This window comes from Corallococcus sp. AS-1-12 (genome assembly GCF_020036995.1).
In the GTDB taxonomy this organism is placed as follows: domain Bacteria; phylum Myxococcota; class Myxococcia; order Myxococcales; family Myxococcaceae; genus Corallococcus.
Map to the genome: position 1 here is coordinate 1 of NZ_JAIQDD010000031.1, position 56,255 is coordinate 56,255.

Here is a 56,255-nt window from a genome sequence, read left to right on the forward strand (position 1 = left end):
CTCCTGTCCCCCTTGTCGCTTGGCAGCCGGCCAACTGGCCTCGCTATTCCGCGCAGACCTCCAGTCGGACAGGTTTCAGCGCTTCGTCTTCCGAGGGGGCCTCCCGCCCGGGCATGGACCTCGGACAGGCCCGCTCGCGCCGTGCGTCCCCGCCGGACTCGTCAACGAACGCCTGCCGCCCGGCCTAGCGCGAGTCCGTGCTGCGCCGGCCCCAGCGGATGACGCCGTCCCAGTCCTCGGGCGGCGGCGTCTGGATGAGGCGCTGGCAGCGCTCGACGTAGACGCGGGCCACCGGGTCGCCGTGCTCCACGCCGCAGCGGCGGAACAGCTCCTGGGCCAGGATGAAGTCGCGGCCGTAGTAGGCGGTGAGGGCCTTCTCGTAGAGGGCGATGCCCGCCTGCTTCTCCGGGGAGAACTCGCCCCGGCGGCCCAGCAGCTCGTGCACGCGCACGGGCTGGGGCTTGTCCCGCAGAAGCACGCGGTCCACCTCGCGGAAGACGTACGCGTCGCGGGCGAGCTGCGCGGTGGCCTGCCCCACCAGCACCTGGGTGCCGTACTGCTTGTTGGCCGCCTCCAGCCTGCCGGCCATGCCCACCGCGTCGCCCATGACGGTGTAGTTCGACTTGAGCTCGCTGCCCATGTCGCCCACCAGCAGGTCGCCCGTGTCGATGCCGGCGCGCACCGACAGCCGGTGGCCGAACTGCTTCTCCCAGTGGGGCTGCTTCTGCGCGAGCGCCGCCTGGAGCTTCAGCGCCGCCTCGCAGGCCAGGTGCGCGTGGCGATCCGTGCGCACGGGCGCGCCCCAGAAGGCCATCACGGAGTCGCCCATGTACTTGTCCACCTGCCCCGCCGTGGCGCGCACCACGGCGGTCATCTCCGTGAGGAAGGTGTTGAGCAGCGGCACCAGTTGCTCCGGCGGCAGCGCTTCCGACAGGCGCGTGAAGCCCTCGATGTCGCAGAGGTACACGGTCATCTGCCGGCGCTCCGGCTTCATCAGGCTCACGTCGCGCGCCACCAGCCGCGCCACGTCCGGGCTCACGTAGCGGCCCAGCGCGCTGTGCACGAACTCGCGCACGTCCTGCTCCGTGCGGAAGGCGTAGAGGGTCGTCACCAGGAACGCGAGCCCGCCGGACCACAGCGGCCCCGCGACGGCGACCCACACCTGGTCATGCACGAAGACGTAGCCCGCCGCGCCCACGTAGCCCGCCCCGGCCGCCACCGCCACGCAGACGAAGAGGAAGGCGCCGCCCACGGAGCGCAGGAGCCAACTGAACGACAGCGCCAGGAACGCGCCGATGAACGCGAGCCCCATCGTGGCGAGCATGTCCACCCTCGGCGGCGCGCGGGTGATGCCGTCCGACGCGAGGATGTTCGCGAGCGCCTGGCCCAGCACGGCGCCGTTGGCGATGCCCGGCCCGATGGGCGTCACCCGGCGCTCGGGCGCGTAGCTGCTGGTGTTGGTGAGGATGACGGCGCGGCCCTCCAGGTCATGGTCGAAGCGGACGGGCCGGGCCTCCTGCGAGTCGAAGAGGTTGAGCAGCACGTTCCACGCGCGGATGGAGCGGGCGAGCGGGCCGCGCGCGCCGCGGGTGGCGGACGGGGCCTCCCAGCGCAGCAGGCTGTAGCCGGCCGCGTCCATGGGCACGGAGTACTTGTCCCCGATGTGGAGGCGCCCGTCCGCGTACCGCAGCGTCTGCGTGCCCGCGAGCCGCATGGCGGCGGCCAGGGGCAGCGAGGGCAGCACGTAGCGCTCGCCACCGCGCGGGCTGTACGCGACGAGGTGGGGCACGCCGCGCACCACGCCGTCAGGGTCCGCGGGCAGCGTGGTGGCGCCGTAGCCGCTGGCCTGGCCGAGCAGCGGCGTCACCGGGTGCTGGAGCTGGCGCACCTCCAGGAGCTTCTCCGGATCCAGCCCCTGCACCTGCACGGAGGCCAGGGCGAGGAACAGGTCCGACGGGGCCACGCGGAAGGCGTCGTCCGCGGCGCGGCGCTCCTGGATGGACGCGGCGGCGGTGCCCAGTTGCTCGCCCAGGCCGCGGCCCTCGCCCTCGTCCGCGACGCCGGCCCAGACCTCCAGGGCCTTGCCGGCGGGGATGAGGAACGCGGGGCGCTGGAGGGCGAGCACGGACTGCGCCCGGGCGCGGGCCTCGGTGACGTTGGGGTAGCTGCCCAGACGGACGCGGTAGGGCCACAGGCGGCCGGTGGGAGGCAGCGTGCGGGTGCCCTCGGCGCCCCAGCGGAAGGCGAGCACGGAGCGGCCGGGGTCCTGGTCCAGGAGGGCGCGGAGCGCGTCGTCGTCCTGGGACAGGGCGCCCCGCCCCGAGCGCGTGGGGGTGACGCAGGCGCGGGGGCTCAGCTCCGGGTAGGTGAAGTCCAGCATCACCACGGAGGCGCCCTCCTCCACCAGGCGGTGCACCATGCCGCCCATGACCTGGCGCGGCCACGGGTACGCGGCGATCTCCGCGCGCGGGCCCTGCTGGGCTTCGGCGAGCGTGTCGTCGTCGATGGAGACGAGCACCACCCGGTCGGAGCGCTCGGACACCTCTCCGAGCTGGCGGATGCGCCAGTCGTAGAAGACGCGCTCGCCGCCGTCGAGCCAGTGCGAGAGCCCGTCGATGAAGCCCGAGGGCGACAGCAGGGGCGCGGGCGTGTCCTCCGGCCGCACGGGGCCCGTGACGCGGTGGGAGACGAGCAGGCCGAGCAGGCAGCCGAACAGGGCCGCCATGGCGAGCGAGAAGCCGAGCCGGTGGAGGAAGCGGCGGCCAGAGGAGTGGATGCGGAGGCGTTGCACGAGCGGCGCACAGGATACTCCGCCGGAGCCTCGCGCCCATGGGCAACACGCGGGGTATGGTTGGCCGCCGTCAACCGTGCCCCGTTCAAGAGAGTGCCCATGAAACGCCTGTTGCTGTCCGCCCTGGCCACCGTGTCCCTGCTTTCGCCGCTCGCCTGTGACCTGGAGAAGACGACGAACCAGCTCACGGCGGACCACGTCATCGTGGGCACCCTGCTCGCGACGCCGCAGGTGGACGTGTCCGCGTCCGCGATGGCGGGCTACGACGCGGGGACCTTCGGGCCGGACGGCGGGGACGTGGTGAGCTTCCCCGGGCAGACGGCGGCGTTCGTGTTCTTCGGGACGAAGTCGGGGGAGAACGCGCAGCCGCAGGGCGTGAGCGGCGCCAAGGTGACGCTGAACGCCGGGAGCGCGGCGGGCGTCACGCTCAACGGCCAGGGCGGCGGCAGCTACGGCGTGACGAGCGACTCCACGGACGACCTGACGTACGCGTCCGGCGCCACCTACTCGTTCTTCGCGGAGCAGAACGGGACGAAGTACGAGGCGCGGGTGGAGGACGCGCCGACGAAGGAGGCCATCCCGGCGTTCCACCCGGCGGAGGGCTTCGTGCGCATCAACGCCAACACGGCGTTCGCGTTCGACCGGCCGGCGCCTCCGGCGAACCAGGACCGCACGCTGGGCTTCGTGACGGTGGTGCCGCTGGGTTCGAACGGGGAGAAGGGCCAGGCCACCTATTCGAACGTGCCCACGTCGCCGGTGGAGTTCCTCCAGTTGGCGGCGACCCCGGCGCTGTTCCGGGAGGCCCGCGTAACGATCCCCGCCACCGCGTTCCCGAACCCGAAGCAGACCTACCTGGTCATCTTCCAGGCCGTGCGCATGGGCGGCCCGGAGTCCGACAACCTCTTCCTGGGCAGCGTCGTCCTGGCGGGCACCGCGGAAGTGGGCATCGTGCGGACGAACTGAGCGCGGAGGCGCGCCTACCCCGCCTCGATGTCCAGCCCGATGCGCCCCTCCAGCTTGAGGCGCAGGAGGTGACCCGCGAAGCGCTCCGACTCTTCGCGGGTGAGGATGCTGCGGAAGTCCGGCCCGTCCGCGATCTCCACCTCCATCACCGCGCCGCGCTGGAGGAGGCGGAAGAAGTCCTCCCCTCCCCCGGCCCTGGGCACGCGCAGGGGGATGAAGCCCTTGAGCGGCACGACGTCCGTGCTCGCCTCGATGACGCGCAGCAGGCCCGGCGCGTCCGGGCGCACGGCGCCGGAGGCGACGGACTCCTCCGCGTAGAGCGGCGCGGGCGGAAGCGACAGGTCCTCGGTGGAGTCGTCGAAGAGGAAGCCGTAGCGGGACGGCACCCGCTGCGTGAGCAGGTAGCAGAGCAGGACGGCCTCGTCCGGCTGCACGCGCGCGACGTGGAGGATGGAGCGCTCCGCCCCCACGCGGCGCAACAGCAGCGTGAGGTGCGGCTGGCTGCGCTGGAGGTAGCGCTGGACGCGGTCCAGCAGCGTGGCGCGGACCTCCGTGAACGCGGCCTGGTAACGGGCCTCGCTCTCGGCCTCGCGCTGGGAGACGGCGTCGCGCGCCTTGGCGAGCTTCGCCTCCGCGTCGCGCAGGAAGTCGCTGGCGGCGCCCTGCGGCTGAAGTCCCGGAGTTGTCGAACCGGCGTCCATGCCCGCGGCGCGCACCGCGCCCAGCAGGAAGGAGCCCTGTTGCGTGAGCCGGGCCTGCTCCTCGCGGAACTGGATGACGGAGGCGGCGTGACCGCGCTTGAGCTCCTCCCAGGCGTCGTACGCGGACTCCAGCGTCTCCAGCGCGCGCAACGGCCCCAGCGCGCCCTCGGGGCCGGAGGCCCACGGCAGGTCTGTGCTTCGCGTGGGGAGCGCCGGGGACTCGTCCACGGCGGGCACATCCACGGGCGTGTCATGTCTCGGTGGCGGTTTGGCCCCGGGCGGCTTCGTACCCATCGGCTCGCATCCTAGCCGGAAACACGAAGGCCCCTCCCCGCCTTGAGCGGGAAGAGGCCCGGGTGTGACTCGACGGCGCGCCCTGGAATCAGGTCGTCCGCTGGCCCGGCGGCACCGTGGAGCCGGCGCCCTGCTGGCCTTCCGAGCCGCGCGCGTTGTTGATGGCCGTGGCGAGCTTGTCCTGGCCGCCCTGGATGCGCTGGCGCAGGTCGCCGCGGAGCTGCTGGCCCGGCTTGTCCGCGAGCAGCAGGCCGACGCCGACGCCCACCAGCACGCCCGCCGCGAAGATGCCCAGCGCCGGCAGCGCCGTCTCCGCCGTCGTGCGGCGCGTCTCCAGGCCGATGAGGTCCAGCACGTCGTCGCGGTCCAGCTTCTTCAAGTCCTTCAGGCTCAGCATGTCCGACTCCGGGGAAATGACTTCGGGGAAAGACCTGGGGTGCTTCGACTGAATCCTAGACGCTGCCCGAGGGCGGCGTGCCCCGGCCCGTCTGATAGCCCTGGAAGGCGGACTCCGCCATGCCCAGCAGCTCATCCTTCACGAAGGGCAGCGCGGCGAGCCGCACGCCCAGCTTGAGGATGCGACCGGTCAGCGGCGTGAAGAGGCCGCCGCCCAGCACGTAGCCCACGCCCACGGCGATGGCCAGCGTGCCATAGGGGTTGCGCTCCACGCGCCCCTTCAGGTCCAGCGTCTGCCCCAGGTCCGCCACCGCGCTGCGCGCGTTGTCGATGAACTGCTGCGCGTCCGAGCCGAGCTGATCCACGCGCTGGCCGAAGCCCGCGTCCTCGCCGTGCGCCGTGCCGTTACCCGTCGTGCCCGAGTAGTTCGTCATGTCCGTGCTCCCTTGGTCCGGCAAGCGGTTAGCGGGACGCGATGCGGCCCACGATGAAACCCACGGCGATGGCGCCCAGGAGGCACGTGCCGGGGTTGGCCTTGATGAACCCGACGACCTGGTTGTTCAGGTCCACCAGGTTCTGCCGCGCCTCGTCCATGTTCGGCAGTTGGTCCTGAATCTGCCGTGCCCGGTCTGCCATCTGCTGCGGATTGATTTCCATGGAAGCCCTCTGATGTGCGTTCGTTTTCCGATTGCGTCTTGAAGCTTCTGCATCCAGGCCCGCCGGTGCAGCCTCAGCGCCGCGAGCCCACCAGGTAACCGACGAGGAAGGCGGTCCCCACGCAGGCGTAGGGATGCTTGCGCACCCACTGCCGCCAGTCCGTGACCTCCGCCACCTCCACCCGGAGCGCGCTCACCGACGTGGCCAGGTCGGCCCGGGTGCGCTCGATTTCCTCGCGAAGCGCCGCGCTGGTGCGCGGCAGGTGTCCATTGCTAGCGGCCATCCCGCGGCTCCTTGAAAGCCATTCCCGTTGCGTCCTTCAGCGTGTTCACCCCGGGCGCCGGGGCCACCCGCGGCTGCGCCGTGGTGAGCGCCGCCATGCTGCGCGACAGCTCGCTCACGCTGTCATCCATCATCTGGCGTGACTTCATCCGCTTCACCGCGCGCAGGATGCCCAGGCCGCCGCCCACCAGGTTGGCCGCGCCCACGAGCGCCAGCGCCCCCGCCCACCCCGTCCACGGAGCGAGCACGGCCGCCAGCGCCCCGCAGACGAAGGCGTACCCCACGAGCAGGAAGGGCACGAACACGGCGATGCTCGCCACGTCCAGGCCCATGGCCTTCGCGTCCTCCGCCAGCTCCACGCGCGCCAACTGGAGGTGCTGCGTCACCAACCGACTGAAGCCGTCCGCCATGCGCCCGACGAGCGCGGCGACGCCGCGATCCGTCTGTTCACTGCCCACGTGCATGCGCTCTCCGGCCGACGCTCACGTCCCTGTGCGCGTGGGCGCCAACCTAGGCACCCCACCTCCCCGCGACAACCACGGCGCGAGGAATTTGTCCGGCGTTCGCCAGCGTCGGCCACTCAACGCGAGAAACCACCGGATCCGCGAACAAGTCTACCGCAAGCCCCCCTAGCCGATGAGCTGCACCGGCGGCGCGACGGGCGGCTGCACCGCGATGGGCGCCTCGAAGCGCATCACCAGCGGCAGGTGGTCCGACGCCACCCGGCTGAGCGGCGAGCGGTGCGGCGTCACCGACACCGGCCGCACCCCCGAGTCCACGTAGATGCGGTCCAGGCGGAACAGGGGCAGCCGCGTGGGGTACGTGCGCGCGGCGGCGCCCAGCTCGAACGCGGCGTCGTGGATGGCCTCGCGCACCAGCGACGACACCGGGCCGTTGCCCCAGGAGTTGAAGTCCCCGCACACCACCATGGGGTCCTTGCGGGCCGCGTCGCGGAGCAGGTCGGCGGACAGGAGGAGCGCCTCCTGGCGCCGCCGCTCGCTCACGGACAGGCCCAGGTGGAGGCAGAAGACGTGCAACTGCTGCCCTCCTCCCAGGTCCAGGTCGCATCTCAGCGCGCCCCGGGGCTCGCGGCGCGGCACGCTCAGGTCGTAGTTCTTCGACTTGAGCACCGGCAGCCGGCTGAGGATGGCGTTGCCGTAGCGGCGGCCGTTGCGGACCACGTTGGGTCCGAAGGCCATGTGCATCCCGAGCATCTCCGCCAGGTGTTCGGGCTGGTCCTCCCGGGGCGTCTTGCCCCGGAAGTCCCCCACCTCCTGCAGGGCGACGATGTCCGCGTTCACCTCGCGGAGCACCGAGCCGACGCGCTCCAGGTCGAACGCTCCGTCCACGCCGATGCCGGAGTGGATGTTGTAGGAGACCAGGGTCAGCTCCACGCGTCGTCCACCCTCCTTCAAGCCGGGATGATGCGGCGGGCCGCCAGGCGCACCGCCTCCAGGGGCAGCGCCGCCAGCCGCTGCATGGCCGTCGCCACGTCGCCCACGCCGGACTGGATGGCCTTGAGCTGGCGGCGCGCCTCGTCGATGAGGTCCGGCAGCCGCCCCTGCTGCATCGGCCGCTCCTGGGTGGGCGGCAGCGCGCCGATGGGCGCCGTCGTCCCGATGACGGGCGAAGCAGCCGCCTTGCGCTGCTTCTTCGCGGCGCCGCTCACGCGCGACACCGGCCCGTGGGAGAACTTGGCGTCCGCCTCCGGCCGGGCCAGCTCCTCCAACTGAAGCTCCATCTTGCGCGCGGTGAGGATCTCCTCCGTCTGCGCGTGGCTCTTGCCGTAGTGGACGCCCTCGTGCTCGCCCACCGACACGCGCGCGGACTGGGACAGGTGCTCCTTGTCGCGCTGACGCAGGCTGCGCTTCTGCGGCGGGAGCGTCTTGGGAACCTGGAAGTGGTCGAAGCTGTAGGAGCGAGGCATGCGCGTCCTCCCTTTCGAAATTGATGTGCTGCGTTGATGTGGGAAAGCTAGGGAGCCCCTCGCCGTCCGTAACGCCTTGACACGGGGAGAACTGGCACGGCTGCCTGCCGCACGTCCGGCCAGGAACACTGTTTCGCCTTTGGGGGCACCCAAGTACCGGCAATGGCACGCATCCGGTGCCTGCCTCCAGGGCGGGCGGCCGGACGTCATGCAGGAGGCATCCAGCCGGGCCCTTCCGAGCAGAGAAGCAGACAGCCAACACGCCCGTCGCCGCTCCGGGAAGGTTCCGCGCGCGCGTGGTGTAAAGAACGGCCCATGCCCGCCCGGAACCCTTCCGCCGCCCGAGTCCTCGTCCTCTCCCTGCTCGCCTCCGGGTCTCCGGTGCTCGCCGCCTCCACGGCCCCCGCCGTGGTGACAGGCAGCGTGCCGGGCGCCGCGGCGGCGCCCACCGCGTCGGGCCTCCGCGCTCCGGGCGCGCCCACGCCGGGCGCCGTGCTCCAGGGAGAGCTGGCGCCGCTGAAGGTGGCGCCCGTGGACGGGCCCCGCCTGTCGCTCCAGCCCGCCAACCCCAAGCCGGGTGATCCGGTGCTGGTGACGGTGAGCGGCGCGTCCTCGCTGCCCACGGGCACGCTCGCGGGCCGGCCCCTGCGCTTCTTCGCGTGGAACAACGGCTACGCGGCCCTCTCCAGCCTGCCGGTGGAGCAGGTGGAGGGCAGCGTGCCGGTGGACGTCACGGCCCCCGGGCGCGGCCTGCCGGTGCTGCTGTCCGGCGTGCTCAACGTGGGCGCGCCGGGCTTCCGCGAGCGCGAGCTGCGCGTGGCCAACAAGTACGTGAAGCCGCCCAAGGCGGTGAAGGCGCGCATGGAGGCGGACCGCAAGGCGTTCGCCGCGGCGTTCGCGCAGCCCTTCCAGAAGCCGCTGTTCGGCCGGAACTTCGCCTGGCCGCGCGAGGCCACGGTGACGGCGCCGTTCGGCGACCGCCGCTCGTTCAACGGCAAGCTGCAGACGCAGCACTTCGGCGTGGACCTGGACGGCGCCACGGGCTCGCCGGTGGTCGCCGCCAACGACGGCACGGTGGTGATGACGCGCGACAACTACGCGTCCGGCAACACCGTGCTCGTGCACCACGGCGCGGGGCTCTACACCGCGTACTTCCACCTGTCGCGCATCGACGTGAAGGACGGCGCGCAGGTGAAGCAGGGAGACCCGCTGGGCCTGGTGGGCAGCACCGGCCGCGTCACCGGCCCGCACCTCCACTGGGGCGTGAAGGCGGATGACCGCTGGGTGGATGGCCAGACGCTGCTCAAGCTGGACTTCACCGGCGCCCCGGAAGCGCCGGGCGTGGCCACCAACGCGCCCGGCCTGGGCAACCCGTAGCGCGGGCCCGCTTTCAGCCGCGCTTGGGCGCCCGGGCCCTGGGCGCGGCCTTCTCCCGCTTCAGCGGGGCCACGTCCGGGGGGTCCTCGCCCCTGGGGAGTTCGTGCTTCGCGGGCTCGGGCTTCACGGGCTCCGCCGAAGGGGACGCGCCGCCCAGCAGCACGCCGTGGAGGAACGAGTCGGCGATCTGCGCCTTGGCGCGCTCGAGCATCGCCGTGTCGCGCGCGTCCGCCAGCCCCACCACGAAGGCGGTGAGCCCCATTTCGATGGAGCCGAAGAGCAGCGCGGACGCGAGCAGCGGATCCACGTCCGGGCGCAGCTCCCCGGCCTCCTTCGCGCGGGTGAACATCTGCGCGCTCAGGCGGATGACGTCCACGAACGCCGTCTGCCGGTTGATGCGGGCGCCGGCCGGGGAACGGGCAATCTCCAGGATGAGCACCTTCACCGCGCGGGGGTCCACGCGGTAGGCCTCGAAGGCCACGTCCGCGATGCGGCGGACCTTCTCCACCAGCGGCCCCTCGCTCTCCGCGACGGCGCGCGCACGCGCGATGAAGCCGCTCCAGCCCGTCTCGAAGACGGTCTCCAGCAGCTCATCCTTGTTCTTGAAGTAGTGGTAGACGAGCCCGTACGCGACGCCCGCCTCCTTGGCGACGTCCGCGATGCGGCAGCCGTGGTAGCCCTTGCGGGCGAACACGTCGATGGCGGCCCGCAGGATGGTGCGGCGGCGCTCGCTCTCCCGCGTCCCGCTCTCCGGCGCCGTCTTCTGCTGGCCCACGCGTCCTCCCACGGCTGGTTGATTCAAGAATCAGCCAGCCACGCTACGGACGCGGGGCTCCGGGGTCAATCCTTACGTGGGGCCCTCCGCCGCGCCCGAGGGGGAGGCGGGCGGAAGGGGCACGCACGGGGAAGGGCCCTCCCCAGGAGGGGACTCAGGCCGCCGAGCCGTTGAACATCACGCGGGCCACGCCGAGCAGGCGGTCCACGTCGCGCGCGTTGAGGCCGCGGGCGCGGGCGAAGTCAGACAGGGGACGCAGCAGGTCCTCCGTCTGGGCGGGCGTCTGCTCGGTGCCCGTGAAGAGCTCACCGAGGCTGACGCTGAGGGCGTTGGACAGCGCCGCCAGGGTCTCCACGTGGGGCACGCGCTCGCCGCGTTCGATCATCGACAGGAAGGACACGCTGATCTGCGCTCGCTCCGCGAGCTCCTCCTGCGTCCATCGTTCCGGGCGCTGCGTGCGAAGCTCGCGAATGCGCTGGCCAATTCTTTTTCCGAGATCCGACACGAAGTACTTCTCCTCTAGGGGGGATGTTTCCGAGGTGAGTGCAACGCTCGCGTACGGCGGGTGATTCCTATCCACCCGACCCGAAGGATCCGAATCCGGCCACACTCAGGTTCACGCCGGCGAACTCCGGCGACTGGTTGCGCCGCAGGATCACCACCCCCTCGATACGCCAGCAGTCACAGGCGGGTCCATACGACACGCCAAAGGTCTGCTGCGCAAGGGGCTGACTTTCCTGGGTAATCAGATCCTTATAAAGCGGTTGCACCAACGCTTCGTATCGCAACCCGAGCCCGAATCCGAGCTTGATTCGCGTACCGACAGTGAGTGCCTGCGCCCGCTCGGTCGGAGAGGGGTCGACCTGGTCATTGTGGGACGGCAGGGGACGAGGTGCGTCTCCTACCAGCATGTCCACTCCCCGACGGACGAAATCGGGTCCCTGTGCCAGGGGATCCAACCCACGATCAATTGACAATTGTTTCACGGCCAGCAGGTCGTCGTAGCGGGCGTACAGCGCGTTGCCCTTGCCGTTGTCGATGGTGAAGTCGGCGGACAACTGGGTGATGTCGAGCGTCGTGGGATCCATGCGCACGAGCCCGCCCGCGGTGAGGACCCCGGCGCTGGCGGACAGGCGGGCGAAGGTGTCGCGCAGCACGCTGCCCTGCACGCTGTCCCGGCCCGCGACGGGCGAGATGCGAGACAGGTCGAAGCCCTGGCCGATGCGCAGGCGCAGCGGTTCGCGGGTGGAGGGCCCCTTGCGGACGCGCAGCGTCTGGTCCACGGCGACCACGGCGTGGAGGAAGCCGCGCACGCTGCCGTCGGACTGGAGCGGCACGGCGGAGTCCCATTCGTCATAGACGAGCGGCACGGTGCCGGTGCCGCCGCCGTTGAGGGCGGTGAGCCCGTGCCCCCAGCCGCCGGGCACGTAGCGCAGGGCCACGGACGGGGACACCGTGTGACGGTAGAGCGTGTCCCGGTCCACGAAGGTGCGCGCCAGTTGGGAGTCCAGCACCAGGTCCGCCAGCGCATAGCCGCGCGCGGCGGTGCGGCCGGAGACCTCGCCCACGGACACGTCCTGGCGCAGCGCCACGGAGGGCGTCAGCCGGCCCCAGTCGCCCAGCCCGTAGGACGTGGACAGGCGCGGGGCGAGCGACACGCGATCGCGTCCCTCGCGCTCGGTGGGGTCCAGGCGGCCGTTGCCCTCCAGCTCATCGGGTACGCCTCCGCTCTCCAGGGGCGTGCCCTCGGGGCGCCAGGCGCCGTTGAGGGAGAAGAGCCCGTCGGAGCCGTCGTCCGCGAAGCCGCCGCTGAGCAGGGGCGCCAGCCGGCTGTACTCCACCTGCATGCCGCCCATCACCCGCCCGCCGAAGAGGGGCCGCTGGGGCAGCGCCAGGGTGATGCCCGGCAGGCGCTGGAACGTCGTGGGGCCGTGGGGGTTGGTGGCGACGTTGTCCGCCGTGGCCACGGCGGGGATGGTGTTCGTCTGGAAGAAGCGGAACGGGTAGCGCAGGTCCTGGCGCAGCGACACGTCCAGCCCCAGGTAGCGGTCGTCACGGCGCTGGTACACCATGGCGGTGCTGCGCAGGTAGTTGGTGTTCTGCACCAGCAGGTCGGCGGTGAGGTCGCGCGTGTAGAAGCCGTCCGACACGAAGTACGCGTCCACGCGGTCGTGCCAGCCGTCACCCAGGTCCTGGGTGTGCTGCCAGGACGCCTCGCCGCGCAGGCCCCGCTTCTCGTCGACGATCTCCGACGTGTAGTCGCGCACGCCGGGAGCGACCTCCCGGTAGACGCGGAGGAAGTCGTAGGTCGTGGGGTTCAACCGGGGGCGGAGGTCGTAGAGGAAGCCCAGCGTGGCCCGGCCGCGCGTGCGGTCGCTGGGGACGTAGCGGAACTCGGTGAGCAGCCGGGGGCCCTTCACGCCGTTGGTGCGGGGCTCGCGGATCTCCCGCCCCTCGCGCTGGGTGTAGAACGCGTTCGTGACGTCGCCGCCGCCCGTGTAGATGCCCGGCGTGAACGTCAGGTCGTAGCTCTCCCCCAGCGTGACGAAGACGGGCTGCTCCAGCCCGAAGCCGTTGAGGCCGGAGTTGGACGGACGGGGGATGAGCAGGCCGGTGCGGCGCTCGGCCAGGGGCAGGTACAGCCACGGCAGCGCGAACACCGGCACCGAGCGCACGTACACCACGGGCCAGGTGAGGATGGCGCGCTCGCCCATCTTCACGTTGGCCTCCTTCGCCTCCACGCGCCAGCCCGGCTCGCCCGGGCCGCACTGGCACGGGGTGAAGGCCAGGCCGTCCACGGAGAAGGCCGTCTCGCCGGTGCGGCGGATGCGCGTGCCGCTCATGAGGACGGGCGTCTCCCCCAGCTTGCGCAGCTCGTCCGGCGTCTTGGCGGCCTGGAGCGCTTCGGGGGTGACGCCCTTCTTCTGCATGAAGAGGCCGCCCTTCACGTTGGCCTCGTTGGAGCGCAGGTCCACGCGCACGTCGTCCGCGATGGCGGCCATCAGGCCGCTGACGAACATCACGTTGCCGGTGGCGGTGGCCACCTGCGTGGCCTCGCTGTACGTGACCTCGTCCGCGCGCAGCACGTTGGGGCCGCTGCGCAGCTCGCAGTGGCCCCGGGCGGTGAGGATGTCGTTCTCGTAGACGACGTAATCGGCCGCGAGCTCCACGACCTCGCCGGTGGGCAGCTCCACCTGCGTGGCCAGCGGAATCTGGGCCGACACCCAGAGCGTCAGGACGACCGGGGCAAGGAAGGTCATGCGGGAGGCGTGGGCGGTGGGCGCCGTGCCGGCAACGGCGCCCGACCCGTCCTACCGGCCCGGACGCGGGAAGTCGAGGGTGATGAGGCCGCCTTCCTGGCGTGTCTCATAACGAACCCCCTGCTTGAGCTGGATGACGACGCGCACCGACTGGCCCGCGTTGGAGAACGCCTCCACCCGCGACACGGCCGACGGGAAGAAGTGCGTGTCCAGGGGCAGCGTGTTGTTGGACTCCACCACGCGCGTGTTCTCCAGCTCCAGCACCACCTGGTTGCCGGAGCCGTTCACCGTGTAGCGCACCGGCTCGTTGGTGCGCACGAAGACGCGCGAGCTGTCCGGCTGCTGCTGGAAGCCAATCTGCGTCATCGTCTTGCGCCGCGACGACACCGCGCCCCCGCCGCTCTCGCGAGACGTGGACGCGGCGCTGCCCTGGCTGGGGCGGGCGCGCGACTCACGGGCCGCCACGGCCTGCTCGCTGCGCTCACGGGCCTCCGCCGCGCGCTGGCGCTTCGCCTCGGCGGCGGCCTCGCGGGCCGACTGCTGCTCCTCGCGGCGGGCCTGGGCGGCGGCCTGGCGCTCCTCTTCCTTCTGGCGCTTCGCCTCGGCGGCGGCCTGCGCGGCGGCGCGCTTCTGCTCCGCGGCCGTCTTCGCGGAGGCCTGGCGCTCCTCGGCGGCGGCCTGGGCGGCGGCGCGCTTCTCCTCGGCGGCGGCCTGGGCGGCGGCGCGCTTCTCGTCGGCGGCGGCCTTCGCGTCCTCTTCGCGCTGGCGCTTCTGGTCGGCGGCGGCCTGCGCGCTGGCGCGGCGTTCGTCCTCGGCGCGCTTCGCGGCGGCCTGGGCCTCCTCCTCCTGACGCTTGCGCTCCGCGGCGGCGGCCTGCTCCGACGCGCGGCGCTCCTCATCCTGGCGCTTCGCGGCGGCCTGGGCCTCCTCCTGGCGCTTGCGCTCCGCGTCCGCGTCCGCCTTGGCGCGGGCGGCGGCCTCGGCGGCGGCCTTCTCCTGGGCCTCGCGCTCCGCCCGGGCGGCGTCCGCGGCGGCCTTCACGGCCTTCTCCTGCGCCTCCCGGTCCGACGCGGCGGCGCGGGCCGCGTCCTGCGCGTTGGAGCCGGCCTGGGTGTTGGCCGCGGCGGTCCCCTGCGCGGGGGCGCCCTGCCCTTCCGCGGGGGTGAGCTGCGCGACGGCCGCGTTGCCCCCGCCGCCCAGGACCTTCACCACCAGCTTGTTGCCGGAGGCCTGGATGTCCGTCTCCACCTCGCGCTCATAGCCGATGAGGATGCGCGCGATGGACGAGGACTCCGTGCCATAGGCCTGCGTGCGGATGCCCGTCACGGTGCCATTGCCCACCGGCAGCTCCTCGGGCACGTCCTTGAAGACGGCGCCGGACACGTCGATGACGAGCCGGGGCGGGTCCGTCATGGTGAAGCTGTTGAAGTCCGCCTTCTTGCTGCCGGTGATCTCCACCGTTCCGCCGCTCACGGTGACGGACGTGATGGTGTTGAAGTCCACCGGCTGCTGCGCCAGCGCCACCATGGGCACCAGCCACAACCCGAGCAGTGACACCGCCAAGCCCTTCATCGACCACTCCCGTGACATGCGTCAGAAGACAGACGCGCGCGAAATTATCACGCACCCGGGAGGCACCAACTTTTCAGTCCGGCCGGAACGTCCGCGCTTCAACGCAAGCGCGGCATGGACGGCGAGCGCGTGCGGTGCGTGCGGGTGTATTCGATGAGGTTCTTGATGTCGTAGCAGATCTGCCGGATGTCGTGCCCCATGGTGAGCTCGACGTGGCTGTTGCCCTTCACCGGGCGCCACAGCAGGTATTCGCTCTTCGCGGCGCGGTACACGCTGCGCGTGGACTCCACGGACGCCAGCGGATCCATGTCCCCGAAGATGATGGCCATGGGGATCTCAATCTTCCCGAAGCCGCGCTTGAAGTCGTAGTCCGTGCGGTAGCAGACCATCTCGCCGCGGCGGATCCACCGGGCGAACTGTTCAATCACCTTGCGGGGCTCGCGCTCGCCGCCCTCGCGCAGGAGCCACCGGATGTCGTCGCGGCTGACACGCTCCGTGTTGATGAGCCGGTTCAGCTTGCGCGTGAAGCGCTGATACAGCGCGGACTCGTCCGCGTGCGCCAACTGGCGCTCCACCCACTTGAGCACCACGTCCACCGGCACCGCGTTGAACACGAGCGGCTTGGGCGCATCCGGCTCCAGGCGCTTCTGGAGCGCGGGGCTGAAGGCGCCCGCCCCCTTCGCCAGCAGCGAGCGGCCCAGCGAGGACGCGCGGCGGTTCAGGTTCAGCCCGCCCAGCGTCATGTCCACCGCGCCCGCGAGCAGCGGCGAGCCGTGCGCCAGCATGCGCAGGAGCATGAAGCCGCGCCCCAGGTCCGCGGGCGACCCGATGGTGATGAGCCCCTCGAAGTCGTCGTGGATGCCGGCGTAGCCATAGCCCAGCATGCCGCCCATGGAGTGGCCGCAGTAGAAGACGCGCTCGCGCCGGGTGATGCGCTTGACGCCGGAGACGGCCGCCGGCAGGTCGTAGAGGAAGTAGCTGTCCAGGTCCCAGCCGTAGTCCAGGTCCTGCGGCAGCGGGCGCTTGAAGCGCTCCGCGCGCTCCTTCTGGAAGGCGATGGAGCTCTTGCCGTGCCCGCGCAGCTCCAGGATGTGGATGTCCACGCCGAAGAAGAGCAGGTTCTTGACGAACTGGCCGCTCGTCCACGTGTGCCGGTTCTGGGAGAAGCCGTGCACCAGGAGCAGCGGCTCACCGAACAGCGGCTGCGCGAACGCCTGTTTCACCGGCCGGTAGCGCGTGATGACGAGCGACCAGCCGTCCGCCGTCTCCACCACGTAGTTGGTCTTGGAGTACAACGCCCGGAAATCGACCTCATCGACGGTGGGCATCGGAGGTCCCGGAAGCGCTGATCTCCAGTCCGGCAGGCGCATGTCGCAAAGTTACTGCTGCTACCGCATCGCGCCAAGGCTTCGGTCAACCCATCGCTTCACGGCGCCTACCAGGAACAGTGAGCCTGTAGCGAGCACGACGCCATCTGGACGACCCACTGCATCGGCCCTCGCTCCGGCAAGTGCGTCCTCCAGGGAGGCGTGCGCGACGACCCGTGAACACAAAGCCCCGGCTTCCGCCATGTATCGCTCCGGGGCAAGCGAGCGCGGCGTGTCCAGCGGCGTGAGGTGCACGGAGGCCGCCAGCGGGAACAGCGCCCGCATCATCGGCCCCCGGTCCTTGTCCGCCACCACCCCGAACACCAGGTGCAAGGGCCGCCCGGCGTAGAGGGTGCGCAGGGCCTCCAGCAGCACCGCCACGCCCGCCGGGTTGTGGGCCCCGTCCACCACCACCGTCGGGCCCTGGGCCACCTCCTCCAGCCGCCCCGGCCAGCGCGCGGTGGCCAGGCCCTCTCGCGCGGCCTCCGGCGTCACCGCCACGCCCCGGGCCCGGAGGGCCTCCAGGCAGGCCAGGGCCACCGCCGCGTTCTGACGCTGATACGGCCCGCGCAGCGCGAGCGTGAGACCCTCCAGCGACCAGCCGGGTCCCCGATACGAGAGCGTCCCATCGGACCCGGGGACGATGCCGAAGTCGCGGCCCTCCACCTGGACGGGCACGGCCAGCGCCTCCGCGCGGCGCAGGAGCGCGTCCAGGGCCTCCGGCTCCTGCCGGGACAGCACCACCGGGACGCCCGGCTTGAAGATGCCGGCCTTCTCCCCGGCGATCTCGCGAAGCGTGTGGCCCAGGTACTCCATGTGGTCGAAGGACACGGGGGTGACGCAGGTGACGACGGGGTCCGCGGCGGTGGTGGCGTCCAGCCGGCCGCCCAGGCCCGTCTCCAGCACGGCCACGTCCACGCGCTCGCGGGAGAAGTGCCAGAGCGCGACCACGGTGCCGAACTCGAAGTACGTCATCGGGTCCGACAGCGCGGAGGGGTAGCGCTCCAGGACCTCCAGGATGCGCTGGCCGAAGACGGCGTCCGGGATGTCCGCGCCGGACACGCGGATCCGTTCGTTCACGCGCACCAGGTGCGGGGACGTGTAGAGCCCCACGCGGTGCCCGGCGGCCTCCAGCGCCCGCGCCACGAAGGCGCAGGTGCTGCCCTTGCCGTTGGTGCCGGCGACGTGCAGCGCCGGGTAGTCGCGCTCGGGATGGCCGAGCGCGGCGAGCGCGTCCCGCACCCGCTCCAGGCCCAGCTTGATGCCGGAGGGGTTGAGCGCCTGGAAGAAGCGCAGGGCCTCTTCCGGAGTCCGGGGGGCGGCGCGGGGCGCGTCCATGCGTGGAGGGTCCGCCGCCCTACCCCAGCATGCCGAGGATCTGCCCCAGCTTCGCGCGCAGGTCCTTGCGGTGGACGATGGCGTCGATCATCCCGTGGTCCAGCAGGAACTCCGAGCGCTGGAAGCCCTCCGGCAGCTTCTGGCGGATGGTCTGCTCGATCACGCGCGGGCCGGCGAAGCCGATGAGGGCCTTGGGCTCCGCGAGGATGATGTCGCCCAGCCAGGAGAAGGACGCGGCCACGCCGCCCGTGGTGGGGTTGAGCATCACGGAGACGTACGGCTTGCCGCTGGTGCGGAAGCGGGCGATGGCCGCGGACGTCTTCGCCATCTGCATCAGGGAGAAGATGCCCTCCTGCATGCGCGCGCCGCCGGAGGCGGAGAACACCACCGCGGGGCACTTGAGCTCGAAGGCGCGCTCGAACACGCGCGTGACCTTCTCACCCACCACGGAGCCCATGGAGCCGCCCATGAACTCGAAGACGAAGCAGCCCACGGAGACGGGGTGGCCCTCGATGCGGCCCACGCCGGAGATGAACGCGTCGTTCTCCTCCAGGTTCTTGCGCGTGGACTTGAGCCGGTCCTTGTACTTCTTGGAGTCGGTGAAGCCGAGCGGGTCCTGGGGCTCCAGCTCCTTGTCGAACTCCTCGAAGGAGTCCGGATCCAGCGTGGCCGCCAGCCGCGCGCGCGCCGTCCACGCGTGGTGGTGCTCACAGTGCATGCACACCATCCAGTTCTTCTCGAGCTCCTGGCGGTAGATGATCTCGTCGCACTGCTCGCACTTGGCCCAGAGGCCCTGCATGCGGGAGGGCTGGGGCTCGGCGGCTTTCTCTTCGTCGACGGCGATGCGGGGCTTCTTGGAGAACCAGGCCATGAGGCCCGGGGGTTAATCCGCCCGCCTTTGGCCGTCAATACCCGCGTACGCCGCGCCGCGGCACGTCCCCTAGAACTGGAACGTCTCGCCCAGCTCCAGGACGTTCACGGGCAGCGGGGCCAGCTCCTTCTTGAGCTGGGTCACGAAGGCGGGCTTCAGGTGGTAGAGCATCACCTGGGCGCCGTTGCGCTCGAACTTGCGCAGCTCCGAGCCCACGGTGGCGGGCGTCAGGTGGCCGGAGATGTCCGCCAGGGCCTGGAGGCTGTTGGGGAAGCTGGTCTCCAAAAGCAGCGCCTTCAGGTTCTTCGTGGCGTTGAGCGCCTTCCACAGCTTGTCCGTGGGGCCGGTGTCGCCGCTCATGGCCAGCGCGGACTTGCCGTCGCTGATGATGAAGGCGCACGACTCCACGGGGTGGCTCACCGGCACGCTCTTCACGGTGTAGGGGCCCACCTGGAAGGTGCTGCCGGCGCGGAAGGTCTTGATGGCCAGGACGGGCTTGTGGCGCGTGGGGATGCGCGTGAAGTCCGGCCACAGCGCGTTGTTGAACATGTTCTCGCGCAGCGCCTTGGCGCACTCGCGGGAGGCATGGATGGTGACGGGCTTGTCCCTGCGGCCGATGACCAGGTCGGCCAGCAGCGGCAGGTCCTTCACGTGGTCGAAGTGGCTGTGGCCGACGAGGATGTCGTCGACCTTGCAGAGCTGATCCAGCGAGAGCGTGCCGGTGAGTGCGCCCGCGTCGAGCGCGAGCACGTCGTCCACGAGGAAGCAGGTGCTCCTGCACGTGGGAAGCTCGCCGCCGTGGCACCCGAGGACTTGCAGCTTCACGCTAGAGGTCTCCGAACTTCCACTTCATCTCGAGGTAGTTGAGGAAGTCATGCAGCCGGGCCGTGTCATACACGGTCACCCTGTCACCGCTGCGCTCGATGAGGCCCGCGCGCTCCAGGCGCTCCAGCATGCTGCGCACGGCGGGCTCGCCCACGCCGATCTGCCGGGGCATCTCCCGGATGGCGAAGTCCACCTCCACGCCCTCCTCCAGCGGCCGGCCGCGCGTCTGGCAGGCCTGGAGGATTTGATGCACGACGCGGCTGGCGGGGTCGCCGTGGAGCAGGTTCTCGATCTGGGCGTCCGCCTCCGACAGGCGCTCGGCCAGCTTCTTGATCATCCGCACGGCGATCTCCGCGTTGCCGCGGATCATCGCCTCGAAGGTCTTGGGGTCGATGACGAGCAGCTTCGCGTCGTCATGCACGACGGCGGAGGCGTTCCGGGGCTTGTTGGAGATGATGGCCATCTCCCCGAAGAATTCGCCCGGGCCCAGGACGGCGAGCACCTTCTCCACGTCGCGCACGCGCTTGGAGATGGCGATCTTCCCGGACTGGATGACGAACATCTCCTTGCCGATCTCTCCCTCGCGGAAGAGCTCGGTGCCCTTGGGGAACTCCTTGCCAAAACGTTGAAAGAGGGTTTCCTCGGCGCCCATCTGGCCCGCGAGTCAATCAGCCCCCACCCCACCGGTCAAATATCCCAGACCGATATCGTGCGGGCGCCCGAGGGCAGCGCGCCGCCGCAAACCCGACACGTCCCTTCCGAGGCCCGAGACAGGGGCGCCGGGGAGGGGTACAAGGCCGGCCCGTGGGAACGACCTACAAGCAGTCCGGAGTAGACATCGAGGCCGGCGACGCGTTCGTCGAGAAGATCAAGCCCCATGCCGCGCGCACCACGCGCCCTGAAGTGTTGGGCGGGGTGGGTGGGTTCGGCGGCCTGTTCGCCCTGCCGCCCGGCAAGTACCAGGCGCCGGTGCTGGTGGCGGGCACCGACGGGGTGGGCACCAAGCTGAAGGTGGCCTTCCTGGCGGGGCGCCACGACACGGTGGGCATCGACCTGGTCGCCATGTCGGTGAACGACATCCTCACCTGTGGCGCGGAGCCGCTCTTCTTCCTGGACTACTTCGCCACGGGGAAGCTGGAGGTGGACGCCGCGGCGGAGGTGGTCAAGGGCATCGCCCTGGGCTGCGAGCAGGCGGGGTGCGCGCTCCTGGGCGGGGAGACGGCGGAGATGCCGGGCTTCTACGCGCGGGGCGAGTACGACGTCGCGGGCTTCTGCGTGGGCGTGGTGGAGCGGTCCGCCATCATCGACGGCAAGACGGTGAAGCCGGGGGACGCGCTCATCGGGCTGACGTCGTCGGGGCTGCACAGCAACGGCTACTCGCTGGCGCGCAAGGTGCTGCTGGACGACGCGAAGCTGCCGCTGGACATGACGCCGCCGGGGCTGGACCGGCCGCTGGGTGACGCGCTGCTGGAGCCCACGCGCATCTACGTGAAGGACGCGCTCGCGCTGTGCCAGGCCGTGAAGGTGAAGGGCATGGCGCACATCACCGGCAGCGGCATCCCGGGCAACCTGCCCCGGTGCCTGCCGGACGGGACGCGCGCGGTGCTGAGCGAGTCCACGTGGAAGAAGCCGGCCATCTTCGACCTCATCGCGAAGACGGGCGGCGTGGCGCGCGACGAGATGTTCAGCACGTTCAACATGGGCCTGGGCCTCATCGTCGTGGTGGCGAAGGAGGACGTGGCGAAGGCGCTGGAGGTGCTGCGCGCCCGGGGCGTGGAGGCGTCCGAGGTGGGCCGGGTGGAAGCGGGCCAGGGCGAGGCCACGGCGGTCATCGACCCATGAGCGCGCGGCGGGCGCGGCTGGGGGTGCTCGTCAGCGGCGGCGGGAGCAACCTGCAGGCGCTGCTCGACGCGGCCGGGCAGGCGGACTACCCGGCCGAGGTGGCGTGCGTGCTGTCCAACGTGCCCACGGCGTTCGCGCTGGAGCGCGCCCGGAAGGCGGGCGTGCGCGCGGAGGTGGTGGACCACAAGGGCTTCGGGTCGAAGGCGGACTTCGAGGCGGCGGTGCTCGGCGTGCTGGCGGACGCGGGCGTGGAGTGGGTGTGCCTGGCGGGCTTCATGCGGCTGGTGAGCGCGGACTTCCTGAAGCGCTTCCCGGGGCGCGTGCTCAACATCCACCCTTCCCTGCTGCCGGCGTTCCCGGGCCTGCATGCGCAGAAGCAGGCGCTGGAGCGCGGCGTGAAGGTGGCCGGGTGCACGGTGCACTACGTGGACGCGGGCACGGATACGGGCCCCATCATCGCGCAGGCGGCGGTGCCCGTGCTCCCGGAGGACGACGAAGCGAGCCTGAGCGCGCGCATCCTCGCGGAGGAGCACCGGCTGTATCCGCTGGCGGTGAGGCTGGCGGTGACGGGCGCGGTGACGCTGGACGGGACGCGAACCAAGGTGGACGCGCGGGTGACGGGAGACAGCACGGCGCTCCGCAGCCCGGGTGCCCCGAGGTGACCAAGGCCGAGCACGCGCCCTCGGAGGAAGGCGAAGCGTCCGCACGTGAGGCACGACGAGAGGCCCTGCGCGCGGCCCCCACGGTGATGGTCAGCGCGTGCCTGCTGGGCGAAGCCTGCCGCTACGACGGACGCTCGCAGCGCTCGGAGCGCGTGCTCGCGGCGCTGGAGGGCAAGGCCGTCATCCCCATCTGCCCGGAGGCCGCCGCGGGCCTGGGCATTCCACGGCCTCCCGTGGACCTCGCCGGTGGCACGGGCGTGGACGTCTGGGCCGGCCGTGCGCGGGCCCTCACGCGGGAGACGCGCGAGGACCGCACCGCCGCGTTCCAGGACGGCGCCCGGCAGGCCCTGGACGCCGTCCGGCGATTCGACGTCACGGTGGCGCTCCTGAAGGAGAAGAGCCCCTCGTGCGGCAGCCAGCGCGTCTACGAGACAGGCGTGCTGCGCCCCGGTGAAGGCATCACCACCGCGCTGCTGCGCGCGGACGGGCGCACCGTCGTGAGCGACGAAGATCTGTAGCCACCTCGCGCCGGAGGTGACTCCGTCGCGGCGAGCGCTGATCAGCCCAGCGCGGGCAACTCCAGCTCGTCACCTGGCCGAGCCGCGAAGCACGCCTCCACCTCCGCGTCGCCCACCTCCGCGAGCGTGGCCGGGCTCCAGCGCGGCTTCTGATCCTTGTCCACCAGCACCGCGCGGATCCCCTCCTGGAAGTCCGGCCGCGCGGTCAGCGCCTGGCTCAACCGGTACTCCATGCGCGCCGTCGCGTCGTAGTCCTGGCCGCGCCCGATGCGCAGTTGCCGCAGCGTCACCCGCAGGCTCGTGGGCGACATGCGCAGCAGCGCCGCGCGAGTCTCCTCCGCCCACGCCGTCCCCTCGCGCTCCAGCGCCGTGAGGATGTCCTCCACACGGTTCCCCTGGAAGCACCGGTCGATGGCGTCCGCCCGCGCGGCGAGCCCCGAAGCACCGGGCTCCTGATGGAAGCCCTGGAGCACGCGCGCCACCACCTCACGCCCCGGTCCGCTCCAGTCCGCGGCCTCCAGCGCACCCAACACGTCCTCCATCCGCGACGACTCCACCCGATGCGTCGCGTAGCCCAGCCACAGCGCATCCGCCGCGTCACACCGCGCGCCGGTGAGCCCCAGGTATGTCCCCGCCTCGCCGGGGAAGCGCGGCAGGAACCACCCTCCGCCCACGTCCGGGAAGATGCCGATGGCCGTCTCCGGCATCGCGAGCACCAGCTTCTCCGTCACGATCCGGAAGGCCCCGTGCACGGACAGCCCCAACCCGCCGCCCATGCAGATGCCGTCCACCCACGCGATGAACGGCTTGGGGAAGTGGTGGATCCGATGGTTGAGCGCGTACTCCGCACGGAAGAACTCGCGCGACAGCGACGCGTCCGACCGTGCGACCGAACCAGCCACCGCGCGCACGTCCCCTCCCGCGCAGAAGGCCCGGCCTCCGGCCCCGCGGATCACCACCGCCTTCACGGACGGATCCACGGCCCAGGCGTCCAACCGGGGATGCAGCGCGCGGCACATCTCCAGGGAGAGCGCGTTGAGCGCCTTCGGTCGGTTGAGGGTGACCAGGCCCACGGCCCCCCGAGTCTCCAGCAGCACGTCCTCGCTCATGGCGTGGGGGATATCAGCCCGGAAGGGGCTCGCACGGGAGATTCAGGGGTGACATGGCGGCGGAAATCGGTATTGGGGAGAACATGACTTCCGCAGCCGCCCCCCTGCTCGCCGCCGTCTTCGACATGGATGGCACGCTCGTCGACAACATGGACTTCCACAACCGCGCCTGGGTGTCGCTCGCCCGGAAACTCGGTCTGGAAGACCTGACGGCGGAACGTTTCCAGAACGAGTTCGCGGGAAAGAAGAACGAGGAGATCCTCCCGCAACTGCTGGGCCGCACCCTCTCCGTCGCGGAGCTGAACGCACTCGCGGAGGAGAAGGAATCCCACTACCGCGCCATCTACCGCCCCTACCTGGCGCTGCACCGGGGCGCGGAGGGCTTCCTCCACCGCCTGCGCGACGCGAGCCTGCCCCTGGCCGTGGCCACCGCCGCGCCGCACGGCAACCGCGAGCTGGTGCTGGACGGGCTCGCCGTGCGTCCGCTCTTCGACTGCGTCGTCGGCGCCGAACAGGTGACCCGCGGCAAGCCCGCGCCGGACATCTTCCTCGCGGCGGCGAAGGCGCTCCAGGTGCCCCCCGAGTCGTGTCTGGCCTTCGAGGACGCCATCAACGGCGTGCTGTCCGCGCGCGCCGCCGGCATGGTCACCGTGGGCATCACCACCACCACGACCGCGGAGGCGTTGAAGAACGCGGGGGCCCACTACACCGCCCCGGACTTCGACACGCTGCCCCCGGAGCTGCTCGCGCGCCTCTTCAAGTCCAGGGCCTGAGGGGCGGATACGCCCCACCCCGGGCGAGCCCTGGGGGCGCCAAAAGGGCGCCAGACGCGGTGACGTTGTGTAGTGTGCGGCGGCCATGTCGACGTCCGCCGCCAAACTCAAGCTCCCCTCGGGCCCGTCCCGGCACGTGTACGACGTCATCGTGCTGGGCAGTCAGGTCGGAGGCGCGCTCGCCGCCGCGCTCCTGGCGAAGCGCAACCACCGCGTGTTGCTGGTGGAGCACGACGGCATGGGGCCCGGCTACGAGCACGACGGCTTCGTGCTGCCCTACGCCCCCTTCGTCGCGCCGCCCCTCAAGGCGATGCCCGCCGTGGACGAGGCCCTCAACGAGCTGGGGCTGTCCACCGCCATCGGCCGCGCGCTGCGGCCCCACGCGCCGGAGCTCCAGCTCGTGCTGCCCCGGAACCGGGTGGACCTGACCGCGGACGCCGCCCGCCGCCGCGCGGAGCTGACGCGCGAGTTCGGCGAGGCCGGCGAGGGCATCCAGGGCGCGCTCACCGGCAGCGCCGCGCAGCACGAGGCCACCGACGCCTTCTTCAAGGCCGGGCCCCCACTGCCGCCCGACGGCTTCTTCGAGGGCTGGAAGCTCAAGGGGCAGATCAAAGAGCACCCGGCGCTGGAGGCCACGCCCCGGCTCGCGGGCGATGATCCGGCGCTGACGCTGGTGCGCGGCCTGCTGCCCTTCCTCGTCCACCTGGAGAAGCCCGCCGCGCCCCTGGCGCAGACGCGGGCCCTGTCCCAGGTGCTCACCGCGCCGTCCACCTACCCCGGCGGCATGGACGCCCTGCGCGACGTGCTCACCCGGCGGCTGACGGAGCTGGGCGGCGACGTGCTGGGCCGCGACAACCCGGCGGGCTTCATCGTCGAGGAGCTCGCGTTCGACGGCAGCAAGTTCTCCGGCGTGAAGCTGGTGCGCTCGGACACGCTCTACCGCGCGTCGTGCCTGGTGACGGCCACGGACTCCGGGGCGCTGCGCCGGCTGGTGACGGACAAGAAGCACCACCGCGGCCTGCTGGAGCACCTGGACCAGTCCAACATCAAGTCGCTGCTCTTCAGCGTGAACTGGGTGGTGCCGGAGGCGGCGCTCCCACGGGGCATGGGCGAGCTGGTGCTGGTGGACACGCAGGACCCGGAGCTGGGCCCGCTGCTCGTGCAGCAGCACCCGGCGCGCACGTCCGCGGCCTCGGGCCAGAAGGACGTGGAGGGCGTGCGCGTGGTGTGCGCCGGCGCCTTCGTCCCGGCCTCCGCGCGCGAGGAGGGCGAGGAGCACCTCCAGGCGCTGGCGAAGCGCATCGACGAGCACCTGGACCGGCTGATGCCCTTCACGAAGCAGCACCGCGCGCTGCGCTCGGTCCCCTACCTGGACGCCGGGGGGGTGCGCGGCAGCCGGCTCATGCCCCACCCGCTCTACAGCTTCGAGACGGAAGCCTTCCTGGGCGTCACGGGGTTGAAGCAGCGCACGCCCGCGAAGAACGTGATCCTGGCGGGCCGCGAGGTGCTGCCCGGCCTGGGCCTGGAGGGCGAGCTGCTCGCGGGGATGCGGGCCGCGCGCCTGGTACAGGACATGTTGAAGAAGAAGGATCCGCTCAAGGGATAGGACCCGGGTCGGATCCGGCTGGATTTCCGGCCTGTTTCTGGTAGGGTCCGCCGCTCTTTTATGGGCTGCTGTCGAACGCCCCAGTTTTCAAGGAGTTAGCAGTCATGGCGTGGAAGTGCGACCTCTGTGGGAAGCGTCCGCTGGTGGGTAACAACGTCAGCCACGCGAACAACAAGACCAAGAAGCGGACCCTGCCGAACCTGCAGAAGGTGCGCGCGAACGTGAGCGGCAGCATCGAGCGCGTCCTGGCCTGCACCCGCTGCATCAAGGCGGGCAAGGTGACCAAGGCCGCCTGAAGTCCGGGAGCCTTCCGGTGGGCATGACGCGCGCTCGAAAGTCCGCGCTTCCGCCCACCGAACGGCTCCATCCCCGCGCGGATGACCTGGACCTCCTCCCTGTCGAGGCGGTCATCCGACGGTTGCATCAAGAAGAACAGATCGCGCTCCGCGCGGTCCGTGAGGCGTTGCCGTCCATCGCGGCGGCGGCCCGGGCCGTGGCGGAAGCATTTCGTGCTGGCGGCCGGCTGCTCTACGTGGGCGCGGGAACCAGCGGTCGGCTCGGCGTGCTCGACGCGAGCGAGTGTCCCCCCACCTTCGGTGTCCCGGCGACGCGGGTCCAGGCGGCCATGGCGGGAGGCCGGCGGGCCCTGACGCGCGCCGTGGAGGGCGCCGAGGACGACGTCGCCGCGGGGGCCCGGGCGGTGCGCGCCTTCCGGGCGACTGCGCGGGACGTGGTGTGCGGCATCACCGCGTCGGCCTCCACGCCCTATGTCCGGGGCGCGCTGGACGCGGCCCGCGAGCGAGGAGCGCGCACGGTGCTGGTGTGCTGCAACCCGCCCGGGCCGGCCATGCGCGCGGACACGGTGGTGCTGGCGCGCACGGGGCCGGAGGTGGTGGCGGGCTCCACGCGGCTGAAGGCGGGCACGGCGACGAAGCTGGTGCTCAACGCCATCACCACCGCGGCCTTCGTGTCGCTGGGCCACGTGTACCGGGGACGCATGGTGGACGTGCGCCCCACGAACACGAAGCTGCGCGCCCGGGCGGCGCGGATGGTCGCGGAGCTGACGGACCTGCCCCCGGCGAGGGCGGAGGCGCTGCTCCAGGCCGCGGGTGACCACGTGAAGCTGGCGCTGGCCATGCACTTCACGGGGCTGACAGCGGCCCAGGCGCGGCGGCGGATGAAGGACGCGGGCCTGCGAGGGCTCGAACGCCCGGCGGCGGTACGAGCGGCTTCGGGCCGGCGCTCGTCTCGCTGAGCGGACTTCCTCCGGAATCCGACAGCGAGGGCGTCACTCCCAGACACACGGGGGTGCCCTCCGGGCCGGGGTCCGGCGGGCGTGGGAGCGGGCCTTTAGACTTGGCGCATGCGCCCCGCCACGCCCCCCTCCCCCTCCCTGCCGCCCCGGCTGTGCGTGGGCGTGCTGTCCGGCACCAGCGTGGACGCGGCGGACGCGGCGCTGTGCCGGGTGGACGGCACCGGCGCGGACGTGAGGCTCCAACTGCTCGCGCATGTCTCCCAGCCCTTCACGCCGGACCTGGTCGCGCGGGTGCTGGGCCCCCAGGACGCCCGGAGCCTCTGCGCGCTCAACTTCGAGCTGGGTGAGCGCTTCGCCGAGGCCGTGCTGGCCGTCATCGCGCGCGCGGGCGTGAAGCGCGAGGACGTCCACGTCGTCGGCTCGCACGGCCAGACGATGGCCCACCTGCCCTCGGACCTGTCCGCCATCGCCTCCACGCTCCAGATTGGCGAGGCGGCCGTCATCGCCGAGCGCACCGGCCTGCCCGTCGTCAGCGACTTCCGCACCCGCGACATGGCGGTGGGCGGCCAGGGCGCGCCGCTCGTGCCCTACCTGGACTGGGCCGTCTTCCGGAACCGCGAACGGCCGGACGTCACGCGCGCGTTCCTCAACCTGGGCGGCATCGCCAACATCAGCGTCGTGGGCCACCACGTGGACGACACGCTCGCGTTCGACACCGGGCCCGCGAACATGGTGCTGGATGGCCTGGCGCGCCGGGTGACGAAGGGCCAGCTCGCGTGCGACCGCGACGGGAGCCTGTCCTCCCAGGGCCAGGTCATCCCCGCGCTGTTGGAGGAGCTGCTCGCGCACCCGTTCCTCGCGCGTCCGCCACCGCGCAGCGCGGGCCGCGAGGGCTTCGGCGAACCGCTGGTGGAGCGGCTCTGGGCGGCGGCCCCGGAGCGGCCCCACGACTTGATGGCCACCGCGCGCGCCTTCACCGTGGAGGCCACCGCGCGCGCCTTCGACACCTGGGTGCGGCCCCGCTTTCCCCGGCTGGAGGCGGTGTATGTCTCCGGCGGCGGAACCCGGAATCCGGTGCTGATGGCGGACCTGCGGGCGCGGCTGGCCCCGGTGCCGCTGGAGCGGCTGGACGTGCTGGGGTTCCCCGAGGAGGCGAAGGAGGCGGCCCTCTTCGCCCTGCTCGCGGCGGAGCACCGGGCCGGGACGCCCGCGAATGTTCGCCCGGCAACTGGCGCCGGGCGCCGAGTCGTTCTAGGTAAGCTGACACCGTGAGCAGCGTGAACCTGATGGCCCGCGAAGTGGCCGCGAAGATCGTCTTCTACGGCCCCGGCCTGTCGGGGAAGACGACGACCCTGCGAAAGGTCTACGAGACCGTTCGCCCGGCCCACCGCGGCGAGATGATGTCCATCGCCACCGAAGGCGACCGGACGCTCTTCTTCGACTTCCTGCCGGTGAAGGTGGAGCGCGTGGGCGACTGCTCCGTGCGCCTGGCCCTCTACACCGTGCCCGGGCAGGTCTTCTACAACGCCACCCGCAAGCTGGTGCTCCAGGGCGCGGACGGCGTGGTGTTCGTGGCGGACTCGCAGGCGGAGGCCATGGACGCCAACCGCGAGTCCCTGGCGAACCTGGAGGAGAACCTCCTGGAGAACGGCATCCGCCTGGAGAACTTCCCGCTGGTGATGCAGTGGAACAAGCGGGACCTGGACAACATCCTCTCCGTGGAGGAGCTGCGCCGGGAGCTCAACCCGCGCGGCGTCCCCGACTTCGAGACGGCCGCCGCCAACGGCCGCGGCGTGATGGACGCGCTCAAGACCATCACCCGGCTGGTCATCAAGGACCTGCGCGCCAAGCGCATCGTCCCGCCGCCCCGCACCGCCCCGGCGGCCACGGCCCCCGCGGGCCTGGAGGCGCAGCTCTCCCAGCACCTGCACCAGCGCCAGCCCCCGGCCGCGCCGCCGTCCGCCGCGCCCAAGACGGGCGCCACCGCCGTCGCCACCACGCCCGTGCCCCGCACGCTGACGGCGCCCGCCCCGCCGCGCGTGGAGCCCGCCGCGGTGCCCGCCGTGGCCGTGGCGCCGGTCACGGGCAGCAAGCTGCTGGGCCCCACGAGCGCGCTGGCGCCGGGGGACCTCTTCGACCACGCCCGGGCCGCGGAGGCCGCCTTCACCGCCGGGGACTACACCACCTGCGTCACCGCCTGCACCGACGCCGTCCGCCGCGCCATGGCGTTCGCGGGGGAAGGCTCCCTGGCCCAGCAGGCCTTCCTGCTGCACGTGGACGGCTCGGACCTGCTGCGCCTGCAGGGGCTGTCCACGCTGCCGCAGTTGCGCGTGGACGACGCGGCGTTCGCGCTCTACGTCCTGATGCAGGTCTTCGTGCGGCTCAACGCCGTGGGGCTTCCCACCGCCGGGTGATTCGCCGGGGCCCGGCTCCAGGCCGGTGCCCACGGCGCTCCGGCTTCAGCGCGGGAGCGTGAGCTCCAAGAGCCCCATGCGGTGCAGCTTGGCCAGCGTCTTGAGCGTCTCCAGCTCCCGCGCGGGGCTGGCCAGCACCAGCGTGGACACGTCCCACGTCCCGCTGATGAGCCCGGCGATCTGCCGCTCCTCCGGCTTGAGCATCACCATCGCCTGCGGGGATTGGATCAGCCGCGGCACCACCAGCGGCGGCAGGTCCGCGTAGAGCGCGGCCACGTGCTCGCGCTGCACCAGGCGCGCGAACTCGCGCACGCGCCGGTCCGCGGGGTCGCTGGCCAGCAGCGACGCGCAGACGATGCCGGCCGCGTCGTACTGGCCCTCGCGCATCAGCACCGCGCCCTTCTCCAGCATCTCCGCCACGGGGTCGGCTTCCACCTGCGGCGCGCCGTCCACCTCCACCAGCTTCGCGCGGAGCAGCTCGTGCACCCGGCGCGTCACCGACGAGCGCGACACGCCCATGGACAGCCGCAGCCGCCCCAGGTTCTGCGGCGTCGTCGTCAGCGCCAGGATGATCCGGTGCATCAGCGGCTGGCTGGGGCTGGGCGGCGACAGCGCCCTCACGCTCAGCGCGTCGATGGGCAGCGCCTTGTCCACGTCCCCCTGCTCGTCCACCCAGCGCAGGGACTCAAAGAGCAGCTCGCGGATGCTCATGTCGGACGGCACCCAGTCCTCGCCGGTGCGGTCCGCGTCCTCCGTCCAGTGGAACGTGCCCTGCCCCGCGATGGTCAGGTCCGTCATCGCCGCGAACAGCTCCTCGCGGCCCAGGTCGCGCACCCACCGCGCCTGCACGCCGTGCGCGTCGAAGGCCGCGTCCACGTCCGGCGTGCGCGCCAGCTCGTCGAACGCCGCCAGCACGCGCGTGCCCGCGGCCAGCTTCGGCAGCGATAGCAGGCGGGCCACCCGGCCGCGCAGGCCTTCGCTCGCGGTGGCGCCCACCTGGCCGGACAGGAGGAACAACTTGCGCTCGCCTGCCTCCCACGACAACTGGAGCGTCCCCGTCTTGCGGGAGCTGTCCAGCCATTGAAGGAACTCGGGGAGCGGGTAGCTGAAGAGGTCGCCGTGGATGGCCATGCGTGTCGGATTCGAGGATACAGTCCCGGGCCGTGCGCGTCGCGGTCCTGTTCATCGACGGGGTGGGCATCGGGCGGAAGGACCCCGCCGTGAACCCGCTCGCGGACCGGGACCACCTGCTGTCCTGGTTCCAGGACGCCCCCGTCCCCGTCCTGCCGCATGGCGGCGTGGGCCTTCCGGTGGACCCCACCTTCGGCGTGCCCGGCCGGCCCCAGTCCGCCTCCAACCAGACGGCCATCCTCACCGGGGACCCCGCCCCCGTCCTCGTGGGCGGCCACGTGCTGGGCTACCCCAACACCGCCCTGAGGGACCTGCTCGCGGAGCGCTCCATCGTGCGGCGCCTCAAGGCCGCGGGGCGCACCGCCACCTTCGCCAACGCGTACCCCGCGCCCTACCTGGACGCGCTCGGCGTGCCCCGGCGCCCGTCCACGTCCCCGCCGGAGTTCACCCTGCCGGAGCGCGCCGCGCGCAAGGTGCGCCCCTCCGCCGCGAAGCTCGCCTTCGCCGCGGGAGCCGAGCCGCTGCGCACGCTGGACGACGCGCGGGCCGGCGACGGCCTCACCCACGACATCACCGGCGCCGCCGCGCGCGCGCACGGCCTGGACGTGCCCCACCGCACGCCCGCCGAGGCCGCGGCCCTCTTCTGGCGCATCGCGGGGCGGGCGGACTTCACCTTCTTCGAGCACTACCTCGCCGACGAGGCCGGCCACGCCCGGGACTTCACCGCCGCCCGCCTGGCGCTCGACACCTTCGACGCCTTCCTGCGCGCCGTGGCGGCCACCCGGCCAAACGACGCGCGCGTGCTGGTGTGCAGCGACCACGGCAACGTGGAGGACCTGTCGGTTCGAGGACACACCGTGCACGCCGTGCCCATGCTCTACTTCGGCCCCTCCGCTCCGGAGGTAGCGTCGTTCTCCACCGTCGCGGACGTGGGCCGCGCGGTGCTGCGCTGGCTCGGGGCCAACTAGAGGGACGTGCGGATGCGGGTGGGCGGTACCGGACGAAGGAGCCTGCTGCCCGCCCTGCTCGCCTTGCTCGGGACGACGCTGCTCTTGTCCGCGTGCGCCGCCGCGCCGAAGAAGGCCGCCGAGCCCAGCGCCCCACTGGCGCTGCCCGGCGGTGAGTTCCGCTTCGAGCACTCCGCCAGGGACGCCCAGGCCGCGGACATGGTCCGCCGCGCGGTGGAGAACGCCTTTCCCCGCCTGGCCCGCTGGGGCACCTTCCAGGAGCCCGTCACCCTGGTCATCCACCCGAACCACGCCGCCCTGGAGCGCGCCGCCCGCCGCTCCGGCTACGACTTCCTGCGCGCCTGGGCCCGCTACGAGCAGGTGGAGGTCCAGAGCCCCCGCACCTGGACGCGCGCCGGCGCCACCCAGAAGCAGGTGGACGAGCTGCTCCTGCACGAGCTCACCCACAGCCTCATGTGGCAGGCCTCCGCCACCGTGTCGGACTGGACGAAGAAGGGCATCCCCCTGTGGTTCAGCGAGGGCATGGCCTCGTACACCGCCGGCCAGGGCTACCGCGTCCCCAGCCTGGAGGACCTGTCCCGCTTCCTCCATGACCACCCCCAGGCGGATCCGCTCGCCCGCGCCGAGTCGCTCTACGAGACGGAGAACGCCACCGTCTACGGCGCCGCCCACCACGCCTTCACCTTCCTCATGGAGCGCTACGGCGAGAGGCGCGTCCGCGGCGTCCTCGGCGCCATGCGCGGGGGCCAGGACTTCACCGGCGGCTTCCTGGAGGCCATCGGCCTGCCCGTGGACGCCTTCCTCCGGGACTTCCGCCGCTACGTGTACCTGCGCGGCTTCAAGGGGGGCCGGCTGGCCCCACCACCACCCCCTCCGCGCCCGGAAGTACGCGGAGTTCCTGGGAATCCACAGCTCCCAGCGTCACCTGCCCCACATTCGCCCACTTCCGCGCCACCGGACACAACTCCGGAGGCCCCAAGTCCGACAAGTTGAGCATGCCCGCTATGCGTGGGCCGCCGGAGGATTGCCCCGTGACTGATTCAAAAATCAACCGCCCGAAACTCACCTCGACGCCCGCCACGGGTAGCACCTCCCCCAACGCCGCCACGCTGGCGGAGCGCCAGAAGGCCGCCGCCGCGAAGGCCGCCGCCGCGAAGCGCAACCAGTCCGGCTTCGAGTCCGCTCCGGCCACGGGCACGCGCGCTCCGGTGGCCGGCACCGGCAACCTGGCCCGCTCCGCCAACGCGAGCGCGCTGCTGGGCGCCGCGCCCACGTCCGCGGTGAAGAACGCCGCGACGGTGGCGAACCCCACCCCGCGCACCATCACCTTCACGTACGACGCGGGCCCGCACGCGGCGCTCACCAACCCGAAGCTCAAGGGAAGCTGGGACGCGGACGGCCGCTACAGCGCGCAGTGGTCCTCCGGCGGCATCCCCATGAAGCCCTTGGGCAACGGCAAGTACGAGGCCACGGTGAAGGTGGCGGACGACGGCCTGGCGCACAACTGGGAGTGGGGCGTCAGCGTGGACGGCCCGTCCGGCAAGGACCAGTGGGCGGTGATGGGCGAGGGCAACCTCAAGCTGGACCTGTCCAAGTCCACCGCGTCCTACTCGCCCACGACGTACCACACGATGGGCGCGCAGAAGTCCGGCCAGGACGTGAACTTCAAGTTCTGGGCGCCGGACGCGCGCGCCGTGCAGGTGAAGGTGACGGACCCGCAGGGCCGCGAGCAGCGCATCCCCATGACGCGCGACGAGGGCGGCAACTGGACCGCGCAGGCCAGGGGCGCGTGGGCGCAGATGGAGGGCAAGGCCTACGTCTACGAGGTGGTGGACTCCACGGGCGCCGTCAGCGACCGGCCGGACCCCTACGCACGCCGGATGATGGGCGAGCAGCGCGGCCTGGACCGGCTCTACCTGGACCCCACGCGCGGCAAGGAGGTGGACCGCTACTTCCCCGGCGCCACCGGCCTGATGCGCTTCGACATCGACAGCGCGGAGGACGCGGACAGCGCGTACCTCATCCTCAAGGACGGCGACGGCAACCCGCTGAACAAGCAGCAGCTCCAGGAGCGCCTGGGCAGGTTCGACGACACCCTCATCGACAAGCTGCACGGCGGGAAGTTCAACGACTTCTGGTCGCGCAACGTCACCGACGACGGCCGCATCAAGATGACGAACCAGGCCGGCGCGTGGACCGCGCTCGTCAATGATCCGGAGAAGCTGGCCGGCCTGCGCTACGAGTTCCAGGTGTTCGACAAGGACGCGCAGGGCAAGCTGCACCTGCGCGACGACGTGAACAACGACGGCAAGCTCTCCGACACGGAGCGCCTGGCCTCCACGGAGAACGACCCCTGGAGCGACCTCATCACCACGGGCAGCGGCGTGTCCTTCCGCGGCTCCATCCTCACCGACCCCACGACGTTCCAGTTCAAGAACGACGACGTCCCGCGTGAGAAGGATCCGTCCAAGTGGGTGGTGTACCAGCTCCACGCGGGCAGCTTCCTGGGCGAGGCGGGCAACGCCAACCGCTCCACCATGGAGGACCTGATCAAGAAGCTGGATTACTTCAAGGAGCTGGGCGTCACCACGCTGGAGCTCTTGCCCACCAACGAGGTGGAGGGCGCGCGCAACTGGGGCTACCTGGGCGTCAACAGCCTGGCCACGGAGAGCTCCTTCGGCTTCGAGGACGAGAACGGCCAGTGGGTGGAGGGCGACGAGGCCCTCAAGCGCTTCATCGACGCGGCCCACGGCAAGGGCCTGAACGTGGTGTCGGACGTCGTCTACAACCACGTCTTCGGCGACCACAACGGCCTGTGGAACGTGGGCGGCCCCAGCAACCCCTACTTCAACTGGTCCAAGGAGCCCGGCCAGTTCGAGCAGCGCGACACCCCGTGGGGTGCCGTGCCCGCGTACAACACGCCGCAGGTGAAGCAGCTCTTCGTGGACCACGCCGTGCAGCAGATCGCCGAGCTGAAGTTCGACGGCCTTCGCTTCGACTTCACGGAGCCCATCAAGGGCACGGGCGGCAAGGACGGCTGGGACATGCTCCGGGAGATCAACCGCCAGGTGCACTTCCTCAACCCCAACGCGTGGACCGTGGCGGAGCAGTTCGACTACGAGCCGGACATCTCGCGCCCGGCGAAGTCGGACGGCACGGGCGGCGGCTTCGACGCCCAGTGGTACACGGAGTTCCAGCACCGGCTGGTGCGTGACAACAGCAAGCCGGGCCTCATCCAGGCGGCCTCGCGCGGGATGAAGACGGACGTGGACGCGTTCGTGAACCTGATGACGAACCCGCGCGGCCTGGACGGCTGGAAGCACGCGCTGTCCATCATCAGCAACCACGACGAGGTGGGGAACGCCGAGCGCACCATGAACACCGCGGAGGGCGCGGAGGCCACCGACTTCCCGGACAACTGGTCGCGCGGCGCCGCCCGCTTCGCCGCCGGCATCGGCATGGCCGGCCCCGGCATCCCCATGTTCTTCCAGGGTGACGAGTTCGGCGCCCAGAACGACTTCCGCTGGGGCAACCCGTCCACCTGGGACAGCGACTGGAGCTGGCAGGACGTGGGCCAGGGCGTGGACTTCGGCAAGGTGACGTTCAACGACACCACCAGGGCCACCTACGAGCGCCTCTTCAGCCTCTCCCCGGACGCGCGCGCGAAGGACAGCGCGTACAAGGCCTTCTCCGCGGACGACAAGAAGCTGTTCGCGGAGGTGGCCGCGCTGCCCGCCTCCGAGCGCAAGGACGCGATGCTGGACATCACCCGCCGGCAGTCCTTCAGCTTCTACAAGGACGCCATCGGCCTCAGGAACAGCAGCAACGCCTTCAGCGCGGCGGCGGAGGTGAAGCGCGTCTACACCCACAACGACGACAGCGTGATGGCCTTCACGCGCAAGTCCGGCAACGAGGAGTTCCTCGTGGTGGGCAGCCTCAACAAGAAGAACCTGGAGGGCTACGCGCTGCCGCTGCCCCCGGGCCAGTGGAAGGAAGTGCTGAACAGCGACGCGGCGGTGTACGGCGGCGGCAACTTCGGCAACTACGGCGCCACGCTGAACGGCGGGAACACCCCGGTGAACATCCCCGCCGCCGGCTACGTGGTGCTGAAGAAGGTCGGCTAGCCCTACTTCGTCTCCGGTCCGGCCGTCCCCTTCTGGAGGGCGGCCGGGCTGGAAAGCAGTGGCGGCCGATCCTTGCCCTCCATGGTGCGCTGCAGCTCCAGCTCCTGGAGCAGCACCGCGGGCGCCACGGTGGACACGGGCACGTTGCCGCTCTCCGCGCCGCAGAAGCCGTTGAACACGCCCAACCGCTGCCCCGTGGCGAGGATGCGGTTCACGGACGACAGCGGCGTGCCCACGATCTCCACGCCGCGCACCAGCGTCTCTTCACCCGTCTTCACGTCCACGCGGTACACCATGCGCGGCACGCCCTTGAAGGCCTGGTAGCCGTAGCTGGACGTGTTGGTGTTGCCGCCGGTGATGTCGCGGATGATGAGCCCGTACGGCTTGCCCTGCCGCTTCGCCTCCGCGATGAGCAGCTTCTTCAGCTCCGCGTCGCTCACCTGCTTCGTGCTGTCCACCATCAGGTTCGCCATGCGCGCCACCGGCTGGAGCGTGCCCTGGCCGCGCCCGTGGCCGTTGGACTTCGGGAAGCCCTCCACCGGGTGACGGCTCATCAGGTAGCCCTTGAGCACGCCCTGCTCCACCAGGCTCACCGGCTGCCCCTTCACGCCCTCTTCGTCATAGAGGTAGTAGCCGTTGAGCGGCTCGCCGTTCACCTCGCGCCGGGACGGATCATCCCGCAGCGACAGGAACGCCGGGAGGATCTGCTTGCCCTCCTGTCCCTTGAACGTCTTGCCGTCGGTGTCGCCGTCCTGCCGGTCCGCCTCCAGCCGGTGGCCCAGCGTCTCGTGGAAGAGCACGCCCGCGGCCTCCGGCGCCAGGATGGCCGGGCCCGCGTACGGGGTGATGGCCGGCGCCTGCCGCAGCGCGAGCAGCTCGTCGATGACCTTCTGCGCGGCCTCGTGCACGCGCGCCTCACTCGGCATCCCCGCCTCCGTGGGCAGGTAGAAGCTGCGCGAGTCGTCCAGCAACTGCCCGTCCGGCGCGCGCGTCACCGCGGAGACGTGGAACGCGTACAGCGTGTCCTCCGTGATGAGGCGCGTGCCCTCCGAGGACACGAACAGCCGGGTGACCTTGTCCGCGGTGATGCGCACCTCGGAATCGAACAGCTCCGGGTGCGCGTTGAAGCGCGCGGACACGTCTCGCGCCAGCTTGCGCCACTTCGGACGGTCGAACGGGAACGGCACCGGCGGCTGCACGTAGGTGGCCGGCGTCTCCCGGGAGAAGGACGCGGGGCGCTTGGGGTCCTCCACCGTGTAGACGTCCTCGCCCTTCTTCTTCAGGTACTGGAAGAGGGCGGCCTTGTACTTCTCGTCCGTGACCAGCCACAGCGCCGTGCGCAGCGCCAGCGGCGAGTCGTCCTGCGGCCCGTCCTTGCGCGCGGTGAAGCTGGAGCCCTTGCTGGTGCTGAACCCGAAGTCCAGCGAGTCCGCCACGGAGCTGTCGTAGTCGTAGCTGCCCACGCGCACGTCCACGCCCAGCTTGCGCTCGCGGTAGTCATCGTCCTGGAACAGCGCCCCGTAGCGCGCGATGATCAACCGCGACTCGTAGTCCTTCACGCCGTAGCTCAGGAAGTACGGCGCCTCATGGCCGCTCACCTTGAGCTGCTGCTGGTTGCGCTGGAGCTCCGCGCTCATCGCGTCCAGGAGCGGGGCGCGAGGATCGGGAGCGGGTGCCGCGCCCGTCAGGAAGGACGCGGCCAGGAACAGCGGGAACAGGGGGCGAAAGGAGCCAGGCACGGCCCCGCACTGTAGCCACAAACGCGGCGAGGGCCCTCCCCTCACGCACCCTGGCGTGAAGCGAGGACCCTCCTGCCCGCATGCTCCGTCAGCGGCCTCAAGCCTTGACGATCTTCTCGCGGCCCTGGGTGACGTTCTTGGTCGCGTTGCGCGTGTCGACGACGATGTTCGAGCGCTGGACCAGCTCGTTGTAGTCGATGTGCGAGTGGTCCGTGAGGATCATCACCGCGTCGTACTGGTTGAGCGTCTCCGGGTCGAGCGGGACGGACTTCATCTCCATGTTGAAGCCGTGGCCCTTGTGCAGCTCCTTCACGAACGGGTCGTGGTAGGCGATCTCCGCGCCCTTCTCCTTGAGGAGCGTCATCACGCGCAGCGACGGGGACTCGCGGTGGTCGTCGATGTCCTTCTTGTACGCCGCGCCGATGCAGAGGACCTTCGCGCCGTTGAGCACCTTCTTGTTCTGGTTGAGCGCCTCCATCGTGCGCTGCACCACGTAGTAGGGCATCTGCCAGTTCACCTCACCGGCCAGCTCGATGAACTTGGTGTGGAACTCGAACTCGCGCGCCTTCCACGTCAGGTAGAACGGGTCGATGGGGATGCAGTGCCCGCCCAGGCCGGGGCCCGGGTAGAACGGCTGGAAGCCGAAGGGCTTGGTGCTGGCGGCCTGGATGACCTCCCACACGTCCACGTTCATGCGGTCGCAGAGCATCTTCATCTCGTTGACCATGGCGATGTTCACGCAGCGGTAGATGTTCTCCAGCAGCTTGGCCAGCTCCGCCACGCGCGTGGACGACACCGGCACCACTTCCTTCAGCGCGCTGCCGTAGAGGGCGACCGCCACCTCCAGGCACGCGGGCGAGTAGCCGCCCACGACCTTCGGGATCGTCTTGGTGTTGAAGCCCTTGTTGCCCGGGTCCTCGCGCTCGGGGCTGAAGGCCAGGAAGAAGTCCACGCCCGCCTTGAGGCCGTTCTTCTCCAGCAGCGGCTTCAGCACTTCCTCGGTCGTGCCCGGGTAGGTGGTGGACTCCAGGATGAAGAGCTGGCCGGGGCGCACGTACGGCGCCAGGGCCTCGCCCGTCTGGATGATGAAGGTCATGTCCGGCTCACGCGACGCGGTCAGCGGCGTGGGCACGCAGATGACCACGCAGTCCAGCTCGCGGGCCTTGGCGAAGTCGTTGGTCGCCTTGAGCTTGCCGGCGTGGGTGAGCTCCGCCAGCGGCGCGCTGGGGATGTGCTTGATGTAGCTCTCACCCTTGGCGATCTTGTCGATCTTGCGCTGGTCGACGTCCAGCCCCGTGACCGGGAAGCCCGCTTCCGCGAAGGCCATGCCCAGCGGAAGACCGACGTACCCGAGACCCACCACGCCCACCTTCGCTTCCCGATTCTGAATCCGACCCAGCAACGGGTTGCCAACCATCACGCGCATTGTCGTTACTCCCCAGCAGTTGACGTGCGGCCTCGCCGGCTCACACGTCCCGACCCACACCAATCACCTGAAGACGAACACCCACCCCAACCAAGCCGGAGGCGTCATCTGCCTCCGGAACTCCACCGACACCGCCGGCACCACGCGCCCATACGCGGGCGAGTAGCGAGACGGCACGAGCAGGGTCTCCAACCCCTGCCCGAAGAGCACCCAACCCGCGGGTGCATCCGCCGGACCAATCTCCAGGGCCCGTGCGGCGAAGGCCTCCGGGCCCTCCTGCACGCGCCCCGCCCGCGCCACCACTTCCGCCGCGGGCTGGCACCACCGCGCCTGCGCATCCGGCAGGTGCAAACGTCCGACCACCTCATGACGGCCCGTTCCGACGAGCCGGTCCCCCACGGCCAGCGCGCGCACGTGCCGGTCGAGGAAGAAGGTCCTCTCAATCCCTACCGGGGCCGGCAGGTGGCGGTAGCCGTCATGGCGCACCACCAGCCGGTCATGCTTCGCGCCGGGCTGGAAGGCCACGACGCGAGCCCGGGCATCCTCCGGCAGCGCGAACAACCGCGCCGGATCCAACGGGGCCTGCTCCGCCCCATCCACCTGAAGCGTGTTGTGCGCCGCGGTGCTCCGCATCGCGTTGCGCAGGGCCGGATCCCGCGTGTACGAACCCGTGCCCGAATCGACGATGACGGGGCGGCCGGCGAGGTGAAGCTCGAAGGAAAGCTTGTCGTTGTGGCTGTGTCCTCCGACGCCCCGCTGCCCCTGTTTTCCGGCCGAGACGGTGAGCACGACACCCTCACCGCGCAAGATGTGGAAGCCACCTTCCGAAAAGCTTACAGACGCGGGCGCGGCGGCCACGGGCAGCGCGTTGAAGCGCACCAGGCCCGCGTCGCCCAGGAGCCACGCCGCCTCGTCCGGGAACACGCCGCCGCCCAGCCCCGCGTCGTTGAAGAGCGCCGCGCCCAGCCCCGCGAGGTAGCCGTGGTCCCCGTCCTCGCGCTCCTGGAACGGGAACACGCGGCCGCTGTCGTTGTCGCCAATCTGCGGCGCCAGGCCGTGCTCGGAGGACCACGCGCGGGCCGCGACGAACATCAATCGCAGACGCGCCTCGTACGCGGGCCCCAGCGACAGCCCCGCGCCGCGAGCGACGAGGAAGGCCAGCGTGAACAGCTCCACCGACAGGCGGTGGTAGGGAATGGAGCCCTCGAAGGACGTGCCCTCGGGGTGGACCTGCGCCTCCATCTGCGCGCGCAGGCCGTTGGCCGCGAGCGCCACCTGCCGGGGCGCGCCGGGCAGCTCCGGGAAGAGCAGCCCCACCACCGCGAGCCCCACGTAGTTGGAGACCAGGTGGTTGTTTGGCACCGCGCTGGTGTCCTCCAGGTGGACCTCCACCCAGGCGCAGTGCTCCGCGAGCGCGCCCAGCACGGGCACCAGGAACTCCGGACGGCGCACCTGCGGCGCGTCCGCGAACATCGCCAGCGCCTGCGCGAGGTTGGCCGCGCGCAGGGCAATCTCCATGGGGCACGTCCAGTGGACGCCCATGCCCACGGGGTTCGCCTGCAGGAAGTCCAGCGTCTGCGCGACGAAGGCCGTGGCGAAGCGCGAGCGCTCCGCTCCGGTGTCCGCCACCCACGCGCCCTGGGCCAGCGCCAGCGCGCTGTCCAGCCGCGCCATCACCCACGGGTACTTCGGATCCATGCCCGTCACGTGCAGCGGCATGCGCTCCACGGGGTCCACCGGATAGCGCCGGCCGCTCACCGGCTCCAGGGACCAGTCCACGGGCTTGCCTTCACCGAAGGCCACCTGCGCGCCGAAGACGTCCCACTCCTGACGGAGCGCCTTCCCGGCGCGCTCCAGCGTGCGCGCCTTCGCGCCCGGGAGCTTCTGGATGGCGGCGCGAGCGGACTCGCGCTGCGACAGCTCACACCAGGCCCGCGACGTGCGGTGATCCAGCGCCAGCGTCACCAGCTCCTCGGCGCGGGTGGCGCCGAAGGACTCCAGCAACTGCGCTTCGTCCACCTGCTCCCGGCGGCGGTACAGCGCCTGCCGAGCGACCTTCTGGACCCGGCGGACCGCGCTCTTCGCGAGCGCCCCCGGCGCCATCCGAGCCATCGTCGCGTAGTAATCGAGAGTACCCATCCGCCCCTTCCCGCCCAGCCTGACGTGGGCAGGTGTTAGCAAGCGGCTGGCCAAAACCTTTTCCCAGCAAGAGCAAGGGTTTGGCTTGAGGGGGATGCCCCTGCGTCGGTAAAAATGTCCGCCCGGCCTGCTCACCGTGGGTAAAGGATTGCTGCCGGGTGCGGAACGGAATTGCTCCCTGATGGAGCCGTTGCGCCTCACGGCGGGCATGACCATTCCTTGGCGCGTGCGGGCTGGGGCTTGGATGGGGCGGCGCATCGAGGACGACCTCGATGCCAGGATGGAAACGACGCTGACGGCGGTGGCCGAGCAGGCGCTGCGCGGAGGAACGCGCGCGGGCCTGGAGGCTCTCCTGAAGGCGTCCCTGCGGCTGACCGGCGCGACCGGCGCGGCCCTCTATGAAGGACGCGTGTGCGTGATGAAGGTGGGCAACGTGCCCGCCCGTCGCGCGAACGACTCGAAGCGACCCTCCATCCTGGAGACCTGGCCCGCGCCGCTGACGACGTCTCAGCGGAGCGTGGTGGCCCGCTTCAGCGCGTTCGCTCCGGCGCTGCTCGCGGCGCACGCGCGTGAGGTGGCCCAGGGCGCGCGGCAGGCCCGGCTGCTGGAAGCGAAGCGGCGCCTGGAGCGCACCGTGGCGGCGCAGGACAAGCGGCGCTCGCGCGCGGCCCACGACCTGCGCACGCCGCTCATGGTGATGAAGGGCTACGTGGACATGTTGCTCAAGGGCACCGGGGGACCGCTGGGCCCGCAGGCGCAGCGCTACCTGGAGCGCATCGCCAAGGTCGCCGCGGATCAGAAGGAGCTCATCGACCGGCGCCTGGCGCCCCCCGTTCCCGGCCTGGAGGACCTGCGCCCCGTGCTGACGCGAGCCTTCGCGCCTACGCGAAGCCGCGCCGCCCCCACGCTGAAGCTGCCCGCGGAGCAGACCGTTCCGGTGAGGGGCGCCCGGGCGGACTGGGAGCTGCTCGCCCGCACCCTGGCCCGGGGCACCGCTGGCGCCGTGGCCGTGGACGTCCACCTGGGCCCGGCCCAGGAAGCCTCTCATTGGCTGCTGCGCGTCCGGGCCTGCCCCGGCGCGGCCCTGACGGCGCGGACGCGGGCCATGCTCCAGCAGCTCGCGGAGCGCGTGGGAGGCACGCTGGCCGTGGCCGAGGAGCCCCGGCTGGAGCTCACCCTGGTACTGCCTGGAGATGACGCCTTTCCCGTACCCGCCCAACGCTGAGGGATGAGAAGACGGGAGACGTCGGACCAGGGCGCGAAAGGTGGGTGGAGGTCGCAACTCGCCTACTCGCAAGTGCGATAAAAGGGAAAGCGGTTTTCCTTCCTGCCCCCGAAAGCCTCCCCCATGAAGCTCAACCGAAGCTCGAGCGTGCGTTCCACGCAGTCCGACTCGGCGCTGTCCACGCCGCAGCCGCGTCGAAGCAACTCCATGGACTCGAAGCCCCAGACGACGACGTCGCCGGCTTCGACGCCGGCGAAGCCCACCCGGTCGAACTCGGCACCGCCGACGGCCAACCGCCCGCGCAACCCCGAGGGGGCGGCGAGGGTGAACAGCACGGAGGTGGGCGCGAAGAAGCCGACGACGAACAGCGAGATCCGCGCCTGGTACAAGCAGCAGGTCGCCGGCATCCCCGCGAACGACGCGAAGCTGGCGGCGCAGGGCGCGTCGCTGGAGGACCGCGCCAAGGCCGCGCACGCCATCCGCCATCAGGCCCGCGTGGACGCGCGCCAGTTCATGGGCACGTTCGAATCCGCGCTGCTCAAGGCGCGTGACTTCTTCAAGTACGGCCGGCTGGACGGCCCCTCGTTCGACCAGCTCGTCGGCGAAGCCAAGAAGAGCGGCTTGAGCGAGGCGCAGGCGTACGACAAGATCATCAACAGCTCGCAGCGCACCAACCAGGCCGTGGACAACATCTACGCCAAGCCACAGGCAAAGCTATGACTGCTGATCAACTGATGAAGCAGAAGCTGGAGTGGGTGAAGACGTCGGACCCGCTCCACCCGCTGCGTACCAAGGCGGAGGGCAAGGAGCTGCGCCTGCGCATCGGCGACTTCCCCGAGGAGTCCATGTACACGCTGCTCGTCGACGACCAGGAGGTCACCGAGTTCGACGACTGGCCCAAGGCGTGGGTCCGCCCGCGCTGAAGCGCGGTGACGCCGGAAAGAACAGACGCCCTGTCCCTCGCGCTCAGGCGAAGGACGGGGCGTCGTCGTTCCAGGCCACCCTGCCCCGCTTCAGCCCGGCAGCAGTTGGCGCACGAGCTCCAGGAGCTTGCCGCGCTCCACCTCGCGCTTGACGAGGTAGCCGTCCGCGCCCGCCTCCAGGCCGGCCGCGCGGTCCTCGTTGCTGTCCAGCGACGTCACCAGGATGATGGGCGTGCGCCGGAACATGGGGTGGCCCTTGATGCGCCGGGCCAGTCCCACGCCGTCCAGCCGGGGCATCTGCCAGTCGCTGACCACCAGGTGGCAGTGCACGCGCTCCAGCACCTGCCACGCCTCCTCGCCGTCCGACGCCGTCACCACCGGGTAGCCGGCGATCTCCAGCAGCGACTTCATGGCGAAGCGCGTGGTGAGCGAGTCGTCGCAGACCAGGATGCGCGGCAGCTTGGATTCGCCCGAGGAGGTGCGCGTGTCCGGCTTGGCCGCGCGCAGGAGCTCCGGCGCGTTGAGCACCGGCACCACGCGGCCGTCGTCCAGCACCGCCGCGCCCGCCAGGTGCGTCACGTCCCGCAGGTGCTTGCCCAGCGAGCGGACCACCAGCTCCTGCTGCCCCACCACCTCGTCGATGGCGTACAGCACGCGCTCCTCGCCCAGGGACAGGAGCACCGCCGTCTGCCGCCGGCCGGACTCCAGCGCGAGCGGCATGCGCGGCAGCCCGATGGCCTCCGCGAGCGACAGGAACGTGAGCTGCTCGCCGTCCAGCCGCGCCACCACGCGTCCGGCCACCGTGCCCACGTCGTCCGCGTCCAGCCGCAGCACGCGCTTCACGGTGTCGGAGGGGATGGCGGTGACGGTGGTGCCGGTGCGCACCAGCAGGCCCAGCGCCGCGGCCAGCGTCAGCGGCAGGTCCACGATGAAGCGCGTGCCCTTGCCGGGCGTGTACTCCACGTCCACGCTGCCCTGCAGCCGCTGCGCGGTGGCCAGCACCACGTCCAGGCCCACGCCGCGGCCCGACGTGGACGTCACCTCGTCGCGCGTGGAGAAGCCCGGCTGGAAGATGAGCCGCGCGGCCTGCGCGTCCGACAGCTTGTCCGCCGCCTCCTGGTTCATCAGGCCCCGGCGCACCGCCGTCGCGCGCACGCGCACCGGGTCCAGGCCCGCGCCGTCATCCTCCACGATGACGCCGATGCGCGTGCCCCGCGCCTCCACCCGCACCACCAGCCGGCCCGTCTCCGGCTTGCCCACCGCCTTGCGCGCCGCGGGCATCTCCAGCCCGTGGTCGATGGCGTTGCGCACCAGGTGCACCAGCGGATCCTTCAGCGCGTCCACGATGCGCCGGTCGAGCCGCACGTCGGTGCCGCCCAGCTCCAGCGCCACCTCCTTGTCCAGCCGCGAGGCCGTCTCGCGCACCGTGCGCCGCAGCGGCTCCAGCACCTGCGAGGCCGGCACCATGCGCAGATCGCGCAGGTCGTCGCGGATGACCTGCGCCACCAGCGACTGCTGCTCACCGTCGCGGTGCGCCTCCTTCGCGTGCTCCAGGAGGCGCTTCTGCATCGTGCGCATCAGGCCCACGCCCGTGCGCAGCGGCTCCAGCGCGGACCCGCCGCCGGCCATGGCCAACTGCGACGCGGCGCGCTCCAGGTGCAGCAGGACCTCGTGCGCCTGATCCGTCAGCGACCGGAAGCCCTCCGTGCGCCGGCCCTGCTGCGCGCGCCCGGACACCAGGTGCTCCACCTGGAGCGCCAGCGAGTCCAGCGTCCTCACCGACACGCGCACCGCGCGGTCCACCGTCCCGGCGCGCCCCTCCGGGGCCGGGGTGTTCGCGCGCGCCACGGGCTTCGCCGCGGGGGCCGGGGCCGGCTTCGCGGGCTCGGGCTCCGGGATCGCGCCCGCGTCCTCCGCCACGCTCAGCGCCATGCGCAGGTCCACCAGCGCGCCCGCCACCTCCGACGCCGCCTGGCCCGCCGCGTCCCCGCCCTCCTCCATGCGCGTGAAGCCCAGCGCCGCGGCCTCCGCCAGCGAGGCCACCGCGTCCGCCTGGACGGCCTCCGCGCTCTGGCGCAGGGCGTGCGCCTGGTCCACCGCCGCGCGCACCGCGCCCGCCCGGTCCTCCACCTTGGGGGACACCAGCGTGCTCAGCGCGTTCTCCAGCGCCACCAGCGCCTTGAGTCCGTCCTCGCCCAGCGGGCCGTTGATGGCGGCGTCGTCTGAGCCGGGGGCGGCTGGCTCCTCGTGGCCCAGGGCCTTGAGCAGCGCGGCCACGCCCTCCACCACGGGCTGCTCGCCCGCGTCGCCCCGGTTGAGGGCGTTCTCGATGGCGGAGAGGCCTCGCAGCATCGCCTCCACGGCGCCCCGGGAGATGGGCTGATCCACGTCGACGTGGGACAGCCCGTCCTCGATGGCGTGGACGATGCGTTCGATGTCGTCCAGCCCCAGGCTCGCCGCGGAGCCCTTGAGGCTGTGCACCACGCGCTTGAGCGACGGCAGCAGGTCCGCGTCGCGGGCGCTGGCGGGCTGCTCCAGCCCCAGCACCTTCGACCCGATGGCCTGAATCTGCTCGCGCGTCTCCGCGGCGAACACCGGCCAGATGCTGCGCAGCAACTGCGGATCCATGAAACCCAGTCCCCTCTAGCCGCGCCGTGCGGCCGCCGGGTTGCCCAGCTGTGTGAGGTCCAGCACCGTGAGCCGGTCCGACGTCAGGAACAGGAACGGCCCCGGCGGCGGCTGGGACAGCTCCGCGCGCGGCAACTCCAGCCGTCCGTCCACGACCTCCGCCGCCAGCCCGAACGCCTCGTCCTCCACTTCCACCACCACGACCTTGCTCAGGTCGGACATGCCCCCGCCCTCCAACCCCAACAACTGCCGCAGGTCCAGCACCGGCACGATGCGCGAGCGCGACAGCAGCGCCCCCAGCACGTGGCGCGGCGCCCCGGGAAGCGAGCACATCCCGCGCGACTCCAGCACGTGGTCCACGTAGTCGATCTTCACCGCGTAACGCTCGCCGCCCACGTGGAAGGCGAGCACCGTGACGACCTCCTGGCGCGTCTCGTGGCGCGAGTTGGCCAGCGCCACCGCGCGCTGGTGCAACACCTCGCGCCGCTTGTGGGCGCTCACCACCGTGGCGCCCTCCAGCAGCATCTGGGCCGCGTCGAGCGAGGCCTTCAGCTCTTCGAAGTCGATGGGCTGGAGCTTGCGGTCTTCGTTGGACATGGGCGGGCGGCTCAGTACTTCGTGGCCGGCAGCTTGAGGATGTCCCGCACCTTGGAGCGCAGGTCGTCCACGGACACCGGCTTGTTGAGGAACGCGCTCGCGCCGACGAGCTTGCCCTTCTGGCGGCTCGCGTCGTCCTTCAGCGACGTGAGCAGCATGAAGGGCGTGTCGTGCAGCTTCGGGTCGCCCCGGATGGCCGCGCACAGCGCGAAGCCGTCCATCTCCGGCATCTGCACGTCGGAGATGATCAGGTCCGGCTTCTGCTCGCGCGCCCGCTTCAGTCCCACCGCGCCGTTGGGCGCGTCCAGGAAGTCCAGCCCCCACCCCATCAGATAGACCTGCAGGAGGTTGGTGATGGTCTTCGTGTCCTCCACGATGAGCACCTTGGCCGCCTTGCGTGCCCCGCCCGTCACGTTGCTGTTCATAGCTGGTACCTGCCTACAAGTTCAGAGAAGCGCTTCGACAAGATGGAGAGGTTGCCGGCCACCTGCTCGATGCGCCGGGTGCCCTCCACCGAATCACTCATGGCGGACGTCAGCTCGCCCATCGCCGTGGCGATCTGCTCCACGCCAATGGTCTGCTGCCGCGTGTTGCCCGCGATCTGCCGCGCCGCCCCGGACGACTCGCGGATGACCTCCGACAGGCCCAGGATGGTGGAGCCCGCGCCGCGCGCAAGCTCCATCGCCGCCTGGGCGCGCCGGCTGCCCTCGTCCGTCGTGGTGACGGCCACGCGGGTGCCCTTCTGCACCTCGCCCAGGAGCACGCGCACCTGGTCGGCGGCCATCCGGGACTGCTCCGCCAGCGTGCGCATCTCCGTGGCCACCACGGCGAAGCCGCGCCCGTGCTCGCCCGCCTTCGCCGCCTCGATGGAGGCGTTGAGGGCCAGCAGGTTGGACTGCTCCGCCACGTCCTTCACCTGTCCGATGATGTCGCTGATCTGCAGCGTGCGCTCGTTCAGGTCGGTGATGGCCAGGGCAATGGCCTTCACCTGTTCGCCCAGCTTCTCCATGCCCTCCACGCTCTCCGTGACGACCTTCTGGCCCTGGGCGCTGAGCGACTCCGACTTCTGCGTCTGGGCAATCACGGCGTCCGCGTAGGACGTGGCCTGCTTGGAGGTCTGGGCGATCTCCGCCACCGTGGTGCTGGTCTCGTTGATGGCGGACGCCTGCTGGTGCGCCATCGCGGACTGCTGCGTGGACGTGGCCAGCACGCCCGCGGCCTCGTGCTCCAGGTCCGTGGCCGCGCCGCGCAGGTCGTGCAGCAGGTGCACCAGCGCGTCCGCCATGGTGGCGAAGCTGCGCGCCAGCTCGCCAATCTCGTCCGTGCCGGTGGTGTCGATCTGCTGGCGCAGGTCCCCCGCGGCGATTCCCACCGCCGCGCGGGCCAGCCGCTCCAGCGGCACGATGAAGAGGCTGGCCATGCCGGCCGCGGCCAGCAGGCCCAGCACCAGCACCAGCAGGCCCAGGCCCGCGGTGCGCCAGGTGCTGGAGGACAGCGACTCCGCCAGCGCCTCGCGGTCCAGCGCCAGTTGCACGGTGCCCACGCGCTTGAGCGCGCCGCCCGGCGGGCCGAAGAGGATGGGCGCCGTCGTCTCCACCACGGGCAGCGTGCCGGCCGTCAAGAGGCGGTCCACCACCCCGTCGCCGTCCGCGGGCTCCACGGCGGCGGCGGTCGCGAAGTGCTCGTCCGCGGAGCGCGCCAGCACCTTGCCGCTCGCGTCGCGGATGACGATGTACGCGATGTCCGGCACGCTCTTGAGGGCCGCGTCGGTGCCCAGTTGGAGCATGGCCGCGTCGTTCGCCGCCGCGGACGCGGCCACGCTGAACGCCATGCCGATGCCCACCGCGCGCGAGCGCTTGGTGAGCTCATCCAGCAGACCGTCGCTCATCTGCATCCAGAACGCGAAGGTCAGGATGCCGACCAGCACGATGCCGAAGATGCCCGTGCCCCCGAGGATCTTCGTCCGCAGGCTGAGCCTGGTCGAATCCGCCCCTTGAGGCGACGCCATCTTCAAACCTTTCGCTTCCACGTTGTCCCCACCTCACGTGTACCGGCGCGCCCCGGCCTTCAGCGCGCGCCCTGCCAGCCCATCTGCGAAGAACGGGGAGCCAGCGCCTGCCGCAGGCCCCCCGCCGTCATCGTCGTCTCCACGCCTCGCAGCGGGTGCTCGTCATCCAATCCATCCAACGCCCGCAGCGCGTTCTGCCGCGCGCGCTCCGCGTCCTCGCGCCGGTCCAGGCGGCTGTAGAGCGCCACCAGCGTCGCATGTCCCAGCGCCAACTGCGGCTCCAGGTACAACGCCTTTCGCACCGCCTCCACCGCCGCGTCCAGGTCGTTGCGCGACTCGGCCACCATCGCCAGGAGCAGGTACGCCTCCGGGGACAGCGCCCGCGCCGCCTCGCGCGCCAGCGCCTCCGCCTCGTCGAACTGGCCCGCGTGCGCCGCCTCCAGCGCCCGCGTCAGCAGGCCCGCGTCCTGGGCCGCGCGAGCCGCCGGCGTGGAGGCCGGGGCCTGGGACCGCGGAGCCTCCGCCACCGGCGCCGGGCTGGACGGCCGCGCCGAGAAGGCCTGCAGGGTCGCGGGCGTGGCGCGGGGCGAGAGCCGCAGGCTGCCCGGCACCGGCGTCTCCCGGCGGAGCGCGGCGGCGAGGGCCGCCTGGGCGTCGCGACGCGGAGCGGCCACGGTGGCGGACTCGCCCGCCGTCCACGGCTGCTCCAGCGGCATGCGCAGCACGGGGGTGCCGTCCACGTCCAGCGTCTCCAGCCCCATCTCGTTGGTGAGCGGCACCTCCGCGGGCGACACGAAGAGCAGCCCGCCCGGCGCGAGCGCGCTGACCAGCCGGCTCAGCACCGCGCGCACCAACTGCGGCGTGAAGTAGATGAGGACGTTGCGGCAGAAGATGGCGTGGAAGCCCAGGGACGGCACCGCGTCCGTGGCCAGGTTGTGGCGGCGGAAGTCCACCGTGCGCGCGACGTCCGGGGTGACGGTGTGCTGCGCGTCATTGCCCGCCGCGCCCGGGTGCGCGACCAGGAAGCGCTTCTCCAGGTCCGGCTCGATGCGCCGCAGCGACCACGGGCTGTACACGCCGGCCTTCGCGCGCTGCAGGGCCCGGCCGGACACGTCCGTCGCCAGCACGCGGAAGCGCCCGCCGTTGCCCAGCCCCGCGGCCATCAGCGCCATGGCGATGCTGTAGGGCTCCTCGCCGCTCGCGCAGCCCGCGCTCCAGACGTGGAACGGGCCCCCCTGGTGCAGCCGGGCCCGCGAGGCCAGCGCGCGCAGGTGCTCCGGGTGGCGGAAGAAGTAGGTCTCGCCGATGACGGCGTGCTCGATGAACGCCTCCACCGCCGTCGGCTCGCGGATGAGCAACTGGCGCAGGAAGGCCGCCTCGGACATGTGGCGCGTCAGCGCCGCGCGGGACAGCGCGGGCTCCAACGAGCGACGCAGGCTGCTCGCGAGCGTCAGGCCGCAGGCGCCCTGGAGCACCTCCTCGACCTTCGCGAGCGTGGCGTCGTCGAGAAGCCCTTCGCTCACAGGCCCTCCGTACCGTTCAGGAGCGCGCTCGTGCGCAAGAGCGGGCGCAGCCCCTCCGGCGTGCGGCACAGCCCGGCCATCAGCCCGGTGCCGTCCCAGGGCAGCTTCTCCTCGCCGTTGGGAGAGCCGTCCACCAGCACCGGCGTCTCCACCAGGTCCTTCACCCGGTCCACCAGCAGCGCCACCATCCGGCCCGCGTCCACCACCACCAGCAGCGAGTCCAGATCCGGCGTGCGCCGGACGCCCAGCAGGCGCGCCACGTCCACCACCACCGCCGGACTGCCGCGGTAGACGAAGGAACCGGACACGTGCGCCGGCGCGCCGGGCAGCGGATCCAACGCCACCAGGCGCACCACCTCCTGCACCTGCTTCGCGGGCACGAGCGCGGTCGTGTCGCCTGCTTCCACGGTCAGGTAGAGGCCTGGCAGGCGGACCTCGCCCTGCAGGGAGACGAGCTCCTGGCGCAACTGGTTCTGCTCCGCCTCCAGCGCGCTCAGGCGCTGTTGCACGGAGATCCGGCGCGCTTGAGGAGCAACGGGGACTCTGGGGGTTTCGGCCATCTGGAGAACTCGGCCCACCGCATGGCGGGCAGGAAGAAAAACCGTAATCCGGGAGCCCTGCCCAACGCAATGCGGGCTTACCCGAAGGTCGCGACTCACATCCCCCCCTGCGACCGGGGTCGCGCTTGCCCCGACGTGGTGGATTCCGGACCCCCTTGGCGTGCGCCGCACCGGCGAGTTGTGCTTGGATGCAGGTGCGCTGCTTTTGCCGGAGAAACCATGTTGCACGCAGCTTCTAGGGGACACGAATGATCAAGAGCGATTCCCCGAGCCCAGAGGCGCCGGGAACGGATCCGCTCATCGGCCGGACGTTGAACGGCCGCTTCAGCATTCTGGAGCCCCTGGGCGTGGGTGGCATGGGCAAGGTGTACCGCGCCCTGCAAGCCCCCCTGGAGCGGGTCGTCGCGCTCAAGGTGCTCAACCCCAACTTCCCGAGCAGCCGCGACCCCGGCTTCCAGAAGCGCTTCCTGCGCGAGGCGTCGCTGACGTCGAAGCTGCGGCACCCGAACACCGTCACCGTCATCGACTACGGGCAGACGGACGACGGCATCTACTACATCGCGATGGAGTACCTGGAGGGTCGTACGCTCCAGCAGGTGCTGGGCCAGGCGGGCCCCCTGCCCTGGGCGCGCGCGGTGTCGGTGGCGCAGCAGGTGTGCCGCTCGCTGCGCGAGGCGCACGCGCTGGGCATCGTCCACCGCGACCTGAAGCCCGCGAACATCATGATCCTCAACGAGGCGGATCAGGACCTGGTGAAGGTCCTGGACTTCGGCCTCGTGAAGTCCGTGGCGCCGCAGCAGGAGGGGCCCGTCAGCCCCGAAATCACCCAGAACGGCACGTTCCTGGGCTCGCCCCAGTACATGGCGCCGGAGCAGGCGCGCAACATCGCGGACGCCCGCAGCGACGTGTACTCGCTGGGCATCATGCTGTTCCAGATGCTGATGGGCCGGCCGCCCTTCATCGCGCGCGACCACATCGAGCTCATCTTCGCCCACTACAAGGAACCGCCCCCCACGTTCCAGTCCGTGCGCCCGGACCTCGCGGTGCCGCCGGAGATTGAAATGGTGGTGCGCCGCTGCCTGGAGAAGGATCCGGCGCGGCGCTTCCAGACGATGGACGAGCTGCTGGAGGGCCTGCGCGAGGCGCACATGGCCGCGGGCGGCAACAGCGGCGTGTTCCGCCGGCTGGGCGGCGCCTCGACGACGGGCCCCTACCCCTCGCCGCCGACGACGGGCCCCTACGCGTCCCCGCTGTTCGCCAACGTGGGCAACGCGGAGCCCGCGGACGGCGGGCTCGCGGTGGACATCAGCGTGGAGGTGCCGGCGGACGTGCAGCGCGCCCGCCAGCGCACGCTGATGATGGGCGCGCTGGGTGGCGTGATGGTGGCGGGCCTGGTGGGCATCACGCTGTTCCTCCTGCGCGGCAGCGGCCCCGAGGAGAGGCCCGCGCAGCCGGTGGCCCCGGCCACGGCCCCCACCGCGCAGGCCCCGGTGGCGGAGGCCCCCACGGCGGCGCCCGCGCCGGGCAAGGTGCGCTTCCGGCTGATGAGCCAGCCGTCCGGCGCGCGCGTCTACTACAAGGGCAAGGAGAAGGGCGTGACGCCCTTCGTGATGGAGCTGCCCCTGGGCAGCGAGGGCAGCATCACCGCGGAGCTGACCTTCGCGCTGGAGGGCTACCAGACGGAGACCATCATCACCGGCGGCTCCGGTGAGGTGGTGCTGTCCCAGAAGCTGACCAAGCGCCGGGGCGGCGGCGAGCGCCCGAGCCGCGTGGACCTGGCCAGCGCCTCCACCCCCGAGGACTTCGAGAACGTGGCCCCGGCGACGCCGGGCGGGCTCGCCGCGCCGGTGATGATGCAGGCCACGGCCCCGGCCACCCCGGCGGCGGTCCCCGCCACGACGTCGGACAAGGCGCTGGGCGCGCTGGGCGCCTCCGCCGCGGCGCCGGTCAGCGCGGCGGGCAGCCTGGCGGTGCCGTCGCTGACGACCGGCGCGCTCGCCCCCGTCAACCCGAACGCCGTCATCCCCTTCAACGACGCCATGGAGCGGCCGGTGCTGCTGGAGGAGGGCCGGGACATCGCCTACACGCGCGAGGCGCTCGCCATCAAGGCGGAGGGGCTCGTGGCGGTGCGCTGCACCATCACCACCAAGGGGCTCGTGGAGAACTGCCGCATCCTGAAGATGGTGCAGCACATGGACAAGGCGGTGCTCGACTCGCTCCAGTCCCGCGTCTACAAGCCCATCCAGTACCAGGGCCGCCCGGCGAACGTGGACTACACGTTCACCATGCGGCTCGTGTCCCCGCGCCGCTGAAGAAGGCGACGCGCCTCCACCGCGCCCGCCTCCTCATCAGGGGCCGGTGGAGGGCACCAGCGGCGGCGACGGAGGGACGGACGGGGTGGCGCCTCCCGGAGGCACGCCCCAGTCCACCACCGGCCAGCCCCGCCGCCGGGCCTCGCGGCGCAGCCGGTGGTCCGGGTTCACCACCACCGGGCGCCCCACCACCTCCAGCACCGGCAGGTCTGAGTACGAGTCCGTGTAGAAGGCGCACGCGGACAGCGGCACCCCCGCGTCCTTCGCGGCGGCCTCCGCGTAGAAGCGCTTGCCCTCGCCGAAGCACACGGCCCCCAGCGGGCGCCCGGTGTGCAGCCCCGCCGCGTCCACCTCGAAGCGGTTGCACAGCACGCCGTCCAGGCACAGCTCGCGCGCCACCAGGTCGGACAGGTAGCCCGAGGACGACGTGAGGAGCACCAGCCGGTCCCCGGCCTCGCGGTGGGCCTCCAGCGCCAGCAGGGCCCCGGGCCGGTACTGCCCGCGCACGGCCTCCGCGTAGAAGTCCGCGGAGCGCGCCTCCAGGGCCTTCGCGTCGGAGCCCGTGAGCAGCGCCGTGGCGCGCAGGAGCACGTCCTGCATGGCCACGAAGCCCAGGTGGTAACGGGTGAGCAGCAGGCTGGCGCGCAGGGCCTCCCAGCGGGAGATGTGGCCCAGCGCCAGCTCGCGGCGCACCCAGAGCGACGCGGAGTTGGCGGCGAGCAGCGTCCTGTCCAGGTCGAAGAAGGCGACGGCCACGTCCAGAGTCTAACCGCGCGCTCCGCCCGGGGCAGCGCCAGGGGGGCCGACCCGGGGGGCCGCTGACCGCCTGCCCCTGCGCAGCAGCGCCGCGCCCCAGAGCAGCGCGGCGGCCACGCCCGGCCCTCCCGAGGAGGCGCCGCAGCCCGTGCCCTTCCCGTCCGCCACCAGCTTCAAGCCCGGGTCCTCCGGGATGCGGCACTGCGTGGGCGGCAGGCCGCGCGGATAGGCCGAGCAGAAGCCGGCCGCGGAGCCCGCGTCGATGACGCGCTTGGAGGTCTCTCCCTGGGAGGCCGTGGCCTCCATGGTGGAGCCCGCGGAGAAGACATGGTCCAGCCCGACGACGTGGCCAATCTCGTGCGTCATGGTGTTCTGCACGTCGTAGGCGACGCAGTCGGCGGACGGCGTGCCCGAGCACGGCGGGCCATTCACGGTGGTGAAGAGGAAGCTGGGACCGAAGTCCGTCTCCGCCGCGTTGAGCTCGATGTCCGAGTCCACCACGGCGCCGTCCTTGAAGCTGAACGACGACGTGGTGAGCCCGATGGTGGCGCCCCCGTGCGCCCAGCACCGGTAGACGTTGCCGCACGTCTCCTCCCCCCAGCACGCGTCGTCCGGCGGGGCCACGTCCTGGCAGTTGCGCTCGCGGAAGGTGACGACGTTGTAGTTGTCGAAGGGGTGCTCCTGGTCGTAGCCGATTTCGACGGAGCGCGACCAGTCCTCGCCCCGGATGAAGCGGAAGTCGCTGCACGTCGCGGACAGCGCCCGCCACGCGTCGAAGGCCGCCTCCATGGCGGCGAACTCCGTGTCCCCGGGCGTGCGCGTGCTGCCGGCCGCGTCCAGGTGGTAGACGTAGTCACGCCCCGGCCACACCAGGCACAGCGGGCGGCCCGGCACGAGCGTGCGCTTGAAGTCCTGCTGCGCGCCCGCCGCTCCCGCGCACAGCAGCACTCCCAGGAGCAGCAGGCGACAGCTCACCGTCCACCCCGCCGGCGGCGGGCCAGCAGCGAGGCCGCGGCCAGCAGCGGCAGCACCGCCAGTCCGCCGGCCGCCGCGGTGCAGCCGTCGTCGCCGCCGTCCCCGTCGCCGTTCCCATTGCCGTTGCCATTGCCGTTCACCGGCAGGCAGGGCTGGCTCGCGCTGCCCTTGGGGTACGCGGCGCACACGAAGCTGCGCGAACCGGAGTCGATGTTGCGCTTGGACGTCTCGCCCGGCGGGGCGCTGGGGTTCATCGTGGAGCCCGTCGCCAGCGTGTGGTCCAGGCCCACGAAGTGGCCCACCTCATGGGTGGCCGTGTTCTGCACGTCCGTGTCCACGCAGTCCGGCGTGGCGACGATGCCGCACGGGCCGCCGTTGCCGGTGGTGAAGTTGAAGCGCGCGGCGTTGAAGGAGATATCCGAGTCGTAGACGACGCCCGTGTTCTCGTCGTACGTGGTGAGCGTGATGGCGATGGTGCCGTCGCTGTCATCCCAGCAGTCGTACGTGTTCGCGCACGTGTCCTGGGTGAAGCACGCGTCGTTGGCGTCCACGACCTCGCGACAGGCGCGGCCCCGGAAGAGGATGAGGTTGATGTTGCCGCCGGAGCGGCTGTAGCCCACCGTCCGGGAGTTCACGCGCGCGCCCTCCGCCAGCGTCAGGTTGCCGCAGGAGGCGAAGATGTCCTGCCAGCTCTGGAACGAGCGGGTGATGGCGTCGAACTCCGTGTGGTTCGTCACCTTCGGGTTGCCCACGGTGCTCTGCTGCCAGGTGACCTTGGACTGCGTCCAGTACAGGCACTGCGTGGCCTCGTCCCCGGGGGTCACCCGGCTGCGCACGTACGGCGCGGAGCTCTGTCCCATCACCGCCGCCAGCACCACCCATGACGCGAGCGCGCCCATCACTTCGCCCCCTTCTTCGCGGGCGCCGCCTGCTGCGCCTGGACCGCCGCGCGCACGGAGGCCTTCAGCTCCTCCAGCGTCACCGGCTTCGCGTTCGACACCGTCTCCTGGCGCGTCTTCGGATCAATCAGCACCGCGTCCCCGGTGGACGCCGGCACCGCCATCGCGCCCGGGCCGGCGCGCTGGACCTGGTACTTGCCCTGCGCCATGCCGGACAACTGGAACGCGGCCGCGCCGCGCTTCTCCAGGAAGACGACGACCTCCTCGCCCTCGGAGAAGGACGCGAGCCCGCTCACCACCTGGCCGATGTCGCCCATCCGGCCTCCCGGCTGGGTGACGACCACCGTGCCGCCGGGCTGCCCCTTGAGGGCCTCCGTCACCTGGATCTCCACGTCGGTGACGATGCGGCGGTTGTCCCCGCTCCACCGGCTCTGCACGCGCCGGACGACCCCCTGCACCACCGCGTCCGACGTCTGCGCCATCTGCGGCAGGTCCGTCCGCAGCATCGTGGTGGCCCCCACCGGCAGCCCTCCGAGCAGGGTGGCCAGCACCACCGTGCGAACCGCGTGTCGAATCGACATGGATAGTCTCCTTGGCCGCGCAGCCTAACCCCAAGCGGGCGGCTTGCGTTGACCCTCGTGCACCCGTCCTGCTATCGCGCGCCTGCTCATGGCTCCGTCAAAACCCCGCGTCCGCTTCGCTCCGTCACCTACTGGATACCTCCACATCGGAGGCGCCCGTACCGCG

General features: G+C 71.5%; 53 protein-coding genes (1 of these 53 running past the window's edge). 19 read left to right on the forward strand and 34 right to left on the reverse strand.

Annotation, left to right across the window (positions count from 1 at the left end):
- Window positions 1–184: 184 nt before the first annotated feature.
- A complete protein-coding gene (locus K8556_RS32725; protein WP_370640003.1) occupies window positions 185–2,791 on the reverse strand; it encodes a CHASE2 domain-containing protein in 2,607 nt (868 codons plus the stop codon).
- Between the two features lie 99 nt (window positions 2,792–2,890).
- Here K8556_RS32725 and K8556_RS32730 point away from each other — a divergent pair, with 99 nt between their 5' ends.
- A complete protein-coding gene (locus K8556_RS32730; protein ID WP_223744042.1) occupies window positions 2,891–3,754 on the forward strand; it encodes a hypothetical protein in 864 nt (287 codons plus the stop codon).
- A 14-nt stretch (window positions 3,755–3,768) separates the two neighbouring features.
- Here the strand turns inward: K8556_RS32730 and K8556_RS32735 are convergent, their stop codons facing one another.
- The 8 genes from K8556_RS32735 to K8556_RS32770 form a co-directional block, all read right to left on the reverse strand.
- Window positions 3,769–4,749 (reverse strand): hypothetical protein, encoded by a 981-nt coding sequence (locus K8556_RS32735; RefSeq protein ID WP_223744043.1) that lies wholly within the window; start codon window positions 4,747–4,749, stop codon window positions 3,769–3,771.
- 88 nt (window positions 4,750–4,837) lie between these two features.
- A complete protein-coding gene (locus tag K8556_RS32740) occupies window positions 4,838–5,146 on the reverse strand; it encodes a hypothetical protein (protein WP_223744044.1) in 309 nt (102 codons plus the stop codon).
- A gap of 55 nt (window positions 5,147–5,201) precedes the next feature.
- Window positions 5,202–5,579, reverse strand: coding sequence for a hypothetical protein (locus K8556_RS32745; RefSeq protein ID WP_223744045.1), 378 nt, complete (start codon window positions 5,577–5,579; stop codon window positions 5,202–5,204).
- A gap of 28 nt (window positions 5,580–5,607) precedes the next feature.
- Window positions 5,608–5,802, reverse strand: coding sequence for a hypothetical protein (locus tag K8556_RS32750; protein ID WP_223744046.1), 195 nt, complete (start codon window positions 5,800–5,802; stop codon window positions 5,608–5,610).
- A gap of 73 nt (window positions 5,803–5,875) precedes the next feature.
- Complete coding sequence (locus K8556_RS32755; RefSeq protein WP_120549964.1) at window positions 5,876–6,085, reverse strand: DUF3618 domain-containing protein; 210 nt, start codon at window positions 6,083–6,085, stop codon at window positions 5,876–5,878.
- Complete coding sequence (locus K8556_RS32760) at window positions 6,075–6,548, reverse strand: phage holin family protein (protein ID WP_223744047.1); 474 nt, start codon at window positions 6,546–6,548, stop codon at window positions 6,075–6,077. Before K8556_RS32760 ends, K8556_RS32755 begins: the two co-directional genes overlap by 11 nt.
- 165 nt (window positions 6,549–6,713) lie before the next feature.
- The gene (locus tag K8556_RS32765) at window positions 6,714–7,478 is read right to left on the reverse strand and encodes an endonuclease/exonuclease/phosphatase family protein (protein WP_223744048.1); all 765 of its coding nucleotides are present in this window, start codon (window positions 7,476–7,478) and stop codon (window positions 6,714–6,716) included.
- A gap of 17 nt (window positions 7,479–7,495) precedes the next feature.
- The gene (locus K8556_RS32770; protein ID WP_223744049.1) at window positions 7,496–8,011 is read right to left on the reverse strand and encodes a hypothetical protein; all 516 of its coding nucleotides are present in this window, start codon (window positions 8,009–8,011) and stop codon (window positions 7,496–7,498) included.
- 315 nt (window positions 8,012–8,326) lie between these two features.
- On the opposite strand from K8556_RS32770, the gene K8556_RS32775 reads away from it, so the two are divergent.
- Window positions 8,327–9,388 carry a M23 family metallopeptidase gene (locus K8556_RS32775; protein WP_223744050.1) on the forward strand — a complete coding sequence of 354 codons (1,062 nt, stop codon included), beginning with the start codon at window positions 8,327–8,329 and terminating at the stop codon, window positions 9,386–9,388.
- 13 nt (window positions 9,389–9,401) lie between these two features.
- On the opposite strand, the gene K8556_RS32780 is transcribed toward K8556_RS32775, so the two are convergent.
- The 9 genes from K8556_RS32780 to K8556_RS32820 form a co-directional block, all read right to left on the reverse strand.
- Window positions 9,402–10,163, reverse strand: coding sequence for a TetR/AcrR family transcriptional regulator (locus tag K8556_RS32780; RefSeq protein WP_223744051.1), 762 nt, complete (start codon window positions 10,161–10,163; stop codon window positions 9,402–9,404).
- 154 nt (window positions 10,164–10,317) lie between these two features.
- Entirely contained in the window at window positions 10,318–10,668 is a 351-nt protein-coding gene (locus tag K8556_RS32785) for a helix-turn-helix domain-containing protein (RefSeq protein WP_014398120.1), read from the reverse strand.
- Window positions 10,669–10,735: 67 nt separating this feature from the next.
- Window positions 10,736–13,423 (reverse strand): LPS-assembly protein LptD, encoded by a 2,688-nt coding sequence (locus K8556_RS32790; RefSeq protein ID WP_223744052.1) that lies wholly within the window; start codon window positions 13,421–13,423, stop codon window positions 10,736–10,738.
- Between the two features lie 51 nt (window positions 13,424–13,474).
- A complete protein-coding gene (locus tag K8556_RS32795) occupies window positions 13,475–14,995 on the reverse strand; it encodes an AMIN domain-containing protein (protein ID WP_223744053.1) in 1,521 nt (506 codons plus the stop codon).
- Window positions 14,996–15,093: 98 nt separating this feature from the next.
- Entirely contained in the window at window positions 15,094–16,365 is a 1,272-nt protein-coding gene (locus K8556_RS32800; protein WP_370640004.1) for an alpha/beta hydrolase, read from the reverse strand.
- An 18-nt stretch (window positions 16,366–16,383) separates the two neighbouring features.
- Window positions 16,384–17,700, reverse strand: a complete 1,317-nt coding sequence (locus K8556_RS32805; protein WP_223744055.1) for a folylpolyglutamate synthase/dihydrofolate synthase family protein — start codon at window positions 17,698–17,700, stop codon at window positions 16,384–16,386.
- 19 nt (window positions 17,701–17,719) lie between these two features.
- A complete protein-coding gene (accD, locus tag K8556_RS32810; protein ID WP_223744056.1) occupies window positions 17,720–18,571 on the reverse strand; it encodes an acetyl-CoA carboxylase, carboxyltransferase subunit beta in 852 nt (283 codons plus the stop codon).
- A gap of 69 nt (window positions 18,572–18,640) precedes the next feature.
- Window positions 18,641–19,396: an MBL fold metallo-hydrolase gene (locus K8556_RS32815; protein ID WP_120621281.1), complete on the reverse strand. Its 756-nt coding sequence runs from the start codon at window positions 19,394–19,396 to the stop codon at window positions 18,641–18,643.
- A 1-nt stretch (window position 19,397) separates the two neighbouring features.
- Window positions 19,398–20,048 carry a Crp/Fnr family transcriptional regulator gene (locus K8556_RS32820; RefSeq protein ID WP_014398127.1) on the reverse strand — a complete coding sequence of 217 codons (651 nt, stop codon included), beginning with the start codon at window positions 20,046–20,048 and terminating at the stop codon, window positions 19,398–19,400.
- Between the two features lie 152 nt (window positions 20,049–20,200).
- Here K8556_RS32820 and purM point away from each other — a divergent pair, with 152 nt between their 5' ends.
- The 3 genes from purM to K8556_RS32835 all read left to right on the forward strand — a co-directional run bounded on the left by purM (window position 20,201) and on the right by K8556_RS32835 (window position 22,418).
- Entirely contained in the window at window positions 20,201–21,238 is a 1,038-nt protein-coding gene (gene purM / locus K8556_RS32825; RefSeq protein ID WP_206792430.1) for a phosphoribosylformylglycinamidine cyclo-ligase, read from the forward strand.
- Complete coding sequence (purN, locus tag K8556_RS32830; RefSeq protein WP_223744057.1) at window positions 21,235–21,900, forward strand: phosphoribosylglycinamide formyltransferase; 666 nt, start codon at window positions 21,235–21,237, stop codon at window positions 21,898–21,900. The genes purM and purN overlap by 4 nt, the downstream gene beginning before the upstream one ends.
- A gap of 86 nt (window positions 21,901–21,986) precedes the next feature.
- Window positions 21,987–22,418, forward strand: coding sequence for a DUF523 domain-containing protein (locus tag K8556_RS32835; protein WP_255652806.1), 432 nt, complete (start codon window positions 21,987–21,989; stop codon window positions 22,416–22,418).
- Window positions 22,419–22,459: 41 nt separating this feature from the next.
- On the opposite strand, the gene K8556_RS32840 is transcribed toward K8556_RS32835, so the two are convergent.
- Window positions 22,460–23,527 carry an enoyl-CoA hydratase/isomerase family protein gene (locus K8556_RS32840; protein ID WP_223744059.1) on the reverse strand — a complete coding sequence of 356 codons (1,068 nt, stop codon included), beginning with the start codon at window positions 23,525–23,527 and terminating at the stop codon, window positions 22,460–22,462.
- Between the two features lie 83 nt (window positions 23,528–23,610).
- Between K8556_RS32840 and K8556_RS32845 the strand changes: the two genes are divergently transcribed.
- The 6 genes from K8556_RS32845 (at window position 23,611) to K8556_RS32870 (ending at window position 29,575) form a co-directional block, all read left to right on the forward strand.
- Window positions 23,611–24,300, forward strand: a complete 690-nt coding sequence (locus tag K8556_RS32845; protein ID WP_223744060.1) for an HAD family phosphatase — start codon at window positions 23,611–23,613, stop codon at window positions 24,298–24,300.
- 85 nt (window positions 24,301–24,385) lie between these two features.
- Window positions 24,386–25,906: an NAD(P)-binding protein gene (locus K8556_RS32850; RefSeq protein WP_223744061.1), complete on the forward strand. Its 1,521-nt coding sequence runs from the start codon at window positions 24,386–24,388 to the stop codon at window positions 25,904–25,906.
- Window positions 25,907–26,010: 104 nt separating this feature from the next.
- Window positions 26,011–26,202, forward strand: coding sequence for a 50S ribosomal protein L28 (rpmB, locus tag K8556_RS32855; protein ID WP_014398134.1), 192 nt, complete (start codon window positions 26,011–26,013; stop codon window positions 26,200–26,202).
- Window positions 26,203–26,225: 23 nt separating this feature from the next.
- Window positions 26,226–27,161, forward strand: a complete 936-nt coding sequence (murQ, locus tag K8556_RS32860; RefSeq protein ID WP_223744062.1) for an N-acetylmuramic acid 6-phosphate etherase — start codon at window positions 26,226–26,228, stop codon at window positions 27,159–27,161.
- A 108-nt stretch (window positions 27,162–27,269) separates the two neighbouring features.
- Window positions 27,270–28,433 carry an anhydro-N-acetylmuramic acid kinase gene (locus K8556_RS32865; protein WP_223744063.1) on the forward strand — a complete coding sequence of 388 codons (1,164 nt, stop codon included), beginning with the start codon at window positions 27,270–27,272 and terminating at the stop codon, window positions 28,431–28,433.
- Window positions 28,430–29,575, forward strand: coding sequence for an ADP-ribosylation factor-like protein (locus K8556_RS32870; RefSeq protein ID WP_223744064.1), 1,146 nt, complete (start codon window positions 28,430–28,432; stop codon window positions 29,573–29,575). Before K8556_RS32865 ends, K8556_RS32870 begins: the two co-directional genes overlap by 4 nt.
- A gap of 45 nt (window positions 29,576–29,620) precedes the next feature.
- Here the strand turns inward: K8556_RS32870 and K8556_RS32875 are convergent, their stop codons facing one another.
- A complete protein-coding gene (locus K8556_RS32875) occupies window positions 29,621–30,706 on the reverse strand; it encodes a DUF4388 domain-containing protein (RefSeq protein ID WP_223744065.1) in 1,086 nt (361 codons plus the stop codon).
- Between the two features lie 32 nt (window positions 30,707–30,738).
- Between K8556_RS32875 and K8556_RS32880 the strand changes: the two genes are divergently transcribed.
- From K8556_RS32880 to K8556_RS32890, 3 genes are read left to right on the forward strand one after another with little or no spacing between them, the layout of a single operon-like run.
- On the forward strand, window positions 30,739–31,674 hold the full coding sequence (locus tag K8556_RS32880) for a metalloenzyme (protein ID WP_223744066.1): 936 nt from the start codon (window positions 30,739–30,741) through the stop codon (window positions 31,672–31,674).
- A 12-nt stretch (window positions 31,675–31,686) separates the two neighbouring features.
- On the forward strand, window positions 31,687–32,667 hold the full coding sequence (locus tag K8556_RS32885) for a hypothetical protein (RefSeq protein WP_223744123.1): 981 nt from the start codon (window positions 31,687–31,689) through the stop codon (window positions 32,665–32,667).
- Between the two features lie 38 nt (window positions 32,668–32,705).
- The gene (locus tag K8556_RS32890; protein ID WP_223744067.1) at window positions 32,706–35,798 is read left to right on the forward strand and encodes an alpha-amylase family glycosyl hydrolase; all 3,093 of its coding nucleotides are present in this window, start codon (window positions 32,706–32,708) and stop codon (window positions 35,796–35,798) included.
- Between the two features lie 2 nt (window positions 35,799–35,800).
- On the opposite strand, the gene K8556_RS32895 is transcribed toward K8556_RS32890, so the two are convergent.
- The 3 genes from K8556_RS32895 to K8556_RS32905 all read right to left on the reverse strand — a co-directional run bounded on the left by K8556_RS32895 (window position 35,801) and on the right by K8556_RS32905 (window position 41,102).
- Complete coding sequence (locus K8556_RS32895) at window positions 35,801–37,537, reverse strand: TldD/PmbA family protein (RefSeq protein WP_223744068.1); 1,737 nt, start codon at window positions 37,535–37,537, stop codon at window positions 35,801–35,803.
- Window positions 37,538–37,634: 97 nt separating this feature from the next.
- On the reverse strand, window positions 37,635–38,954 hold the full coding sequence (locus K8556_RS32900; RefSeq protein ID WP_304504025.1) for a nucleotide sugar dehydrogenase: 1,320 nt from the start codon (window positions 38,952–38,954) through the stop codon (window positions 37,635–37,637).
- A gap of 72 nt (window positions 38,955–39,026) precedes the next feature.
- A complete protein-coding gene (locus K8556_RS32905; RefSeq protein WP_223744069.1) occupies window positions 39,027–41,102 on the reverse strand; it encodes an alginate lyase family protein in 2,076 nt (691 codons plus the stop codon).
- Window positions 41,103–41,382: 280 nt separating this feature from the next.
- Between K8556_RS32905 and K8556_RS32910 the strand changes: the two genes are divergently transcribed.
- Complete coding sequence (locus tag K8556_RS32910; protein ID WP_223744070.1) at window positions 41,383–42,327, forward strand: histidine kinase dimerization/phospho-acceptor domain-containing protein; 945 nt, start codon at window positions 41,383–41,385, stop codon at window positions 42,325–42,327.
- 62 nt (window positions 42,328–42,389) lie between these two features.
- Here K8556_RS32910 and K8556_RS32915 read toward each other — a convergent pair whose 3' ends face one another.
- Window positions 42,390–42,662 (reverse strand): hypothetical protein, encoded by a 273-nt coding sequence (locus K8556_RS32915; RefSeq protein ID WP_223744071.1) that lies wholly within the window; start codon window positions 42,660–42,662, stop codon window positions 42,390–42,392.
- Here K8556_RS32915 and K8556_RS32920 point away from each other — a divergent pair.
- Window positions 42,652–43,047, forward strand: a complete 396-nt coding sequence (locus K8556_RS32920; RefSeq protein WP_223744072.1) for a hypothetical protein — start codon at window positions 42,652–42,654, stop codon at window positions 43,045–43,047. The two genes, K8556_RS32915 and K8556_RS32920, sit on opposite strands and share 11 nt — an antisense overlap.
- A 14-nt stretch (window positions 43,048–43,061) precedes the next feature.
- Window positions 43,062–43,250 carry a hypothetical protein gene (locus K8556_RS32925; RefSeq protein WP_199724589.1) on the forward strand — a complete coding sequence of 63 codons (189 nt, stop codon included), beginning with the start codon at window positions 43,062–43,064 and terminating at the stop codon, window positions 43,248–43,250.
- Window positions 43,251–43,340: 90 nt separating this feature from the next.
- Here K8556_RS32925 and K8556_RS32930 read toward each other — a convergent pair whose 3' ends face one another.
- Genes K8556_RS32930 through K8556_RS32955 form a run of 6 tightly spaced genes read right to left on the reverse strand, consistent with a single transcriptional unit; the run spans window position 43,341 to window position 50,566 of the window.
- Window positions 43,341–45,878 carry a response regulator gene (locus K8556_RS32930; RefSeq protein WP_223744073.1) on the reverse strand — a complete coding sequence of 846 codons (2,538 nt, stop codon included), beginning with the start codon at window positions 45,876–45,878 and terminating at the stop codon, window positions 43,341–43,343.
- 15 nt (window positions 45,879–45,893) lie between these two features.
- Window positions 45,894–46,475: a chemotaxis protein CheW gene (locus K8556_RS32935; RefSeq protein WP_223744074.1), complete on the reverse strand. Its 582-nt coding sequence runs from the start codon at window positions 46,473–46,475 to the stop codon at window positions 45,894–45,896.
- Between the two features lie 11 nt (window positions 46,476–46,486).
- The gene (locus K8556_RS32940) at window positions 46,487–46,900 is read right to left on the reverse strand and encodes a two-component system response regulator (RefSeq protein ID WP_014398150.1); all 414 of its coding nucleotides are present in this window, start codon (window positions 46,898–46,900) and stop codon (window positions 46,487–46,489) included.
- The gene (locus K8556_RS32945; RefSeq protein ID WP_223744075.1) at window positions 46,897–48,483 is read right to left on the reverse strand and encodes a methyl-accepting chemotaxis protein; all 1,587 of its coding nucleotides are present in this window, start codon (window positions 48,481–48,483) and stop codon (window positions 46,897–46,899) included. The genes K8556_RS32940 and K8556_RS32945 overlap by 4 nt, the downstream gene beginning before the upstream one ends.
- Before the next feature lie 59 nt (window positions 48,484–48,542).
- Window positions 48,543–50,006 (reverse strand): CheR family methyltransferase, encoded by a 1,464-nt coding sequence (locus tag K8556_RS32950; RefSeq protein WP_223744076.1) that lies wholly within the window; start codon window positions 50,004–50,006, stop codon window positions 48,543–48,545.
- The gene (locus K8556_RS32955) at window positions 50,003–50,566 is read right to left on the reverse strand and encodes a chemotaxis protein CheW (RefSeq protein ID WP_223744077.1); all 564 of its coding nucleotides are present in this window, start codon (window positions 50,564–50,566) and stop codon (window positions 50,003–50,005) included. Before K8556_RS32955 ends, K8556_RS32950 begins: the two co-directional genes overlap by 4 nt.
- A gap of 248 nt (window positions 50,567–50,814) precedes the next feature.
- Here K8556_RS32955 and K8556_RS32960 point away from each other — a divergent pair, with 248 nt between their 5' ends.
- Entirely contained in the window at window positions 50,815–52,878 is a 2,064-nt protein-coding gene (locus K8556_RS32960; protein WP_223744078.1) for a protein kinase, read from the forward strand.
- Window positions 52,879–52,914: 36 nt separating this feature from the next.
- Here K8556_RS32960 and K8556_RS32965 read toward each other — a convergent pair whose 3' ends face one another.
- From K8556_RS32965 to K8556_RS32980, 4 genes are read right to left on the reverse strand one after another with little or no spacing between them, the layout of a single operon-like run.
- Window positions 52,915–53,634, reverse strand: coding sequence for an HAD-IB family hydrolase (locus tag K8556_RS32965; RefSeq protein ID WP_223744079.1), 720 nt, complete (start codon window positions 53,632–53,634; stop codon window positions 52,915–52,917).
- Window positions 53,635–53,643: 9 nt separating this feature from the next.
- A complete protein-coding gene (locus K8556_RS32970) occupies window positions 53,644–54,609 on the reverse strand; it encodes a myxosortase-dependent metalloprotease, MXAN_2677/MXAN_2678 family (protein WP_223744080.1) in 966 nt (321 codons plus the stop codon).
- A complete protein-coding gene (locus tag K8556_RS32975; RefSeq protein ID WP_223744121.1) occupies window positions 54,606–55,508 on the reverse strand; it encodes a myxosortase-dependent metalloprotease, MXAN_2677/MXAN_2678 family in 903 nt (300 codons plus the stop codon). Before K8556_RS32975 ends, K8556_RS32970 begins: the two co-directional genes overlap by 4 nt.
- Complete coding sequence (locus K8556_RS32980) at window positions 55,508–56,089, reverse strand: hypothetical protein (protein WP_223744081.1); 582 nt, start codon at window positions 56,087–56,089, stop codon at window positions 55,508–55,510. The genes K8556_RS32975 and K8556_RS32980 overlap by 1 nt, the downstream gene beginning before the upstream one ends.
- 88 nt (window positions 56,090–56,177) lie before the next feature.
- On the opposite strand from K8556_RS32980, the gene gltX reads away from it, so the two are divergent.
- Window positions 56,178–56,255, forward strand: the 5' end (the start) of a protein-coding gene (gene gltX / locus K8556_RS32985; protein WP_223744082.1) for a glutamate--tRNA ligase. It continues 1,374 nt past the right edge of the window; the window shows 78 of its 1,452 coding nt (coding positions 1–78); the start codon lies at window positions 56,178–56,180; its stop codon lies off the right edge, out of view.

Coding starts and splice junctions, on each gene's coding strand:
- K8556_RS32795 (WP_223744053.1), bottom strand. CDS start 14,995: ATGAAGGGCTTGGCGGTGTCACTGCTCGGGTTGTGGCTGGTGCCCATG.
- K8556_RS32930 (WP_223744073.1), bottom strand. CDS start 45,878: ATGGATCCGCAGTTGCTGCGCAGCATCTGGCCGGTGTTCGCCGCGGAG.
- K8556_RS32945 (WP_223744075.1), bottom strand. CDS start 48,483: ATGGCGTCGCCTCAAGGGGCGGATTCGACCAGGCTCAGCCTGCGGACG.
- accD (WP_223744056.1), bottom strand. CDS start 18,571: ATGGCCTGGTTCTCCAAGAAGCCCCGCATCGCCGTCGACGAAGAGAAA.
- K8556_RS32940 (WP_014398150.1), bottom strand. CDS start 46,900: ATGAACAGCAACGTGACGGGCGGGGCACGCAAGGCGGCCAAGGTGCTC.
- K8556_RS32845 (WP_223744060.1), top strand. CDS start 23,611: ATGACTTCCGCAGCCGCCCCCCTGCTCGCCGCCGTCTTCGACATGGAT.
- K8556_RS32800 (WP_370640004.1), bottom strand. CDS start 16,365: ATGCGCCTGCCGGACTGGAGATCAGCGCTTCCGGGACCTCCGATGCCC.
- K8556_RS32865 (WP_223744063.1), top strand. CDS start 27,270: ATGCGCCCCGCCACGCCCCCCTCCCCCTCCCTGCCGCCCCGGCTGTGC.
- K8556_RS32835 (WP_255652806.1), top strand. CDS start 21,987: ATGGTCAGCGCGTGCCTGCTGGGCGAAGCCTGCCGCTACGACGGACGC.
- K8556_RS32925 (WP_199724589.1), top strand. CDS start 43,062: ATGAAGCAGAAGCTGGAGTGGGTGAAGACGTCGGACCCGCTCCACCCG.
- K8556_RS32980 (WP_223744081.1), bottom strand. CDS start 56,089: ATGTCGATTCGACACGCGGTTCGCACGGTGGTGCTGGCCACCCTGCTC.
- K8556_RS32975 (WP_223744121.1), bottom strand. CDS start 55,508: ATGGGCGCGCTCGCGTCATGGGTGGTGCTGGCGGCGGTGATGGGACAG.
- K8556_RS32910 (WP_223744070.1), top strand. CDS start 41,383: ATGGAAACGACGCTGACGGCGGTGGCCGAGCAGGCGCTGCGCGGAGGA.
- K8556_RS32905 (WP_223744069.1), bottom strand. CDS start 41,102: ATGGGTACTCTCGATTACTACGCGACGATGGCTCGGATGGCGCCGGGG.
- K8556_RS32770 (WP_223744049.1), bottom strand. CDS start 8,011: ATGCCTCGCTCCTACAGCTTCGACCACTTCCAGGTTCCCAAGACGCTC.
- K8556_RS32745 (WP_223744045.1), bottom strand. CDS start 5,579: ATGACGAACTACTCGGGCACGACGGGTAACGGCACGGCGCACGGCGAG.
- K8556_RS32875 (WP_223744065.1), bottom strand. CDS start 30,706: ATGGCCATCCACGGCGACCTCTTCAGCTACCCGCTCCCCGAGTTCCTT.
- K8556_RS32760 (WP_223744047.1), bottom strand. CDS start 6,548: ATGCACGTGGGCAGTGAACAGACGGATCGCGGCGTCGCCGCGCTCGTC.
- K8556_RS32735 (WP_223744043.1), bottom strand. CDS start 4,749: ATGGGTACGAAGCCGCCCGGGGCCAAACCGCCACCGAGACATGACACG.
- K8556_RS32750 (WP_223744046.1), bottom strand. CDS start 5,802: ATGGAAATCAATCCGCAGCAGATGGCAGACCGGGCACGGCAGATTCAG.
- K8556_RS32740 (WP_223744044.1), bottom strand. CDS start 5,146: ATGCTGAGCCTGAAGGACTTGAAGAAGCTGGACCGCGACGACGTGCTG.
- K8556_RS32805 (WP_223744055.1), bottom strand. CDS start 17,700: ATGGACGCGCCCCGCGCCGCCCCCCGGACTCCGGAAGAGGCCCTGCGC.
- rpmB (WP_014398134.1), top strand. CDS start 26,011: ATGGCGTGGAAGTGCGACCTCTGTGGGAAGCGTCCGCTGGTGGGTAAC.
- K8556_RS32840 (WP_223744059.1), bottom strand. CDS start 23,527: ATGAGCGAGGACGTGCTGCTGGAGACTCGGGGGGCCGTGGGCCTGGTC.
- purN (WP_223744057.1), top strand. CDS start 21,235: ATGAGCGCGCGGCGGGCGCGGCTGGGGGTGCTCGTCAGCGGCGGCGGG.
- K8556_RS32955 (WP_223744077.1), bottom strand. CDS start 50,566: ATGGCCGAAACCCCCAGAGTCCCCGTTGCTCCTCAAGCGCGCCGGATC.
- K8556_RS32900 (WP_304504025.1), bottom strand. CDS start 38,954: ATGGTTGGCAACCCGTTGCTGGGTCGGATTCAGAATCGGGAAGCGAAG.
- K8556_RS32935 (WP_223744074.1), bottom strand. CDS start 46,475: ATGTCCAACGAAGACCGCAAGCTCCAGCCCATCGACTTCGAAGAGCTG.
- K8556_RS32730 (WP_223744042.1), top strand. CDS start 2,891: ATGAAACGCCTGTTGCTGTCCGCCCTGGCCACCGTGTCCCTGCTTTCG.
- K8556_RS32790 (WP_223744052.1), bottom strand. CDS start 13,423: ATGACCTTCCTTGCCCCGGTCGTCCTGACGCTCTGGGTGTCGGCCCAG.
- K8556_RS32755 (WP_120549964.1), bottom strand. CDS start 6,085: ATGGCCGCTAGCAATGGACACCTGCCGCGCACCAGCGCGGCGCTTCGC.
- K8556_RS32820 (WP_014398127.1), bottom strand. CDS start 20,048: ATGGGCGCCGAGGAAACCCTCTTTCAACGTTTTGGCAAGGAGTTCCCC.
- K8556_RS32960 (WP_223744078.1), top strand. CDS start 50,815: ATGATCAAGAGCGATTCCCCGAGCCCAGAGGCGCCGGGAACGGATCCG.
- murQ (WP_223744062.1), top strand. CDS start 26,226: ATGACGCGCGCTCGAAAGTCCGCGCTTCCGCCCACCGAACGGCTCCAT.
- K8556_RS32775 (WP_223744050.1), top strand. CDS start 8,327: ATGCCCGCCCGGAACCCTTCCGCCGCCCGAGTCCTCGTCCTCTCCCTG.
- K8556_RS32885 (WP_223744123.1), top strand. CDS start 31,687: ATGCGGGTGGGCGGTACCGGACGAAGGAGCCTGCTGCCCGCCCTGCTC.
- K8556_RS32850 (WP_223744061.1), top strand. CDS start 24,386: ATGTCGACGTCCGCCGCCAAACTCAAGCTCCCCTCGGGCCCGTCCCGG.